Here is a 57,197-nt window from a genome sequence, read left to right on the forward strand (position 1 = left end):
CGACTTCCGCCGTGCCGTCCAGCGTTTGATCTCTTCGTCCATCACGATGCTCATGGGTGTCTCCGTCTAAACGTAACACCTGAGCAGGAAATCACTGGGTCATTACAGTTGCTTCTTAGCCATCGCGTTCTCTCCTCCTGTGGTTGGTGCCTGACAACATTAAGGGCCATGCGGTTCAGACGTCGAGACCCAGCCTCAGGGGCTGGCCGTGTGTGTCCTTCAAGCAGTAAGCTGGGGCAGAACCCGGATGGGCCGAAAGCTCATCCGTCCGAGGTTGACACCTCTGTTCTCCAACGAAACAGGAGACCCATCATGGCTAACGCCGTGCAGCCGTATTCGTCCTTTTTTCAGTGCCTTTACGATCACCCGGACATGCCAGGGGATCGCTACTACGGTGCTTATTCTGTCTTCCGGGCCATCGATGCGCGTGACGTCGATCAACGGCCCACGCCCCTTCCTCGCATCCATGACTTTGCGATTATCTGGGATGATGACCATGACACTCGGATCATCCCCGTCATCGAAGAAATGCTCATGGCAGGCCTGCTGCCCGGAGTTCAGTTCCTGGGCGAACACAAAGGTTCCTTAACGATCATTCTGGCGGCTAGGACCTATTGGAATATCGATGTCGAGGCATACGCCAAGCGCGTGGAAGCCTTGACTGCCGCGGCAGGCGACTACTGGAACGTCAAAGTGGGCATGTATGACCACGGCAAGGGCAACTTGCGCCACGGGCATCAGTGCGATTTCCAAGAACTCATCGGACTGAGCGACGAGGAGGAACATGCGTTCCTCTTCACCATTGACACCATGTGGAGGCTCGGCACGAAGGAATGGACCAGCGTGGACGTTCCGGAGGAACCGGGCGCGTTTTTCACCCCAAGCAATCGGTATTCGATTCGGCGATCACGCCCCCGGTAGCCGCGTGGCGGGAGCAAGGCCACCACACCGCAACTTGATTTCTGTCAATGGGTTACGGACTGGCACCACCTGAGCCCCTTGGATCGTCAGGAGGTCGTCTCTATGTGAGCTTTGGGCCACAAGGGGTTCCCATGGGGGAGCAGTGTGCCCAGCCAAAGGCGGCTTGCATGAAGAAAGACGACATCGACGCGGTCCAGTCGAAGATCGACGCGATCGCCCACCGTAACATCCATAATCCGGACGACACTGGGGACCTCAGCAGCCCCTCGTTCCGCCGAGCCACGGACGCCAAGACCCAGGAGCAACTGGAAGAGCTGGAAGAAGACATCCAAGAGAAGTTCGTGGACGTGGCGGGGTTTGCTGACATCCGTGCCATCAACCAGGCGCGTAAGGCAGGCGTGCCCATTACCTACATCCCGGCCCAAGATCCGGCCGATGACGATGAATCGGTGATCCAGGTGACCCTCGGTGACCACGGGACCCTGACAGTGGTTGTGCAACAAGAGCTTTACCGTTGACCAAAAAGAGGCGCCCATGCGGCGCCTCTTTTCTTTCTGAGGTCAGCGCAGATTGGGCTCATCAGCAGCGCGCACGAAGGTCGTGAGCTGCCTGCGACTGACCCGCAATTACGGGTTTCCGGGCGTTCCACCACCCGGAGGAACGGCCCCCCCACTGGTCCCCGGACCGATTGCGCTAAACGGAATAAACATCGGTGATGGGTCAGGGCTCTTGTTTCCTTCCAAGAGCGTGAACCCCAACTTATCGTAAAAATTGACCGCGCCGGCGTCCGCATCCAAATAAACGCCATACGAACCCACTTGCAGTGAGGCCGTCTTTGCGACCGTCAAAGCACTCTTCATCAGTGCCAAGCCGAATTGCCGCCCCTTATAGGCATTGTCCACACCCAACATGATCAGGCGTGTGCAAGGGACCGTGTGGGGCAGCGATTTTTTCTCAACAGCAGAAAGCGAGGTGTTCGCAATGGTGTGTTGCGCAATCGTATAGAAACCAACGAAATGATCGTTGTTTGCAGAGTCCGTGAGCACATAGGCAACACTCAGACCATTGCGCACCTGTTGCTTCAAGCTTCCGGCGACAAACTTGTTGATGACCGCATGTCCGCAGTCAAACTGTTTCATTCCCTGATAGGTCTTCGCAGGGTCGAAGAGAGAGAGTTCGACTGTCACGCTGCGCGAAAAGGCAGATCAGGCAAGCTCATCAACTCTTTCATGGCCTCTGTCGGTTCCGGTCGATGGGTGAGCAACTCCACCAATGCCAACTGTCCTTGTCGAGACAGCTCAATGGCATTGTGCTCATTGAGCACCCGGCGAGCTTTCTCGATCGCTGGACCCAGCACAAATGACGTCAGGTCAAGGCCATCCAGAGCGGCCGCCTGATTAAGCAGTTCCTTCATCGCTGCCGACGTCTTGAGCTCCATACGCGCAGACCGGCTTTGAGAAGCAAGGGCATTGGATTCCATGAGAGCAACCTCCGCTCTTAAAGTGAAACGATGGATGAAGGATACGGCTATGAGCCGTATGCGTCAAGCCTGATACGGCTGATAGCCGTATAGATTAACAGCGTGATTCCTAGGGACTGTGTCGACCTCGCCTGAACGACTAGATCGCCAGGAAGCACAATATATTTCTATAAATCATTGATTTTGTGGATATTTTACGCATTCATGCCCGATCAGAAGTTGATTTGGATATGGGGAACATCTTCACCAATCAGCGCAAAGAACTGGCGCCAATCTGCAATAGCCTGCAAGAAAAGGTCGCGGGCATCCCAAGGCTGAGTTCCGACCAAGACACGCACATCCCAGCAGATGGGTCCGTTCGGACCCTCGGCCATCCATGGAATGGGGCGAACCTCAGGGGCACGCAGCTCCGGTCTTGGTCGAGACTCTGATTTCCCATGTTTGCCAGCCGTGGCCAGGGTCCGGCAAATGCTCAGGGACTCAAACCGTTCGGCCAACTCGTCGCCAAACATGCTCTGACACTTGCGCCGGTCCTTCTTCGCTATCGAAAAATCTTTCCCGGGAAAAGCTGGGGAAACCACTGCCAAATGACGGTCCCCCGCATCCATCCTTTCCTCAAAGAACCAATCATGGACGTGCCAGGCCGTCCAGGCCAGATTGATCGCCCTGTAACCGCGGGCTGCCATGTTCCGGTCCGATGCCCGGGTTTCAACAAACTCGTCCAACTCAAAACATAGTTTCCGGAACATGTCCTGCCAGGACCGGATCCCGAAGGACTGTTCACCATGAGGAACCGGCAGCAGCGGAGCCTGTTGCGATGTCATGGATCACCCACCTTGTGGTGATTATCTTTGTCTAAGCCCGGGACGATCTTTGCCAAGCCTGGCTCCACATCGAGGCCATGGGTGGCGGCCAAGATGGCGATGTAAACGCCAAACACACCCCTCATCTCACCCAGTGCCTGGTTGAACTCCCATGAGGCGTAGTGGCCATGGTCGAATGCATGCCGAACCACGGGGCCATCCTCAGGCCCAACGCTATCCAGAAACTTCCGGCAAGCCGCGCGCATGGCCCGAAGGCTTTGCGCCAGCTGTCCATCCCCCGTTAGATGCCCCAGTTCGGACGTTAGGAACTCCCTAATGCGGAGAACCGACTGGACCCCTTGTTGGGGCACCTCCATTTCCGAAGGCACGTAAAGCACCCGCCGATCTTCCAAGAAGGTCAGCACGCGCCTGGCAATCGCCCGGTCCGCCTCGGGCGGAGTCCACTGGATGCCGAACAACGGGACACTGATGCCGGTGATACGAGAACCCGCCTCACGGAACCTCATGGCCTCCCCCCTGGATGAATGAGCTGGCTTCCCCATGATGGCTGATAGCGGGCGCCGGTGACGTCCGGCGCTCGATGTCGGCCCGCCCCAAAGGGCAAGCACGGGATCTAACTTCTGCGCCGCCGGCGAGGTGGTCGCCGTTCGCTCTCCCTGGATTTCAACCGTTCCTCGAAGAGCTTGGCGAACGCGATGAAGTCCAAGCCATAGAGCCGGCACAGCTCCCGCACTTGGATCAGATCCACCCCACGCTGGCCCACCTCGATGGCCGACAGGTAGGTCTGGGGTCGTTCCAAGGCTTCGGCCACCTCCGCTTGGGACAAGCCAGCTTTGAGCCGCAAGTCTTTGAGTAGCAAAACCAGCTCGCTGTGCTCGGGTGTGTGGATGGATGCGCGTTTCATTGGCCGACCTCGATGGGCGGCCCAGACGTTATTACCCGTTCAACGTTTACTGTAAAGTCAGCATATAACCCATTAAACAGGTAATCTCTCGACCACACTCAACCAAGGGGAATCCGCAGATGAAGACCGCATGGAAGTTTGTTCTGGCGCTGTTCGTGGTGCTGCCGTTGGCCGCTTGCATGACCGTCGGCCATCCGTATGACGCCAGCAAGGTCGGGCAGTTTGTGGTGGGCCAGACGACGGTGGATCAGGCGATTGCGGCGCTGGGCCAGCCGCAGGAACGCGAAACCGAAAGCGATGGGGCTGTCCGGTTGCACTACCAATACATTCCCGACGATGCGCGCAACTACATCCCGTTCAATCCGGCCGGGGTGCACGTGCAGAACCAGGACACCTACATCTACTTCGATCGGAGCGGTCATTACGTCCGCTCGGAAACCAACCAATCCAGCACCTGAGAGGGCCGGCCTACATGAAGCGTGCCCTTTCCTTCCTCCTCGTTCTCGCCCTCGCCGCGTGCTCGAAATCACCCGGCGGTGCGGCCCCTTCCACCTCGTCTTCGTCTGACCTGCCCACGGCGGATCTCAGCACCCCGGACAGCGCTTACGTCCCGGTCACTCAGGCCCGTCAGGTCTGGGTGATGTATGACGCGCTCTCCGGTGACAAACCCTCAGACATGATGCTCTGGGCCATTGATCCTTCGCTCATGGGGGCCAATCCCTTCGAGAAGAAAGACAAGGAAGCCCGGCTCCTTCCGCAACTCAACGCGGAGATGGCGACGGCCAAGGATCACCGCTACATCGTGTGGGTAGACCACAGCGGACGCCTGGCTCCCTACAACTTCGACCACCACGCGTTTGGCTTCGCTTCGGCCCTGATGAACCCGACCGCCATGGTGACGCACGGGCAAATCGCCGGGGTCAGCCTCATCGATGTTGCTCCCACGAACACAGCAGCGTTCGAGTGGCTGCGCATGCCGGACGAAACCGAGGCCAGAGCCATCCAGGCCCGGCTTTCAGCGGGATGGATCCCCCGGGTGAAGGTCTGGGCCTATGTCCAGGGGGGCGAGAAAGTCCACGGCATCACGCAGACCCTGTGGATCCAGATCACCAAAATCCAGGTGCTCGACCCGCACGGCCAAGTGGTGTTGGAACAGAAGGCGGGAGGTTGAGCATGGGTGTTGTCCTCCAGATCGTTCGCATTGCCCTGGCCATCGTGATCGGTTTCTGCGCTGGCTGGTTTCTGTTTTTCGCGGTCCGGTTTCCTTTCCTGCCCCCCGGCTTGATGGTCCCCGGCTTCATGGTCTTCGCGTGGTTTTTGTTGCCCAGGCTCTTCCCGATCTTCAAACCCCAGCCCAAGACCGAAAACATCGGACCGGTCACGCTGTCGGTCAACGGCCAACCGTTTCACGCCACGCACCACGCCAAGAACGTCGCCATCAACTCCGTGACTGGGCAGGTCTGGGTCCGCGACACGAGGGGTCAAGCATGGCTGCTCGACCGGGAGGACATCCGCCGTTGGCAGCATGAATGGACAGATCAACCGACCGGCTACGGCAAAGTCTGGCACCAAAACAACTACCTGATTGTCACAACAAACGACCTCGATCACCCTACCCACAAGATCAAGATGGGCAACCACTTCAAGCATGAACTGACGCAGGCATGGTATGCCCGACTGACGGCGCTGATGAACCACTGACGACTGTTCCTCACGCCGGGCTTAGGTGCCCCGGGAAGTCAGGCGAACGCCGCCGATGCACTGCGAACCTCGGGGCCGCCTCCATTGGGGGCGGCCTTTTTCTTTGAACCTTGAAACAAGGGCCAGCCGAGCCCTCAGGCATCGCCTCGGTAATGTGAAGAAACAGGATTATCGGTTTGCGGACGACTCGTGAACGAGCTGCGCGCTGCGCAGCCGGTTACTTACGTTGTCCCGTGTGGGTTTGAGGTCTTCTCACTTCCACATAATAGGTAACGTAGTAGCCGGCTATGACAGCGACAGAGCAAACGGAAACTGCGGTGCCTGACCCACGAAGCGGTGGCGCGGAAACGCCACCGCTTTTTCATGAGCCGCCGGCGTGCAGTGAGCCACTGACGGAGACCCAGCACCTGGTGCTGCACCTGATCCACTTGGATCCACGCCTGGCCCTCCACCGGCACCGCGTTCGCCTGCGTCTGATTGCCCAAGCCATCAATCGTTGGTTGAGCATCCGAGACATCGGGCGGGCGCTGATGAAACTGCGGGAGCATCGCCTGCATGGCCACCTGCGCACCCGCGGCCTGGACCCCATCGACTGGGAGCGCTGGCGGTCACCCTGCGAGACTCAGGTAACCCCGGTGATCCGGGGACTGTTGAAGCGGTCGGGGTGGCAAGACGTGCCCGAGAACACGCTCGAAGCACAGACAGCCCATGTGGTGCGGCTGATTGCGACCCGGTGACGACAGACGCCGCGATACGCGGCTCCGGAGATGTCGCCAGATGCGCGAGAGATGATGAAAATTCTCTGACGATCATTACCGTTCGCCGTTATAGGCGATTCGTATAACTGAGCGATCCCGGTGCTGTTGACAAAAGTTGGGACGAGGCTTGGATGAGGGACGAGGCAATCAGCCTCACGGCCATCGCCGTTCCCCCATCCCCTCTTGGAGCCATCATGTCCCCCTCCCGCGCCGGTCGCCCTTTGCGACCCAGCCCCGCGTTGCCCCAGCCCCGCGCAACCTCGCCAGAAGCCGCCGCCCTGGCTGACCAGATCATCCAATCCATCGGTGCCGCACCACCGCCTGCAGAACGCCAGCGGTTCTATGCCACCACGGAAGATGGGCAACGCCTCATTGTCCGTTCCAACCAGCCCATTGAGGTTGCCCTGACCCAGTTGGAGGGAAAGACAACTGCTCCCATCACCGAAGTCCGCCAAGGAAGGACGGGCGCGCCGATCTTGGTGGGTGGCATGGACCGCAAGGTCCGTGAGCGACCCTCAGAGCGCCATCTGCTCGGCATCTATCCCAATGGCCTCCCGCCGATTGAGGCGGCCGACCTGCACGATCATCGAATGACGGTGGGCCCGCACTCTCGCAATGGGCGCTACACCCCGGGCATGCCACCCCAAGCTCGCCACATGCAGCAGACGCACCAAGCAGCCCATCAGGTGACGCCCTGGCAGCCATCGCATCCGACCATCAACGCCCACGCCGAACCGCTTCGGCTCTCCGATCGCCTGCCAATTTTTCTGGGGCTCTTGCAACAGCGACGGTGCAGTCGATCCATCCTGGTGAATAGCCTGTGGACCTACCGCATCTTCATGGAGCTGGTGGGTGACAAACGGTTGCAAGAAATCAATGTGACCGATGGCGATACGTTCGTGCGCGCGTTGAGCCTGTGGCCAGCGCATGCCAGCAAGCGCCGCGAGTTCCGGAACATGCAGGCACCGGAGGTCATCGCTAAGGCTCAGCGACTGCACCGCCAACCGATCAACCTGCGGACCCAGCAGAGTCACATCGACCGACTGCGGGCCCTCTTTCACTGGCTGGAAAAGCGTGGGGAAATCACCCCCGGCCTGCTCCGTGGGGTGAGGCTCTATGCTCGGGGCCAAGACTTCGGCCAACCACGTGCTCCGTTCTCGGACGATGAGGTGCTATGGATGTTCGATGTCCACCAGAAGATCGCCCACAAGACCCCTTATCAATACTGGGCCCCCATCCTCGGTCTCTATCAGGGGATGCGCGTGAACGAAATCGGGCAGCTCTATGTCGATGACGTGGTGCAAATGGGTGGGATGTGGTGCATCGACGTCACCCGTGATCGTCCAGGCCAGCGCCTGAAAAACCGAATGTCCCGCCGCCTCCTGCCCATTCACTCCAAGATCCTCGAATGCGGGTTTGTGGCGTTCGTTGAGCAAGCTCGACGCTGGAAACGGACCACCCTGTTTCCTGATGTGATCTGGGGAGCCAATGGGCCAGGCGATTGCGTGTCCGACTGGTTCAACCGGACTTTTCTTCGCAAATCGTGCGGCATCGTGCACCCGTCGCTGACGTTCCATTCCTTCCGCCACTGCTTTGCCACGCTGGGGGACCGGAGCAACGTGCGCCATGACCGGCTGGCGCTACTTCTCGGGCACAGCGCCGGCCAAAGCGTGCTGCGGGAGCACTACATCAGGAACTGTGGCCCCAGGGACCTCGATGCCGATCTCAAAGCGATCCAGTTCCCCCTGATTGAGCATGCCCCCTATGAACCGTCCAGCTTTGATCACGCCTTCGAGAAGGCCGCCCGGATCGAGCAGCAGCTGGCCAAGCTTGACGCCGTGTATGGGCCTCGGAAAGGTTGAAACAATAAAGGGCCGTGCCTGCAAGGACAGCAAGGGACGGTAGCTCCGGCATAAGATGCGCTCATGGCACAAGAAATCTTCTACCCCGACCTGAACACTTTTTGCCGGACGTATTTCATTTCAAACCGGGCGGTCACTGCCGCCGAAGGCGCCCTTTTGGTGCCCAGGTGGGAAGAACAAGAGGCGGCAGTGTTCGAACAACTCATGCTGTTCGACAAAATCTCCTTCAAGGTTTTCGGCGAGAACATCCTGGTTCCCGTTCTGATCCGAATGTTTGGTCTCAAAGGATTTGAAGCGCTCATCGAGCAGAAATCCCTTGGTTTCACACTCTGGTCCTCTGACATTACCTACCTCGTGTCAGAGGCGCCTGGTGTGGACCCACTTCAATTCATGGTCCACAACTCTGCTCCGCATGTGGATCCAGAAGCCTCGATCATGCATGGCTTTCGGTGGATGAAAGAAAAGTTGTCACTGGACGACCGAAGGCGGCTGACAAGGAAACTCCTGCCCTTTTATCGGGTCGTGCCTAAGGATCTGTCCGAACAGGCTGTCCACAACGTCCACTCGGCTTACAGGTCAGGAGCCCTAAAACTTCTTGGTATGAACACCGAACAGGACATCCGCCATCTTCCTGTGGACGCCAGGGCGACGCTGGCCAAGTGTGCCGCCGAGGTGATGGAGTATTCATACCTCCTTGGCGCCCGCATGACTTCGTTTTCCAACCCCCACTATTACGCCCTGTTCAACCATTCCGCATCCAAGGTCCAGGCAGCGGAACCAATCCAAAACAACTTCAACTCAATCGCCTCAATCGAGGGGTTCCCCGATCTGAAAGCCTTGCGGTCAGAACTCGGGATCCCGCTCTCAAAGCTGCCCCAACTGAGACAGAAAAGAAGCGCTGTCCAGTTCAGAGACTGGCTGGCCACGACCACTTACTCGGCCACAGATGCCCCCATCACGAGGGAATACATCAGCGCCATCGCTGACGCCAAAGGGTTCTTCGAAACAAAAAAGGGCAAGGTCACCAAGTCGGTGGCGATGACGGCTGTTGGAGCAGGCCTGGGGGCTTTAATTGGAGGCGGAGAAGGAGGAGCCGCGGGGGCCATCACGGGCAAGCTATTGGAGCCCGCCGCTGACTTTGCCCTGGATCTTCTCGATGAGTTTCTGATCAGCGGGCTCACCAAAGGCTGGACCCCGCGGATGTTTTTCGATGACCTGCGAAAAGCTACCGAGCCGAAGAAATAGGCTCAATTGAGCCCCTGTTTCTACTGATTGGTGGCTTCCTCGTGAAACGGGCTGGACCAAAACCCGAACCCTTGCCAAATCATGTCCAGCGCCATGCGCGCAACTTGTTCAAGTCCATCAGCGTCATCTGATTGCTCGATATAAGCAGCGGGAACAATCAGGTCATCACGATCCGCCACCTGGGGAGCATATGCCCCACCCGGCATGGCGTAGCCAGCAACATTGATCAATGCCGCACCAATCAACATCGGCCCACCCCTACCCAGGTGTCCGATCATCTTCGCCCCCTGGATGATGCCTTTATTGACTGTTCTTCCGAGTGGGGCCGGGTTGATCATTTTGGCGTTCGGATCAGGGTTTGAGAGTGCCCGCGCAAACATGGTCACTTCGATGGACCCATTACGAAAGAGCTGGGTGTATCCCATAAGCGCAATATCCGCGCTGCCGGACGTCACCTGACCAGGGTAGATAATCAAACCGTCGAAGTTGATGTCGTGCGTGTATCCGCCCTGCCATGGCCGAGGCATGTTGATCGCGGCCTGCGCGGCCTGGTTCAGATCAACAGCGGCGCCCTCTTGGTAGTAGCTCACCATTGGCACCAGATGAAGAACGACAATCGGTCCATGAGTAAGCGGTTGCCATGTGCGCCCCGCTTTGATGGCCATCACACGGTCAGCCACCCACTCACGTGCACGGGCTGTGGCAGAGGCGTTCCGATCGAAAGCGGCCCTCAACTCAGAATAGGTGTAATCGCTCACAGTGGTCCCCCTACGAACACTGAAACGTCGCCTACCCGCTTTCTTGGGTTCACCAAACCAGTGAGGTCCAGCCAGGCTGGCGGGGACGCGAACAGCAAGCACATACCCACCCGGCACCTGGATCTCCTCGAACTGCACGAAGAGCCTTGGTTCAACGTAGCTGTCCAGCACAGCATGAAGGCGACGAGATGCCTGGTCATAGTCCTCCCCCACGATGGGATGCAAGACTGGCTTGTGTGTTTTGGGGTCTTCACCCAGGCCATAAATCAACACACCGCCCGAGGCGTTCGCCATGGCCGCCACATCCTTGGCGAACTCGTCCATGGGATCAGTTTTGGTCTGTGCCTGCTGCTGATCCCTTTTCGGTAGGTCTCGCTTGTATTCAAGCTCCTGACCTTCCGGCAGCTGTGCATCAACGATTTGGCGGATATATGCCAGGTCGAGCGTTCCCGTATAGGCCATGTTCCATCCCCATTGTTTCCCGACCATGTTGCGCTTGGCTGCGGACGAAGAAAAGTTCTCACGCCCACCTCAGGGAATGATCGGTCTCCGCCGGAGTTCCAGCTTTTGATCAACCTTCGGCAAAGAGAGAGTGGCTGTCGACTCTTCCACCGGAGGCAACGGCTTCGCTGCTTCAAGCCACACACGTTCCCCCTGATCGCTGACGGAAAGTAGTTCGGTCACCAGGGTTGGGCTGAGCTGCTGGATGCCATCAAGCGCCCGCCCCAGCGCATCCTTCTGGGCAACCTCCTCGGCGGCCAACTGCGCACCGTCCTTATCCACGTCATCCAAATGCTCCATGTGCCGCAGGCGTGTCGCCTTGGTTTCTTGGACCCTGGCATCCTCACGCCCAATGGCTTCGTGTAAGGACACCCATTCCGCCGGCTTACGGCCAGCAGCCTTGGCGGCCGCCATGCGCACCGGGTGTTCCTCCTCCCATTCCAGCAAGCGCTCCCGGGCGGCGGATCGTTCTCGGCGGGCCTGATCCATCTGAAACTCGGTGTCCAGGCGAGCGGCGACAAGCCGATCTCGCTCATCAACATGGATCGTCTTGCGGTGCATCAGCCTGGCCAGCGCCAAGAGCAAGCGTTCCACCATACGGATGATGCCAATCACCTGCGCATAGACATGCAGGGCATCGGGCTCTTCCGGTAACGGCACCGCCTGACGGAAACGCCGCAGCAACGATCCAGGTGCTCCCTCAGGCAGTGAGGCGATCACCTCGGCAGAAGGCGAACCATGCTCGGAGGTGCCAGCGCCGAGCACGCCGTTTTCCTGTGCGACGGTGGCCGACTCGTCGGGCTCGACCGCCGGGCTGGCAGGTTGTTCGAGCGCGCCCTCTCGGATCACGTCTTGCACGGCCTGTGTGTGCTGCGCTTCCAAAGCATCGGCCTGAGACACGCGGAGCACTTCGCTGTCCACAACGATCTGCCCGCGGAGCTCTTCACCTTTTCTCGTCCAGAAGCCCCTGCGTTCCATCGCGGTGACGGCGGCCCCCAACGTTCGCTGAGGCTCGATGTCCAGGCCCATGCGGACGTAGCTTCGGTGATCGTAGGTGGTCGTCAGTCCAGCCGCCTGAGCACAGTGATTGGCGAGGTCAGCCCATGTCGCATTCAAGCCCTCAACAAAACCTGCCGAAGTCCGCCGGTTGGTGAGGAACGCAAACTTGGTTCCCAGCCCCCATGCAGAGCTGCCATCGGCCTGACCGATCTCTTCCAGGGCGCGGGTGGGGAAATACAGGTGAGCGTGATAGCCCCTCTTTGCCTCAGGTTTCGGGAAGCCCAAGGCGGTCTTGGCTCCATCACGATGCAGCCCGATCGAGACGGGTGTGTGCAGCTGGTTGACGATTTGACGAGCCATGGCAATGGCCATTTGCCGGGCTTCTTCCAGCCCCACACCAAGGGGAATAGGAACCCGGTAATCCCGGGCAAGCTGGGCATCTTTTCGTTTCTCCGCTGCCTCTACCGCATTCCAAAGCGTCTGCGGGTCTGTTGCCCATGCCGGGGCGCCATCGGGAACGATGGTCAACGCATCGGCGATGTGATCCCCCATGCGGCGTTGCCGGAAGTCGTGCCATTTCTTGGCGCGTTCATCGTAGAGGCGCAGACCGAGGCGATAGGCAACGCCAGCGATGGCGCTGTGGCCGTCCGAACGGCCATGTGTTGAAAGATGTGGGCGCGCATGCAGTGTCATCGAAGTCCTTTTTCTAGGGGGTCTGGGCGATCATCCTGATCAGGGATGGGCTGAGCACCCGTTGCTGTGTTCTCAGCACATCGAGACATGCAAGCAAAGAACAGGAGCGCGTCAAGGACCAACGGCCAGCAAAATCTTGCATCTGTGACGGCTAACTTTATGGTTGCGAGATCCGTTCAACGCCGTGGCTCTTGATGGTTAGCCCTTGCTCTCGGGGTTGCCTTGCTCTGAGCGTCCTGTTGGCACAACAGTTAAGACGCGCCTTGGTTTTGCAGTTAGCGTCTTGCTCTTGACCGAGGCTTTGATGCCACGTTTTAGGTGCGCCAGGAGGCCACCTTGACGGCTGGCCGCTTTGGGCTAGGTTTCCGGCAAAACGGAGCCCGATATGCAGACCTCGCCATACCAAACCAGTCCCCATGAGCCAACCAAGAAGCAGCTTTGGCTGGCTGCATTCACGTCACTTCTGTGCCGCCTGGCGCCAGAGGACGCGATCAAAGAGGCGGATCGAGCGCTCGAACTCTGTGACGAGCGCTGGCGTGATCCGAAGTGGGTCGAAACATGGCAATACGCCCACAACTACCCCCTTGGGTTCGTGTTTTCAAAATCTCCCGGCGAAAACACTCCCGGTCCAACCTGAAAGGATTAGCCTCCTTTCATTCCCCTCCGGACCTCCCGCCCCGCCGAGAAACCGGCTGGCTTGTCTTCCATCGCATGCTCTTGGGCCAGTTCTGGCTTGACCAGCCTGAAAGTCTTCGCGCCATTTAGCTGCTCTGACAAAGCAATGGCCGCCTGCCTACTGGTCACGCTATAGCAGACGTTCAATGGCCCCATGACCCAAAAAGTGGGCTCCCAAAACACCTCATTCCCATCGTCGTCGTAGTCAATGAGCACTTCGACGTATGGGAAATGGTCACCGTCCGAGGCGGCAAGTTGAACCCAATATCTCCGGGGCTCGGGCTGCGCTTGCTTCGGCCAATTTCTGTTGAAGGTATCGGCCTGACTGAACGCATCGCTCCTGCTTTCTGCTTCGAACTCTTCGCCGGTATCTGCATCAAGGACAAAGTAGGTTTCTCGGAAGTCATACGGGGACACTTTGGCTATGGGCTTCCACCGCCCATTGATTGTTTCGGTCTGGTAAGCATTACCAAGCGCAATCTCTCGCACCAACGTCGTCACTGTCATACATCCTCCCAATACGTGTAGGTCATCAGTGAGGGGGACCTGAGGCCGCCCGATCGCACAGCTTCAAGCGGTGCCGTCAACGCTGTCCATCCACACCACGCATGCCGCCACAGCCGAGAACCGGGCCCCAACGTCCTCTTTGGACATGGCTGTCAGTCTGTCTTCCTGAGCTTGGATGACATCCTCACCCTTGTCGTCAACACCGAGCACGTCTTCGATGCACCCTTGCGACCAGGCCCAAATGCCGTGGGCCACCAGCGCATCATGAACCTCACCAGCAACCAGGGCGCCTTCTTCGTCGGAAGCCATCGCCGACCAAACCTGAGCTGCGGTGAACTCCGCCGACTTGGCCGGAAGGCCGTTGTCACCCAGACGAAAGCCGAGATCACCTTGCAGCCGTTGAAGCACCGCCTTGGCCTTGGCGATGTCCGCTCCATCCTTGTCGAGCAGCGCGCCCGCTCCCTTGCGGGCGTCCACAAAGGCAAAGTCCAGGTCAACGATGGCACCGCACCTGATCCCCATGGCCTTTAAGACGGCCATGCCTTTGATGATATTGGCGGCCCCACCCAGAGAGACAAGGCAGACGTGATCGAGCTCGGGCCTTTTTCCCCTCAGCCTCTCGTAGATCAAGGGAAGCAACCGTTGATCGGTCTTCCCCTCACACAGGACCACCTTGTCAGAGAAATAGATGTCAGCAACATTGCCGAGCGTGAAAAGGGTGCGTGCCTGATCGGGTCCGGCCTCAACCGCCTGCACCACCGCTTCCCGGAGAGGCCGCTTGACCGCTGTTCCGGCCTGATTGCGATGAACAATAACGGTGTCCGGTGCATTGTCCCGGCTGATCATCAACGGCGAATGCGTGGCAAAGATCACCTGGAAACCACCGGCCGACAGAGTTTTCAGGGCTTCTCGAACCGTTCGGACAGCCTGCGGATGCAAGAAGAGTTCCGGCTCATCAATGAGCAGCACGCGCCGGGCGATGCCTCGGGCTTGTCCGTGCCGCATGTCCGCAAGCAACCGGATCAAAGCCATCTGAATGGCGCGTTGGGCTCCCGTGCCCATCTGGTCAAACCGGCGTCGCTCGCCGCTGACCGCGTCCGTTACATACAGATCCCCCGTCTTGAAAAACTCCTTGATCTCGACCTCAGGCACATCCATGCCCAGCGAGAGGCCCGGGAACAGCTCGGACAACGCATTGGTCGCATCGGCATCGAACTGGGTGAGCAAGCGGGAACGTTGCGCCCCGTCTACGCCCAAGACATTCCGCACGGCATCAAGGGCGTTTCGGATCTCAGCGTGGGCTTCCAGCACGGGCGCCATGATTTCATCGAGCAGCCCACGGATCGTGCTGCCAGCCTTGCCTTTGCCCAAGTCTTCCTCCACGTCGTCCATCGCAACGACGTGCAGGGCTTCTGGCAGGAGTGCGCGCACCGCATCGGGGAGGCCGGTGGGATAGTTGCGCCACCCCGTGGGCACACCCAGCTCATCCAAAGGATCAGCGGGCTGCCATACCTCCTGCTTGGGCTTGGCGCCGGCAGCCACAATACGGATCCAGAGGCGACCATCAACACAGTAAGGCTCGATCGCCGCCCGATGGTTCTGGGCCGGGATCAGTCCGATCAGTTCCGGCGTGATGCCCTGGATGCAGGCAGCGATGATCACTGGCTGCTGGGGATCAGTGGCGTCCGTCTTGGCCAAGGTCTTGGCTGACAGGACGAGTTTGATGGCCTCCAAGATCGTAGATTTTCCGGTGTTGTTTTGACCTACCAAGGGCGTGTAGTCCCCCAGTGTCAAAAGCACGCGCCTGCATGCTCGAAAATTTTCGATGTAGATGTGACTGAGCCCGTGCATTCCATCCCCCGGATTAACTGTCCCAAAGAACCTTGCGCATTGATGCAAGCCTTAATGCCCAGCGCAGACCTGGCACCACGATTTCGCGCATCTCCCGCGGGCCATATTCACCGGAATAAATTTCGACATGCTCCTCGTCCAAGTCATGCCCAACAAAAGCGCAGCGCCACTCCAAGGGGACCTTGGCTGACTTCATCGCCTGGATCGCGGTCTTGCGCAGGGAATGGAACCCATACTTACCCTTCTCAGGTCTGAGAATGCCTACGGCTTCGATGTGACGCCCGTATGCCTTAGAGAGCCAATCACCCTGACCATTGACCGACCCAATCTTAATCTTCGGGAACAACCGCTTTTCGCCCTGTTTTCTGAGCTTCTCCACGCGCTTCATCAAGCCCAAGGTGATGAGATCCGGATGGACGGGGATCGTGCGCAAGCTGGGCTCATTCTTGACGCTCTGGCCTTCCCCCTCATCGGTGATCGTGATGCAGGGCACCCCATCCACCGTGGTGAAATCCACCAGCGCGAGCTGGCCAATTTCAGAAACGCGGGCCCCCGTATAGAGCCCGATCACTGCACCCCAGCGCGCCCCTTCACTCAGATTGGCCAATGCCTCCGGGGTATAAAGCGCCTGGACTTGTTCCAGGGTGAAAGCTTTGAAGCCAAACGCCCGGCGTTTCTTTTTTTCCTGCTTGCGGTAGACGACATGCCCGGCCGCAGGGTTCTCGTCTTTGGGGAACTTCGGATAAGCACCCGCGGAGACAGCCCAGTTGAAAAAGCCTCGGACATAAGAGGCTTTGTTGATCAGGGTTGGGGTCTGCAGCCCGCTCGTGCGGAGCGTTTCGATCCAGGCGGAAACATCCTCGCGCCGCACCTCGTGCAGCATCTTCGAGATGCCCACATACCGGGCAAAACCCATCACAGCCGCTGTTTTGATCACCAGCGTCTTTGGCAACGTGTCAGCCTGGATGCTTTTCAGCCAGGCATCAGCGGCCTTGCCGATCGCACGCGGGCGAGCGGGAGCAGGAGGCATGGAAGAAGCCGCTGAGTTAGACAGCGACTGGGCCAAAGAGGCGCCCAATGTTTCCATCGCACCGGCCAGGGATTGCATGTCCGGAGGCGATGCCTGGGTGGCATGGGGGACGGACGGTGCCTGGGTGAGCCAAGCCGGGGGTTTCTTGGCTTCGCGGATCGCCTCAATCAGCCGTTCGTGGTCCGCCTCATCGGTGGCCTCGAACCGCATGGAACCATCCGGGCGGATCTCACAGCCGTAATCAACCAGCTCCTCCCCAGAGCCCGTTTGCAGAACGACTGAACGCTTCCGAGCCGGTTGCTCCGGCAGATCCTTGGCGCGTCGTTCCTTGACCATCGAGATCCCCTCATCCCGTGCGCTGGCGAAAATCTGAGCATAACGCGCACCGAGGATGTAAGCCCACCACCGGGCCAGCTTGGGATCTCGGGTGCGGAGGGATCGCTTGATGATCCGCACCCCTAGGAGGCCTTGAAGGTCTCGGGGGACCACCAGACGGAAGTGGAAAACGCCCGAGGCGTGACGCAAAAGATGGTGTGCAAGCCGCATGGTTGTTGACCAACCGACTTGACCAAGCGCCATTTCTCTCAGTTCACAAAAAAGCCCTTAAAAAAGGGCTTTTCGTGAAATCTGGCGGAGAGAGTGGGATTCGAACCCACGGTAGGCTTACACCTACGGCAGTTTTCAAGACTGCTGCCTTAAACCACTCGGCCATCTCTCCGATTTGTCTGCGCATCTGGCGCGCTATGCGCGCCGCACGGCAGTTTGACTCCGGGCATCCTGCCCTTCGCCCCTTCGGGGCCATCGACTCGCGTCGATGTTCGCTACGGCGTCCTGCCTTCGCGTCAAGACGGCTGCCTTAAACCACTCGGCCATCTCTCCAATTTGTCTGCGCATCAGGCGCTCAATACACGCCCCTGCGGCAGGGGTCACATGCTATCAGGAATGAGGGGCGCTGCCCTGCCCTTTTTTCGATAGCGCGATCATGGCCCACAGCATGATGCCTACCGGAATGGCTGCGCCAAGCAGGGGTAGCAGCAAGATCGGTTGGCGTACCACCATGGGCACGAGCTGCGTGGCGGCTGCGAAAGCGATCACCCAGAGGCGTGCGGCGCGGCTGCGGCGGGCGAACCAGAAGGCACCCAGCACCAGAACGGTGGCGATGATGGAGAGCACCAGGTCCACCGTGGGTATCTCGAACATGCTGACCAGCCCCAGGCGGGTCAGCAGTTCCGTGGCTAGGATGGCCAGCAACGTGTAGCTGGCGGTGAGCTCCACCTTGTCCCAGCGTGCGCTGCTCATGCGGCGTGCCTCAGGCAATGGCGCCCAGGCCACGCATGTAGGGACGCAGCACTTCGGGCACGGTGATGGAGCCATCGGCGTTCTGGTAGTTCTCCATCACGGCCACCAGGGTGCGGCCCACGGCTAGACCCGAGCCGTTCAAGGTGTGCACCAGCTCCGGTTTGCCGGTGGCGGGGTTGCGCCAGCGGGCCTGCATGCGGCGCGCCTGGAAATCGCCGCAGTTGGAGCAGGAGGAAATTTCGCGATAGGTGTTCTGGCTGGGCAGCCACACTTCCAGGTCGTAGGTCTTGATGGCCGCGAAGCCCATGTCGCCGCTGCACAGCAGCACCTTGCGATACGGCAGGCCCAGCAGCTGCAACACCTTTTCGGCATGGCTCACCATTTCTTCCAGCTGCGCGTGCGATTGCTCGGCGCTAGCGATCTGCACCATCTCCACCTTTTCGAACTGGTGCTGACGGATCATGCCGCGCGTGTCGCGCCCATAGCTGCCGGCCTCGGCGCGGAAGCACATGGAGTGCGCGGTGAGGCGCATGGGCAACTCATCCGCTTCGACAATGCTGTCCGAGACCAGGTTGGTCAGCGCCACTTCCGCGGTGGGGATGAGGTAGCGCTTGCTGTCGCCCACCTGGGTGGAGAACAGGTCTTCCTCGAACTTGGGCAGCTGGCCGGTGCCCTGCATGGTGTCGCCGTTGACGATCAGCGGCACGTTGCATTCCAGGTAGCCGTGCTCACCGGTGTGCAGATTGAGCATGAACTGGGCGAGCGAGCGATGCAGGTGCGCCAGTTGGCCGCGCAGCACGGTGAAGCGCGCACCGGAGAGCTTGGCGCCGGCATCGGCGTCCAGCCAGCCGTGGCGGGCACCCAGATCCACGTGATCCTTCACCTCGAAGTCGAACGCGCGCGGAGTGCCCCAGCGCAGCTGTTCGGCGTTTTGGGTTTCGTCCTTGCCCAGCGGCACGGACTCATGCGGAATGTTGGGAATGCCCAGCGAAATCGCGGCAAGCTGCGCCTGCACGTCGGCCAGGGCGGCCTCATTGGCCTTGAGCTTGTCGCCGATGCCGGACACTTCGGCCATCAGCGGGGCGACGTCTTCGCCCTTGGCCTTGGCCTGGCCGATGGCCTTGGATCGCGTGTTGCGCAGGTTCTGCAGCTCCTGCGTCTCCGTGGACAGCTGCTTGCGCTGGGCTTCGAGCGCCTCGATGGAGGCCACGTCGAGTTCGTAGCCACGGGTTTCCTTGAGGCGCGCGGCGGTTTCGGCCAGGCGCGAGCGCAGCAGTGCGGGGTCCAGCATGATCGATCCAGGTGATTGACTTGGAACGCCGGATTATCGCCGTGGCGGCACCTGGGCGGCAATGCTCGGTGTTCGGATGCAGGCCAGTAGCGCCCCGCCCCGTTCCGGCGCAGCGGAACGAGGCGCCAGCCACGCGCCGTTGGACCCTCAGCGGGTGCGCCGGCCGTTTCGCCCCAACCACCATGCCATGACCGCACCGGCCAGCAACCAGCCGACCACCTGCTCCACCAGGGCGGCGAGCGTGAACCCGGTGGGGAAGCGATACCAGTTCCAGTACGGCACCATGGTGCTGAGCCAGGCGAATACAGCGGCGGCCAGGGCAATGCTGAGCCGCGTGGCGAAGCTGAAGGCCGCCAGGCCCATCACGAAGGCCAGGGCCAGAGCGGAGAGCGTGTCGGAGGCCCATTGCCGCGGCAGCTGGCGACTCATGTCGGTGAGGTCCTCGCCTTGCGGCAAGTAGACCACCCAGGCATAGGCCGACGCCTTGGACTTGGCGGCGTAGGCGTCGCGGGTGGGCTTGTCGCCCATCTTGGCGGGGTCGATCGAGGGCAGGATGAACACGCCCGGCTGCTCGCCCAGGCCAGGGTGCAGCGCGGCGAGCATAGTGTCCTCCGCCACGGGCTGGCGGATGTCGACGTTGCCCAATCCCAGCGCCATGTGGGCCACCGCACCCCACAGGAACATCACGATACCGCCCAACAGTGCTGCCACGAGTACGCGCATGACGGCGATCTCCAGCGTGTCCGGTGCGATCAATCTATGCCCGGACCCCTTGGGCGGCAAGCGTCAACGGCGGCGGGCGCGCGCCTCCTGGCGCATCTCGCGCAGGCTCAACAGCTTCTCGCGAAGCTTCAGCTCCAGGCCGCGCTCCACGGGTTCGTAGAACACCGTGCCCTCCAGCGCATCGGGCAGGCATTGCTGGTCGAGCGCGATACCGCCTTCGGCATCGTGGTCGTATTGATACCCCTGGCCGTAACCCAGGCCCTTCATGAGCTTGGTGGGCGCGTTGCGCAGGTGCATGGGCACCTCCAGGGTGCCGGTGCTGCGCACCACCTCGCGAGCCTTGTTGTAAGCGGTGTAGGCCGCATTGCTCTTGGGCGCGATGGCCAGCCAGATCGCCAGTTGGGCCAGGCCCAGCTCGCCCTCGGGGCTGCCCAGGCGCTCGAAGGTGTCCCACGCATCCAGAGCCATGCGCCACGCGCGCGGCTCGGCCAGGCCGACGTCTTCCACGGCCATGCGGGTAAGCCGGCGGGCGAGGTAAAGCGGGTCCACGCCCCCATCGAGCATGCGGCACAGCCAGTACACGGCGGCGTCCGGGTCGGAGGAGCGCACGGATTTATGCAGCGCGGAAATCTGGTCGTAGAACTGTTCGCCGCCCTTGTCGAAGCGACGCGTGCGATCGGCCAGCACCTGGGTGAGCGTGGCATCGTCGATGCGGTGGTCTTGCGCCAGTTCGGCGGCGATTTCCAGCAAGGTCAGCGCCCGGCGCACATCGCCATCCGCCGCCTGGGCGATCAGGCGCAGCGCGTCGTCGGCTACTTCAAGTTCCAGCGTGCCAAGGCCACGCTCGCTGTCCTCCAGCGCACGACGCAGCGCTACCACGACGTCATCGACCGTTACCGACTCGAGCACGTGCACGCGACAGCGCGACAGCAAGGCGGAGTTGAGTTCGAACGAGGGGTTTTCCGTGGTGGCGCCCACGAAGATGATCACGCCGCGCTCGATATGCGGCAGAAAGGCATCCTGCTGGGCTTTATTGAAGCGGTGCACTTCGTCCACGAACAAGACGGTGCGACGGCCACGGGCGAAATTCGCCTCGGCCTCGGCCAGCGCCTTGCGCACCTCCGGCAAGCCCGAGAGCACGGCGGAGATGGCTCGAAAATCGGCGTCCGCGTAGCGCGCTACCAGCAAGGCCAGGGTGGTCTTGCCGCAACCCGGTGGACCCCATAGCACCATGGAGTGCACGCGGCCGGCTTCCAGCGCCCGGCGCAGTGCCTTGCCCGGCGCCAGCACGCGCTGCTGGCCGACGATTTCATCCAGACTGCGCGGCCGCATGCGCTCGGCCAGGGGTTTGAGGTCGTCGGGTTCGCCGAACAGGCCCGGCGCGTCGTACATATCGCTGCGTGACATACCTCGCATGATAGGGCATCGGGCCCACGCGCTGGCGGCCACCGCCGTTTTAGCCGCCGAGATCTGGCAAGCGCACGCCGCCTGGCCCGGGCGCATCCTCGTCGTCGGGATCGTGGCGATGCCACAGGGCATGCGCATCGACCTGCACCCGGGTGACCGCCTCCAGCGCATCGATGGCGGCCTGGCGCTCGGCCAGCACCGCCTCCTGCTCCACCCGCCGCGCCGCCAACAATTCGGCCATGCCGCTCTCGCCCAGGGCGTAGGCACGGGCGGCTTTGCTGGCGTGCTCGCGGGCGGCGTCGCGGGCGTCGCGCTGGCGTTGCCAGATGTCGCGCTGCGCCCGCGCCAGGGCCACCTCGGCGCGGGCCTGGCGCCCGATGTCCCGCTGCACCACGGCCAGCGAGGCTTCCGCTGCCAGCGCATCGGCGGCGGCGGATGCGGCTTCGGCACCGCGGTAACGGCTACCCAGCGGAATGCCGAGCACCACGCCATAGGCACGCTCCCGGCCATTGCGATCGTTGAGCATGCGGATGCCGATGGACGGGTCAGGCACGCGGTCGGCGCGGGCGCGGCGTGCTTCCGCGTCCTTTTGTCTAGCCAGGGCCGCCGTAGCGCTTATTTCGTGGCTGCGGGCAACGATCTGGGCTACCCAGGCATCGTCGCCACCTTGCAGCGCGGGAGGCACGTAGTCGCCAACGGGCTCGCGCTTCGGCAAAGGCAAGCTGGCGAACATGCTTTCCCAGGCCAGCTCGGCCTGGGTCTGCGCCGACTGCGCGCGTGCCAGCGCGGCTTGCGCCTGCGCCAGCGCGGTATCGGCAGCCAGGCGTTCGCGCGCGGCTGCATCGCCCAACGCAACGCGCCGCGCCACGGCATCGCGATCGCTCTGGGCAATCGTCACCCGTTGCTCGATCTGCTGACGCTCCACGCGGGCGCGCTGCCAATCGGACCAGTACGCCAATAGCTGTCGAGCCGCTGCGTGGTGCGCGTCTTCCAGGCCCAGCCGAGCGGCTTGCTGGCCTTGGGCGCCGATCTCGCGATCCAGGCGCGCCTTGTTGGGCAGGCGCACCGAACGGGTCAGGTCGAGCTCCCATTCGTTGTAGTTGCGATCGCCGGATACGCGCCGCTGCTGCGGAATGAGTGTGAGCTGGCTTTCGTAGCTGCCGGCGGCACGCATGCGCGCCTGGGCATCGGCCCGCGCGGCGCCGGCTTCCGCACCGCGCACTTCCGGCGTTTGCTCGACGGCGCGCAATACCAGTTCGGCCGGCGGCAACATGGGGTCGCTCGCTTCCACCGCCCACGCGGGCGCGCACAGCATGCCCAGCAGATAACACCAGCGCTTCATGGCAGCCTCCCCATGCGCTCCACTGGCTCCACCCACCACACCACGTCGCTGCGCGGCAGTTGGATGTCCAAATGGGTAACGACGCGATCGACGCTTTCCTCGGGAAGCACCAGCCAAAGCAGCACGCGATCGATCCGGCCGCGCACGCACTCGGCCGTGCTGGCGCCCTCGAAACCTTGTCCATGCCCAGCCACCGGTGCGCTGGTAAAGCCCGGCAAGGCCGGCTGCATATCCAGCAGGATCGATACCAAGGCTTCTTCCAGATGGCGCGGCGCCACCAGCGTGAGTCGTTTCAAAGCATTGTGCATGGCTACTTACCTCGACGCGCCAAAGCGCCGGAACAACACGGGCATGAGCAACAGGGTGAGTGCGGTGGAGGTGACCAGGCCGCCGATCACCACCACGGCGAGCGGACGCTGCACTTCCGAGCCCGGTCCACTGGCGAGCAACAGGGGCACCAGGCCCAGCGCGGTGATGCAGGCGGTCATCAGTACCGGCCGCAAGCGGCGCAAGGCGCCCTCGCGCACTACGTCATGCAAGGGCATGCCGCTGTCGCGCAATTGATTGAAGTGGGACACCAGCACCAGGCCATTGAGCACGGCAATGCCGAGCAAGGCGATAAAGCCGACCGACGCCGGCACCGACAGGTACTGCCCGGAAAGCCACAGCGCGATCACGCCGCCAACGAGGGCAAACGGCACGTTGCAAAGAATCAGCACCGCCTCGCGCACACGCCCGAAGGTAAAGAACAAGACCAGGAAGATCATGCCCAGCGATACCGGCACCACCAGGCCAAGACGCGCCGCGGCGCGTTGCTGGTTTTCGAACTGTCCGCCCCACTGGATGCTATAGCCGGCGGGAAGATGCACCTCACGCTCGACGGCCCCACGTGCCTCGTCCACGAAGCCCACCAAATCGCGGCCACTGACATTGGCCTGCACCAGGGCAAAGCGCGAGGCGTTTTCGCGCCGCACCTGCACCGGGCCGCTGGTGGATTCCAACGTGGCCAGTTGCTCCAGCGGCACTTCGCCACCGTCGCCGCGCGCCACGCTGATGCGACCGAAGCGCTCGGGTGCACTGGCCACCTGCTCCGCCCCGCGCACCACGATGGGCGTGCGACGTTGCTGCTCGATCACGGTGCCCGCCTGGCGCCCCTCCAACTGCGCGCGCAGTTCGTCCTGTACGGCGCTCACATCCAGCCCGTAGCGGCCAGCCGCCTGGCGGTCGATGCGCACACCCACGTAGCGCATGCCCTCCTGGGTCTGCGCGATCACGTCCTGGCTGCCTTGGGTGCGCTCCAGAATCGTCGCCACCTGGTTGGCGAGATGGTTGAGGCGCGATACGTCCGGCCCGAACACCTTTACCGCCACATCGCCGCGGCTACCGGTGAGCATTTCCGATACGCGCATCTGGATGGGCTGGGTGAAACCGTATTCCACGCCGGGAAACGCTTCCATCACCTCGCGCAGCTGCGATTCCAGCCACGCACTGTCCGGGCCACGCCAGGTTTTACGTGGCTTGAGCTGCAGGAACATGTCGGTTTCGTTGAGGCCCATGGGGTCCAGGCCCAGCTCATCCGAACCCAGGCGAGCCACCACGTGCTCCACCTCGGGCAGCTTGGCGCGCACCGCATGCTCGATTTTGAGGTCGAGATCGCGCGAGGCTTCCAGCGAGATGGATGCCGGCTTCACCAGCTGCATCAACAGGTCGCCTTCGTCCATGGTCGGCATGAAGGTCTTGCCGGTGCTTACATAGGCCACCGCGCCCACGCCGAGCCCCGCGACCGCGATCAGCGCCATGGCGCGCCCGTGGCCGAGCGCCCAATCCAGCAAGGGACGGTAGGCACGCTCAAACTGGCGCATCAGCCAGGGTTCGCGATGAGCGCCTTCACGCAGGATCAGCGAACAAAGCACCGGAATCACCGTGAGCGACAACACCAGCGAGCTGGCCAGCGCGAACACGATGGTCAAGGCCACCGGGCCGAACAATTTGCCTTCCAGCCCTTCCAGGCTGAGCAGGGGCATGAACACCAGCACGATGATCACGATGCCCGCCGTCACCGGCGTCGCCACTTCGCGCACGGCGCGATAGATGCGGTACAAGCGCGGTAGCCGCTCGCCCTGCCCGCCTTCCGGCTCCAGCCGGCTCACCGCGTTTTCCACCACCACCACGGCGGCATCCACCAACATGCCGATGGCGATGGCAAGGCCACCCAGGCTCATCAGGTTGGCACTCATGCCCACCAGGTGCATCAACAAGAAAGTGAACAACACCGCCAACGGCAAGGTCACCGACACCACCAGGGCCGCGCGCACATTGCCCAGGAACAGCAGCAGCATCACCACCACCAGCACGCTCGCCTCCAGCAACGCGTCCTGCACGGTGCTTACCGCGCGCTGGATGAGGCTGCTGCGATCGTAGAAGGTCTCGATGCGCACGCCGTTGGGCAGGCTGCGCTGCAGGTCGGCCAGGCGCGCACGCACGGCAGCGACGGTCTGCGAGGCATCCGCGCCACGCAAGCCCACCACCAGCCCTTCCACTGCCTCGCCCTCGCCATCGCGGGTGACCGCGCCGTAGCGGGTGAGCGCGCCGTACCGGACTTCGGCCACATCGGCCACGCGCACGGCCACGCCATCGCGCACGGTCACCACGACCTGACGCAGGTCATCTAGGCTGGCGATCGCGCCCGCGGCACGCACGATCAAGGCGCTGTCGCCATCGCGCAGGCGGCCCGAGCCATCGTTGCGGTTGTTGCGCTCGATGGCGTCGACCACGTCGCGAAAGTGCAAACCCGCTGCGGAGAGTCGAGCGCGATCGGGCGTCACCAAGTAGCTGCGCACCTCACCGCCCAGCGCATTGAGATCGGCTACGCCGGGAATCGTTCGCAGCGCGGGGCGGATGGTCCAGTCGAGCAAGCTGCGGCGCTCGGCCAGGCTCAATCCGCCGCCTTCGATGGTGAACATGAACATGTCCGACAGCGGCGTCGAAATCGGCGCCAGACCACCGCTGACATCGCTGGGCAAGGCGTCCGCCGCATTGGCGAAGCGCTCGGCCACTTGCTGGCGCGCCCAGTAGATGTCGGTGCCTTCGGCGAAATCCAGCGTGACATCGGCGATGGCGTACTTGGCGGTGGAGCGCAGCATGGCCGCTTGCGGAATACCCAGCAGCTCCATTTCCAGCGGCACGACCACGCGGCTTTCCACCTCTTCGGGCGTCATGCCTGGCGCCTTGAGGATCAGCTTCACCTGGGTCGGTGCGATATTGGGGTACGCATCGATGGGCAGACGCAGGAAGGCCCACACGCCGGCCGCCGCCAGCCCCAAGGCGGCGAGCAGCACCAACAAGCGTTGGGCGAGTGCAAAAGCAATCAGGCGTTGCAGCATGTCAGCGCCCTTCTGCCGCCGCGGCGGTTGGCATGTGCTCGAATCCGCCGGTGGCGACCTGCTCGCCCGGTTTCAATGCACCACGCACCCATCGGCGTGCGTCACCATCGCGAGCCAGGGTGCGCACGCTGACCGCCTTGAATGCCGCGCCGCGCTGCACATACACCTGCTCGCCGCCTTCCTCACCCTGCACGGCGCTGGCGGGCACCAATACCACGTCCGCCGATGCGGGCAGCCACAAGGTGGCGCTGGTCTGCATGCCCGGCAGCATGGCGCCGGCCTCGCCCTCGGCGCGCACCAGCACGGTCTGGCTCGCCGCATCCAGCACGCCTGCGGCTTCACTGACACGCGCCTTGGCACCTTCGCGCGTTTCCACCGATAGGCCTCGTCGCACCTGGGCCGCAGCGGAAGCCGGCACGCGCAATTCCAGCAGCGCCCTGTCTCCGCTTACCAGCACGAACGCTTTGCCCAGTGCATCGACACGGGCGCCCGGCTGCAAGGTGCGCTCCACGATGCGGCCATCGACGGGTGCGCGTAGCTCGTAGACGCCCATGCCACCGGGCGCGGCCGGCGCCCACCGGCGCACCGACTGCAATTCACGCCATTTGGCGGCCGCCGCATCGCGTGCGGCGTTGCTTGCCTGCGCGCGAGCCTGCGGCACGATACCTTCGCTGAGCAGTTGCTGGTCGCGCTTGGCTTGCGCGGCAGCCACCTGGTAGGCGCCTTGCGCCGCGGCGAGCTCCGCGCCCAGCGTCATCGCCTCGCGACTTTGCACGGTCGCCAAGGCTTGCCCACGCTTCACCGCATCGCCTTCGCGCGCTGTGACCGACAGCACCACACCAGGCAGCGGCGTCGTCACTACGGCCGTGCCCTGCAAGGGCAGGCGCACCGTGGCGGGCAGGTGCTCCAGCGGCACGTGCTCCACGCGTGTGACGGGCGCCGTGGGAATGGGGGCTGCCGGTTCCGCCGCCTCGGCCGCCATCGCGAATAGTGCAAGGATTCCGCTGCCAATGAGCCAGCCCCGCATGGGTGATCTCCGATATCGCATCGGCGGCGAGTATCGGCAGGGGGAGCTTTGGCTCCGCTTAAGATGGCCGCGCGATCGCTACCGTGCGGCGCATCGCCGCGGTATCCCCCTGAGTGCGCTGACCCTGACCGTCATACCTGCGAACCTCCAAGAGGGGGCAAGAGCAGGAAGCGCTTTTCAACAGCCGAAAGGCTGGTCATCCAGTGTCTCTACCTTCAAGTATTTACGGACTCTGGATCCCAGCTTTCGCTGGGATGACGATCAAGATCGGAGCATCACTAGAGATCGTGCAAGGCGATCGATTGAATGTCTGGCAGCGGACCCAGCGCGGCCCACAGCGTGCCTTCGTGCAACTCGAACTCCAGCCGCAAGCCCAGCACATGGGCCAGCGTACCGGCCAGCGCCAGGCCCAGGCCGCCATGACGGTTCGCCTCGCGCGCGGGCGATTTGCGCCAGAAGCGCTCCCCCAGATGTGGCAGATCGGCGGCAGCCAGATCGGGCGCGGCATTGCCGATGCGCAGCCACCACGTGCCTTGCGCCTGCGCCAAGTGCATCTGCACGAGACTCATGGGCGGCGCGTACTCCAGCGCGTTGAGCATGAGGTTGTCGATGATGCGTTCGAGCAAGGCGGGGTCCGATTGCACCCAGGCCTCGGTCGGCAGCGGAGCACGCACGCGTGCGTCCATGCCGGCGCGTCGCAGCAGCGGCACCAGATCCATCGGTTCCAGCTCGGGTTTGGCCAGGCCCGACTCATAGCTGGACAGCGCCAGCAAGCTGTCGATGCAGCGCTGCATGCGGTCGATGGCTTCGTTCACACCATCCAGCGCGCCCGGCGCCACGGCATCGCGCCGGGCCAGTTCCACTGCCGCGCGCATTTCCGCCAGTGGCGTGCGCAGCTCATGAGCGACATCGCGTGAGAATCGGCGTTCGCGCTCCATACCGGCATGCAGCCGATCGAACGCACCATTGAGGGCCTCGGCGAACGGCGTCAGCTCCTGCGGCAGTTGTTGCTGGGGCAAATGGGGCGGCTTTTCGGGCGCTCGCGCCGCCTCGCCGAACGACAGCAGGGGCTTGAGGCCCCGCCGCACCGTGACGATAGCCAACAACGCCGCCGACAATGCCGTACCCAACACGCCACCCAGCAGCGCCACATGGATGTTTCGCTCGAAGCGATCCACGTGCTCTCGCTCTTCGGCCACGGCAATGGTGGCCGGTTCGGTGGTGCCGGGAAACAACAGCTTCAATGCGACGGCCCGGCCGCGGTGGTTGTCGGGCAAGGCCAGGTCGTAGAACAGCGGGCGGTTGGCCGGCACATCGCTCGGCGCCTCCAAGCGGCCAGCCGCATTGCTGCCGGACACAAGCAAGGTGCGGCCTTGCGCATCCCACACTTGCAGGTATTCGGTGTGGCCGCCGCCAGCGTATGCCGGATGCAGGGTTTGCAGGCGCGCCATGGCGACTTCCGCGGGCGGCGTTTCCAGCAGCTTGACGATGCCGTGCGCGCGTTGCAGCAGATCGCTGTCCAGCCGTTCGTAGATGCGGCGATCGATGTTGTAGTCCAGCCCCACGAACATGGCCGCCATCAGCACGCTCAAGCCCACGCACAAGGTCAGCAATAAGCGGCCGTGGATGGATTGAAACAGCCAGCTACGCAGCGATGACATAGCCGTATCCACGCCGTGTCTCGATCAGTTCGGGCAACCCGGCGCGCGCGAGTTTGCCGCGCAGGGTGCTTACCAGCACCTCGATGACCTTGTCCGACGACTCGCTCTGCGCGTCATACAGATGTTCGAACAGCGTGCCGCGCGCCAGCACGATGCCACGCTGGCTGAGCAGGGTTTCCAGCAGGCCGTATTCCTTGGGCGTAAGCGCCAGCACCTTGCCGCCCACACGGGCCAGCCGGGCGCGCGGGTCCACCTCCAGCTCGCCGGCCACCAACAACGGCACCTGGCTGCTGCCGCGACGGGATACGGCCAGGATGCGCGCCAGCAATTCGTCATAGGCGAACGGCTTGACCAGGTAATCGTCCGCGCCCAGGTTGAGTGCCTCGACCCGGTCGGTGACCTGGTCGCGCGCCGATAACACCAGCACGCCGGGCGCCCCTTGCCCTTGCTTGACCCGCTGCAGCACTTCCCAGCCGTCCACCTTGGGCAGCATCAAGTCCAGCACCAGTACGTCGTAGACGTAGGACGCAGCGAAGGCCAGCGCTTGGGCTCCGTCGCTCGCGAGGTCCACCGCATGGCCGTCGCGCGCCAGCGCTGCCTGCAGATCGCGGCCCAGGGCGGGAGAGTCCTCGACGATCAGAAGGCGCATGAAAACCGGGGCAACAAAAGGGGCGATAGACAGCCGCCCCTGCCGGGGCGACCCATCCGCCGCATCATAGAACATGAGGGGATGTCATCTGCTGCCGGTATCATGGCTACCCAGAGGCCGTATAGGGGCGGTATTCCGGGGTGGAAGCCATGTTGACCATGCAAGCGTGTCAGCGACGGGGCCATGCACTAGCCAGGCGCGGCATTGCCTGGCTGCTGGTCCTGTTGTCGACGCTGCTGGTGTGTGGTCTGGCCCACGCCGCCGATCCTTGGGCACCGTTTGACACCCCCTGGTTCGACCGACTGGGCGTGGGCGATGGCCTGCCTCATTCGATCACCACCGCCATCGCGCAGGACCAACGCAACCTGCTGTGGATCGGCACCATGAGTGGACTGGTGCGCTACGACGGCTACCGCATGCAGGTGTTCACGGTGAACGAGGCTGGCGGCGGCCTGCCGGATGCCTATGTACGCAACTTGCTCGCCCTGCCCGACGGCAGCCTGCTGGTAGGCACCAATGGCGGCGGGCTGGCCCGCTTCTACCCCGCCACCAATCGCTTCAAGCATTACCCTGTCGGCAAGGGCGGCACCAGCGACCGCAAGATCTACGCACTCAGCCCGGACCATGCCGGCGGGGTGCTCATCGCCAATGAGTCTGGCCTGGATCGCCTGGATCTGCAGACCGACCGCATCACGTCCATTCCCACCGGCAACGGGCCCTCGGTGAGGAACTTCAGCGCGCTCAAGGACAGCAAGGGCAACCTCTGGCTGGGCAGCAACAACGGCCTGTTCGTGCGCTACGCCAATACCAAGGCGTTCGTACGCCCATCGCGCCCGAACGGCGACATCGAGAGCGTCCTCAACGACGGCATCTGGGCGTTGTACGAGGACCGCGAAGGGCGTCTGTGGGTGGGCAGCACCCGCTCTGGCGCGGTGTATCGCGATGCCGAAGGGCATTGGCAGACGGTCGCGGGCTTCAGCGGCTATCTCCCCGGACAAGAGCGCCGCGCCACGGTGCGCGATGTGCTGGAGGTGGCGCCCGACACGATATGGCTGGGCACCGATGGCGATGGCGTGCTCGCCTATACGCCGGGCGGCAGCGGAGTGCGCACGCTTGCCCACGACCCCGCGATCCTTTCCACGCTACCGGGCGATTCCGTGCGTGCGCTGCTGCAGGACCGCACCGGCAACGTCTGGGTCGCTACCGACCTGGGCATAGCGCGGCATACGCCCAATGCCCGCACGGCCTTCGCACTGCTCCCCTCCGCCCACGAGGACCGCTCGCTCGCCAACACCAATGTGCGTGGCATCTATGTAGACACGCGCGGACGTATTTGGCTGGGCATGAGCGCGGGGCGCATCGACATGATCGACCTGGAGCACGCAACCATTCACCACCTGCAACTTGGCGGCAGCCAGACGCGGCGCGACGTGCAAACCTTCACCGAAGCGCCCGATGGCAGCATCTGGGTAGGCACGCAAGGGCTGGCGCGTATCTCGCCCGACATGTTGCAGGTACAAAACTCCGTGCTGCCCGCGCTGGAAGACAAGCCGGTGCTGCACTTGCTCACGGAGGGCCAGGAGCTGGTGGTAGGCACCTATGACGGCGTCTATCGCTACGATTTGCGCACGCACGCGCTGGTCCACTTCGAGCATCAGGCCAACGACCCGGGCAGCTTGAGCAGCAACACGGTGCGCCGCATTGCCCAGTTCGGCAACGCCATCTGGTACGTCACCAGCCATGGCATCAGCGTGGCCTCGGATATTCTGCAGACTCACGGCTTTATCAACCTTACCAACGACCCTGCCGACCCGACGAGCCTGCCCAACAATCTCGTCAGTGCGGTAGCGGACGATGCCCAAGGCGGCCTCTGGGTGGGCACGTATGGCGGCCTGGCCATGCTCGAGCCGCGCGGGCCCGGTGACCCGTACCGCTTCCGCACCATTAGCGTGGCCCAGGGCTTGAGCAGCGAGAACGTCAACGCGGTGCAGACCGACGACCAGGGCAACCCCTGGGTCAGCCTGCCCAACGGCATCTCGATGATCGACGGCGACACCCACACGGTGCACAACCTCAGTGCACGCGATGGTCTGCGCATTGCCAGCTATGTATACGCCGCGTCGGCCCGCGCGCCCGGTGGCGAACTGTTGTTTGGCGGACTGGGCGGCCTCACGGTGATCCGTCCCGGCTGGCGCCCGCCCGAAACATCGGATCCGGTGCTGGCCGTCACCTATGCCACGGCCAATGGGCTGCCGATGCCATTCGGCAAGCTGCCCCGGCCTGGCGAATCGTTGCACCTGGGGCCGCACAACCGCAGTCTGCGCGTGGATTTTTCGCTGCTCGACTACCAGTCGCCCACCGATACGATCTACAGCTACCGCATGGACGACTTCGATGAGGACTGGATCGAAGTACCTCGCGGCAGCCTGCCCTCGGCCATCTACACCAACCTGCCTCATGGCGACTATCGCCTGCATTTGCGCGCGCGTACCCAGGGCATGCGGCCCCACGTTTACGAAACCCTGGTGGGCGTCAGCGCTGAGCCGCGATGGTACGAAACCGTCACCGCCATGATCGGCGCCGTGGCGCTTTTCATGGCACTGTTGATCGGTGTGGTGCAATTGCGCACGCTCTACCTGCACCGCAAAGCACGCGAGCTGCAACAGCAGATCGACATGCATACGCGTGATCTGGTGAGCGCCAACAAACGCCTGGACGAGCTAGCCAGCACCGACGGACTTACCGGACTGCTCAATCGCCGCCGGTTCCTGGAACTGGCCGAAGGCGTGCGGCAGGTTTCGCAAGAGGGTGACGCCAGCATTGCGCTGTTGGACCTGGATGGCTTCAAGCAGATCAACGACGACTATGGACACCTGGCCGGCGATGAGGTGCTGCGCGTGTGCAGCCGGGTCATGTTGGCGCAATGCCGTGAGGGCGATCTGTTGGGACGTTATGGCGGCGAGGAAATGGTCGTGTGCCTTCCCGGCGGCAACCTGGAGCAAGGCATGGCGGTGGCCGAACGCATCCGTCATGCGCTGGCCACGACGCCTATCGTCTACGAAGGTCGCCGCATCACCATGACCACCAGCGTGGGCGTGGCTTCATGGCGGGCGGGCGAAACCCTGTCGCAGTGGCTCTCGCGCGCCGATCGCGCCCTGTACGACGCCAAGCATGCCGGTCGCAACCGCTCGATGGCGGCGGAGTGAAACGCCCTCGACGCGCGGCCTGACTCAGCCGCCCGATACCTGGCGCAAGAGGCGATGCCGATAGATGGCGTAGCCCATCCCTGCCAACCCCGTGATCGCCGCCGGACCGTACAGCACGCGCTCTTGCCAATGCAGAAACCCCAGCGTGCCCAGCGTGGCGCCAACGATGAAATTGCTGGCGACCAACAAACAGACGTGCACGCGCAGCATATCCACCGTCAGCCCGCGCAGGCGCTGGCCGAGGTAGATGCCAAGGTCGGTGAATATCCCCGAGAGATGCGTGGTGCGGAACGTGGCGCCGCTATACGTACTGACCATGGCGTTTTGCAGGCCGCAGGCCATCGATGCGAGATAGAGGCCCACATCGCGGCCATCGTGAATCAGGGGCGTGGCGGCAAACAGCAGCACCGACTCCAGCATCAACACCACGCCATAGCGACGACCCAGCTGAAGCGTGCTCTGCTGCACGATGTAGCCGCTAAGCACCGCACCAGCGAGGAACGAGGCGATGGCCAGCCCCCAATGCGATATCTCACCGACATCGAGCCGGGCCAGCGCCAGGCCAAGCTCGGTGCTGGTTCCGGTGAGATGGGTAATCGGCTGATGCCGGAAACACAGATAGCCAACCGCGTTGACGCAGCCAGCGATCAGCGCCAGCAAACCGCCGCCGAACCAGGCCCAACGCGGGAGTTGGCGCAGCACGGCGAAACTTAGTTCTTGATCGGCTGGGTGGTGATCACCGGCAAATCGCCGATGACGTCCGCGCCCTTGGGCGGCACGAAGTTGAAGGTGTCCGGCGCAATCGGCACGTTGCGCTGCCAGCCCGAGAAACGGATATCGGTGACGGCGCCAAGCTGGTCGCGGAACACCATGCGGGCCAGGCCATTGGCGTCAAAGCCAAGGTCGGCGTAGTCGAACTGCGGGTCCTTGGCCTTGGAGGTCAGGCGCAGCCAGGCCAAGCCATCGTGCTCACCCTGCTCCACGGCGTTGAAATCCTTGTCCATCTGCTTGACGTCGGTCAGCACGGTCAGCGGGCTATGCGACTCTTCGGCGCTTTGCACGCGCACGGTGACCTGTTCGAGGTCGGGGTCGTACAGCCACACGCGGCTGCCATCGGCCACGATGGTCTGCTTGGATGGCGCCAGCGTTTCCCAGCGGAACTGGCGCGGTGCTTCCAGCGCGAGGGTACCGTTGCTGGTCTTGCCCGGGCGGCCGTTGGCATCGGTCAGGGTCTGGCTGAACTTGCCAGAGAGCGAGTGCAGGCCATTGGCGAACGCATCGAGCCGGGTACGGGCGGGGCCAGCCGCATGGGCGGCAGCGCCCAGGCAAAACGCGACGGCGGCGGTGGCAAGGAGAACGAAGCGCTTCATGGTGGCCCTGTCGTAACGGCGATCTGGAGAAGTGTGAGGCGCCCTAGCTTAATGGCTACTGGCGCCTGCGCGAGGGCGGATCGATCTCAATGCTTGGGTGGCGGCGGCGCCAGCACTTCGCGATTGCCGTTGTGCTGCGGCGCGCTCACCACGCCGTCCTGCTCCATTTGCTCGATGAGGCGGGCGGCGCGGTTGTAGCCGATACGCAGGTGGCGTTGCACGCCGGAGATCGAGGCGCGTCGCGACTCGGTGACGATGCGCACCGCCTTGTCGTAGAGCTGGGCATCGGCATCGCCGCCTTCCTCGCCCTCCTGCGGCAAGCCCGAGTCGTTGATGAACTTGCCATCGGCCGTGGCCTGCACCTCTTCCAGCACACCTTCGATGTACTGCGGTGCGCCCTGGGCCTTGAGCCAGTTCACCACGTTGTGCACTTCGTGGTCGTCCACGAAGGCGCCGTGCACGCGGTCCGGCGTAGCCGTACCCGGCGGCAGGTAGAGCATGTCGCCGTGGCCCAGCAGGGTTTCGGCGCCGCTTTGGTCGAGGATGGTGCGCGAGTCGATCTTGCTGGACACCTGGAAGGCGATGCGCGTGGGGATATTGGCCTTGATGAGGCCGGTGATCACGTCCACCGACGGGCGCTGCGTGGCGAGGATGAGGTGCACGCCTGCGGCGCGCGCCTTCTGCGCCAGGCGGGCGATCAACTCTTCGACCTTCTTGCCCACGATCATCATCATGTCGGCGAACTCGTCGATGATGATCACGATGTGATACAGCGGCTCCAGCGGTTCGGCCGCCAGGTTGGGCATGTCGGGGTTGGGGCGGAACAGCGGGTCCAGCAGCGGCTGGCCGGCGTTCTCGGCCTCCTTCACCTTCTTGTTGAAGCCGGCGAGGTTGCGCACACCCACCGCGGCCATGAGCTTGTAGCGACGCTCCATTTCGGCCACGCACCAGCGCAGGGCGTTGGCGGCCTCCTTCATGTCCGTCACCACCGGCGCCAGCAGATGCGGGATGCCTTCGTAGACCGAAAGCTCCAGCATCTTGGGGTCGATCATGATCATGCGCACGTCTTTGGGGCTGCTCTTGTAGAGCAGGCTCAGCACCATCGCGTTCACCGCAACGGATTTGCCCGAACCGGTGGTACCGGCCACCAGCAAGTGCGGCATCTTGGCCAGGTCGGCCACGGACGGACGGCCGGCAATGTCCTTGCCCAACGCCAGCGCCAGCGGCGACTTGAGCTGGTCGTACTTCTCCGAGCGCAGGATCTCCGAGAGGTACACGATCTGCTTCTTGGCGTTGGGGATTTCCAGGCCGATCACGTTCTTGCCCGGGATCACGTCCACCACGCGCACGCTCACCACGGACAGGCCGCGAGCGATGTCCTTATCCAGGCTCGATACCTGCGAGCCGCGCACGCCAGCGGCAGGCTCCAGCTCGAAACGAGTGATGACGGGGCCGGGATAGACGCCGACCACCTTGGCCTCGATGCGGAAGTCCTTGAGCTTGAGCTCCACCTGGCGGGAGAGCACTTCCAGCGTCTCTTCCGAATAGCCCGGACCCTGCGGCGGCGCTTCATCCAGCAAGGACAGCGGCGGCAGTTCGCCCGGCATGGAGGCGCCACTGAACAGCGGAATCTGCGTTTCCAGCTTGGCGCGCTCGCTTTTCACCACCGGCGCCGGCGGTGTTTCGATGCGCACCGGCTCGCGCTTGGCCTGTTTGACGGCTTCGGTTTTCTTCACCACGTCGCGTTCGGCGCGCGCCTGGCGCGCGGCCATCACTTCCGGCGCCTCGCGCAGCTTGCCGCCGAACCAGCCAGCCAGGCGCAACACGCCCTGCCCGGTCACGTCCATCACGCGGAACCAGGACAACCCGGTCGCCAGCGTCACGGCCACCAAGAACAAGGCCAGCAGCAACAGCGGCGCACCCTTGTCGCCCAGCGCATGCAACAGGCCGCGGCCCACCCACATGCCGATGATGCCGCCCACGCCCTGGGGCAGCACCGGCTCATTGAAGTTGAGATACAGCAGGGCCGGCGCAGTGATGAAAAAGAACACCGAACCGATCAAGCGCAGGGACGGCTCCCACGGTTGCACGCTGCGCTCGCCACGATGGCGCAGCACCTGGATGCCCAGGCCCAGCAACAGCAACGGGAAGCAGTACGAGACCACGCCGAAGATGTAGCGCAGCACGTTGGCGATGTTGGCGCCCACCGCACCGCCGAAATTGCGCGCGTGATCGACCGTGCCAACGTGGCCCCAGCTCGGGTCCTGATCGTTGTAACTGAACAGGCAAACCAGCAGATACAGCGCCAACGGCACCAACAGCAATGCGCCGGCCTCGCGCAGGCGGCGCTTCAGCTCCTCGCTGAGGCCTTCGCTCTGCTTTTCCTTCTTGACGTTCGCGCTACGCGCCACCGTGATCCTTTTCCATTCGTCGAGCTGGTGAGCAGGCGGCCTGGAGCGCCCGCTCTTTCATACATCCGCCGTGACGGCAGGCAGACCATAGTTCATACCCTTGAGCGCTGGATGAACCGACTCACCGCCATCGACACTCGATGCCCCCGGCGCAAGCAGATGACGTAGCGCCGTGTCGTCGCCGAACGCCTCTGCCGCACGGGAGCAAGCATACCGGCAGAGTGCCTGATCGACGAGGTCTATCGCGGCTCTCCGGCGCGATCCGCGACGGAGCACGCATCGGCATGCCAAAGCGTCCGCCTGGCTACGTGCGATGCCCCATCCCTACGCATGCCGACGCGCCCCAACGCCCGGCGCCGTAGCGATCGCGACAGAACCGCGCACGCCCGGCCAGGGGCAGCAGCCGCCCCTGGCCGGCGTCAAGCCAATACCAGAAAACTCAATGAGATAGCCAGGCCAGGGGGTGAAAAGCCACCACCGCGCCCCCATCTGCCGCACCGTCTGCGTAACAATGGCAGATGCCGGGTTGTCCTTTGCGGGCAAACACCCCATTCCATCCATCCGAACCCACGAACACCACCGCCCTCACGGCGGATAGAAGGAACGCATGAATACAGCCACCAAGCACAGCCGTCTGCTGATCCTGGGCAGCGGCCCCGCCGGTTACACCGCCGCCGTCTATGCAGCGCGCGCCAACCTCAAGCCGACCCTGATCACGGGCCTGCAGCAGGGTGGCCAGCTGATGACCACCACCGAGGTGGACAACTGGCCGGGCGACGACAAGGGCGTGCAGGGTCCGGAGCTGATGCAGCGCATGGCGCAGCATGCGGAGCGTTTCGAAACCCAGATGGTGTTCGACCATATCCACAGCGTGGACCTCAAGCAGCGTCCGTTCCGCTTGAAGGGCGACTCGGGCGAATACACCTGCGATGCGCTGATCATCTCCACCGGCGCCACCGCCAAATACCTGGGCATTGCCAGCGAGGAGCACTTCAAGGGTCGCGGCGTGTCCGCCTGCGCCACCTGCGATGGGTTCTTCTTCCGCGAGCAGGAAGTGGCCGTGATCGGCGGCGGCAACACCGCCGTCGAAGAGGCTCTGTACCTGTCCAACATTTGCAGCAAGGTCTACCTGATCCATCGCCGCGACAAACTGCGCGCGGAGAAAATCATGCAGGACAAGCTGTTCGAAAAGGCCGCCGCCGGCAAGATCGAGCTGATCTGGAACAGCACCGTGGACGAGGTGCTGGGCGACCAGTCCGGCGTGACCGGCGTGCGCGTGAAGGACGTGAATTCCGGCGCCGCGCGCGAGCTCTCGGTCACCGGCTTCTTCGTCGCCATCGGCCACACGCCCAACACCGGCATCTTCGACGGCCAGCTCGACATGCACGACGGCTACATCAAGATCCGCAGCGGCCTCAACGGCATGGCCACCATGACCTCGGTGCCGGGCGTGTTCGCCGCCGGCGACGTGGCCGACCACGTGTATCGCCAGGCAGTCACCTCCGCCGGCTTCGGCTGCATGGCCGCGCTGGATGCCGAGCGCTGGCTGGACCAGCAGGGCCCGGCCTCCTGAATGAGCGTCGCCACGCTGCATTACATCCATGACCCGCTGTGCGGATGGTGCTATGCCGCGCAGCCGCTGGTGAGCGCGGTCGTCGATACCCTCGGCGACCGCGTGGCGCTCGCGCTGCATGGCGGCGGCCTGTTCGACGAGCCCCGTCAACTCGATGGCGACCTGGCCGAGCACATCGCCCATTCGGACGAGCGCATCGCCTCGTTGAGTGGGCAACCTTTCGGCAAGCCGTATCTGGAAGGCCTGTTGGCCGAACCGGATACGGTGCTGTACTCGCTGCCGCCGATTGCCGCCATCCTCGCGACCCAATCGCTGGATGCCGGCAAGGCCTATGCCATGCTCGTCGCCATCCAGAACGCGCATTACCAACGCGGCCTGCGCGTAGTGGAGCCCTCGGTGCTTGGCGAACTGGCCGAGCAGATTGGTCTGGATGACACCGCGTTCGCCGCGGCACTCACTCGCACTGACGGTACCGAGTCGATCGAGCACATCGAAGGCAGTCGCCGCCTGCTGGGTGCGGTGGGTGGACACGGCTTCCCCACGCTGACCCTGGAAGTGGGCGGCCGCATGCAGCGCCTGCCCCATCATCACGACTACGGTCGGCCGGAGGCGTTTGTCGGCCGCATCGCCGCGTTGCTGCCGGCGGTGCATTGAGGCGCCGCCGCGTCCACGATGATCGAAGCGCGCTTCCACTCCCGTATTGAAGACATTCCTGCCGCGGCGTGGGACGCATTGCGACCCGACGATAACCCCTTCGTTTCGCATGCCTTCCTCGCCGCGCTCGAACGCACCGGTTGCATCCAGCCCGACTGGGGTTGGCAGGCGCATCACTTGGGCCTCTACGAGCACGACCGCCTGATCGCCGCCGCGCCGTTGTACGTCAAGGGCAATTCACACGGCGAGTTCGTGTTCGACTGGAGCTGGGCCAGCGCCTGGGAGCGCGCCGGCGGCGATTACTACCCCAAGCTACTGAACGCCGCGCCCTACTCTCCAGTGCCCGGTCCGCGCCTGCTGGCAGGCAGCGACGCGCAGGCCGCCACTCGCCGGCAGTGGCTGGTGCAGGCGATGGCGCGCTTTGCCGAGCAACACCACATTTCCTCGGTGCACGCCAACTTCCTGTTGCCGGAGGACCTGCCCGCCTTCGACGCCCACTGGCTGGCGCGCTCGGATGTGCAGTTCCATTGGCACAACCGCGGCTACGCGCACTTCGCGGATTTTCTCGCCGCCCTCAACCACAAAAAGCGAAAAAACATCCGGCAGGAACGCGCCCATGTGGCTGCAACCGGCCTGCACATCGAGATGCGCCCAGGCCATACCTTGCATACGCACGAGTGGCAGCGCATTCATGCGCTATACGAGGCCACGTTCGATGCCAAAGGCAACCATGCCGCGTTGACCCGTGCGATGTTTCAGGAGTTCGGGCAGAGCCTGGGCGATGTCACCCATGTCGCACTGGCTCGACGTCACGGCGACATCGTCGCCATGGCGCTGTTCATGCAAAGCCGCCATTGCCTGTACGGCCGCTACTGGGGTGCGACCGACGACGTCCCCGGCCTGCACTTCGAGCTGTGCTACTACCAGGGCATCGAGCATGCCATCGCATGCGGGTTGCAACGCTTCGAGCCTGGCGCGCAGGGCGAGCACAAACTCGCGCGCGGCTTCCTCCCCGTACGCACCCATTCGCGTCACCTGCTGGTGAACGAAGGCTTCCGTGCCGCGGTCGCGGCCGCGCTTCGACGCGAAGCGGAAGCCATGGATGACTACGCGCGGGATCTGCTCGATCACAGCCCTTACGCTCACACGTCTTGAGCAGACCGAACTATCCCGGCATCTGACAGGTGTCAGGGACGATCGATGACGACACGGGCTCGGCCCACCCCACGCTCCTTGGCACGATGCCTACCGCCGCGGCCCTCGCCGCCGGCCGCGATAAGGCGGCTGCAACCGTCCGCTTGGGAAACTCTGATTTTGATCGTCATCCCAGCGAACCCCAAAAAGGGGGCGAGAGCTGGGATCCAGTGCCTGTAAATCTATGAATGTAAAGGCACTGGATTCCTGCTTCCGCAGGAATGACGGACAAGAAGTCGATTAATCAGACCTTCCCTTGTCGCGCACTCCTTCCCTCCGAGGATTCCCGTCATGCAAGGATTCGCAACACTCCGCCGATTGGCGCTCCCCTGGCTCACCCTGGCCGCCGCGCTGGCGACCCCGGCCTGGGCCGCTGCGCCCACCACGGTCCAAGTCGGCACGCTGAAGGCCGAGCGCCACGGCGACCATGGTCGACCGATCATCCTCATTCCCGGCCTGGAGGGCGGCCCCTGGGTATGGGAGCGCACCATCGCCGACCTTGAAAAGAATCATGTGGTCTACGCGGTCACCCTGGCCGGCTTCGACGGCATGCCCGCGCCCAAGGACAATGCACACTTGCTGGACCAGGCCAGCAGCGCGCTGCTGGCCTTGATCGACCAACAGAAGCTCGACCACCCCGTACTGGTCGGCCACAGCCTGGGCGGCACCTTGGCCCTTCGCTTTGCTGGCGAACATGGGCAGCGCATCGCCGGCGTGGTGGCCGTGGATGGCTTGCCCATCCTCCCCGGCATGGATCGCATGACGCCAGAGCAGCGCAAAGCCGCCGCCGAGGGCATCCGCGCCCAGATGGGCAATGCCACACCGGACGAGTTCCATGCCAGCACCCTGGCCTATATGAAGACGGTCGGCGTGATCGATCCCGCCCTGGCGGAACGCTATGCCGCGCTCAACGCACGCAGCGACGCCAAGGCGACCGCGGCCTACATGGCCGAGGACATGGCAGCGGACTATCGACCCGGGCTCAAGCAGGCGCAGATGCCGATCCTTGAGATCTCACCGTACTACGCGCCGGATTTCAGCAAGCCGCCGATGCAATTCAGCGAGCAGCAAAAGGCCGACTATTACCGGCAGCTGCTCAGCGACGCTCCTGACGCCAAGGTGGTGTCGATCGCGCCCGCCCGCCACTTTGTCATGCTCGATCAACCCGAACGCTTCCGCCAGGTGCTCAACGATTACCTGCACACGCTGTAACAAACCTGTCGCTCGCACCATGCGCCACACGGCGTCGTCGCCTCTCCGGTGACGACGCCGTCCGCGCATCAGTACTTGCCCACCAAGCTGCAATCAGGCTTACTTTTCGTGCCCGCCGCGCCGTCGCGGCCTCGCCGGCGCCCCTGGAACCCGAGCGCACCCATGTCACGATGATCCGATTGCCTTTGCTCGATTCGGCCAAGCCGGACCATTTCCCCGATCCGCGCAAGGCATTGCAGGAGCCCAACGGCTTGCTGGCCTTTGGCGGCGACCTGTCGCCACGCCGGCTACTGGCCGCTTACGCGCAGGGCATCTTTCCCTGGTTCAACGAAGACGAGCCACTGCTGTGGTGGTCACCCGACCCTCGCTGCGTATTCCATACCGGCGCGCTCGGCATCAATCGCACACTGCGTCGGCGGCTTGCGCAGGTGTCCTGGCGCATCACCGTTGACCATGCTTTCGAACAGGTGGTGGAGGCCTGCGCAGCGCCCCGCCCCGGCCAGGCCGGCACCTGGATTGTGCCCACCATGATCGAGGCCTACACGCGCCTGCACCAGCTCGGACATGCCCACAGCGTGGAGGTGTGGAACGGCGACACGCTGGTGGGAGGCATCTATGGCATCGCCGTGGGACGCCTGTTCTGCGGCGAATCGATGTTCAGTAGAGAAAGCGGTGGCTCGCGCGCGGCTCTCGCCGCCCTGGCGCAGTTGTTGCGTGGCTGGAGTTTTCCGCTGATTGACGCGCAGGTGACCAATCCGCATCTACTGCAACTGGGCGCAGTGGAATACCCCCGCGCCCAGTTCCTTCGCATGATCTCCGAGCTTACCCACCTCCCCGGTCAGCCCGGCAGCTGGGCCAGGTACACGCACCTGGCCCAACTGGAAGGCTCACGCGGCGATTGAGTGGCGTTGCGAGCCAAAGCGCTCCATTACCTCCTCTGCACCACACTCGCCAACTGCCGACGGATGGCCGAAGAATGGCAATGCGGCTACAAGCATCACCGGCCACATCGCACTCACGATGATCTCTCGCCCATCGGGTAGGACATGGCATCATCCATCGGCGCCATTTCTGAGTTGCCCGAGAGTACGAGGCCCTTTAGCAGCACCGAGCAGATCAAAAGATTCGTTTTTGCCTCAAAGCAGAACCCGTCACCGACGTGCGCACGGAGGAGATGACCAGGATGTCGCCCGCGCCAGTACCACGTACCCCGAGCCTATGGAGAGAGCTCGCTGCGATCATTCTGCGCAAACATCGCCCCAGCACCACCGTGGCCGCTGGCTACCCTGCAGGGCAACGCTTTCCGGTTGTTAATGGCCCTGTATCGGGCATCCTCATAGAGCTGGTTATCGTTGGTCTCGTCTGTGACGCTCCCCTCTCGCTCGTAGTCGTGGCTTTGAGCCAACCCGACAATCAAGTGCTGATCCATGCCGCTATTGCCGCCTTTGGCCTGATGACGTTGGGCTGGGCCATCGCGGGCCGTAGCGTCCTGCGGGCACTGCCGCATGTTGTCAGTCGCGACGCGCTGTGCATTGGTGGCATGCGACACACGGGCGTTATACCTAAGGCCGCCATCGAGAGCGCTTTAGCTATTTCAGCATCACGCCATACGTGGATGGCCGACCTGGGATTGCGCCGCGACCAGGTGATCCTGGCTAGCGGCTTCGACCCGCCGAATTTGGCTATAGAGATAAGAGCGGACGCAACTGGGATGGTGAAGATGGCCGGCGGCCATGAACTCACAACCAGTCGCCGTTGGGTTCTCCTCTACGCCGATAGCCCGGCCATGCTTATCGAAGCAACCCGCTCTTCAGGTCGTTAAGATCACCGAGTGCGACACACGTCCGGCCCCATAGACACCTTGTGATGTCTATGGGGCCGAAGGAAGCATGCCGCGTGCCGGAATGCTCACCTCAGCAAACCCCGCTGAGAGCGTGCTCACGATTCTCGCCTGCCGTGTGCTGTATTTCATGCTGGCGCGCCGGGCTTCCGTCACGCCCAGCAACTGACCGATCAGGGTGAGCTATCCGCACCTGCTGCAACTGGGCGCAGTGGCATACCCACGCGCCCAGTTTCTGCGCATGATCTCCGAGCTTACCCACCTCCCCGGTCAGCCCGGCAGCTGGGCCAGGTACACGCACCTGGCCCAACGGAAAGGCTCACGCGGCGATTCAGTGGCGTTGCGCCGCACGTCGCGAGCCGAGGATGTTGCCTCGCTCCGGCAGCTCGCCCGATGCCAATGACTGCGCCCATTCCTGCGTCGCCAACACGGCTGCGAAACGCGAGTGCTCCACTACGCAGAACACCCGATGGATCTCCTCCGCGCTGGCGTAGCCAACCTTGTTGGCGTAGGACACCGAGCCCGATGCGTCGTGCAGGAACTCCACCTGTAGACCTCGATCGAATGCGTGCTTGATCGTGGTGTCGTTGCAGTTGTGGGTCATGTAGCCCACCACGGTGAGCGTGTCGATCTGCTGCGCCACGAGCCATTCGGCCAACCCGGTATCGCTGAAGGCGCTGGGCAAGGACCTTTCGAGTGCCGCACGCGCCTGAACGCCAACGGCACTCAGGCGGTCACGAAACCCCAGACCTGCAGCAGCTCGTGCACGCCGTTGATCACGAACTGCACGCCAATGCACACCAGCAGGAAACCCATGATGCGCGACAGCGCGTCGATGCCGGTCTCGCCCAGGAAGCGCATGATCTTGGTGGCCCCGCGTAGGCACAACCAGAACACCACCGCGAACAACAACACGGTCAAGAACGCGCCCAGGTGCACCAGCGGCGTGAGCTTGCCGCCTGGAATCGACGAAGAAGCACTGATGATGAAAGCGATCGTGCCCGGCCCCGTGGTGCAGGGCATGGTGAGCGGGATGAAGGCAATGTCCTGCAATTTGGCGCCGTCGTCGTGCGAGGCCATTTCCGCCTGTGCCTCGCCTTCGGTGACACGCGCCGGCGGAAACAACATGCCAAAACCGATATAGGCCACGATCAGCCCACCCGCCAAGCGCAAGCCAGGAATGGAAATACCGAAGCCGCTAATGACCGCGTTACCCGCATAAAAGCAGATCAGCAGCACGATCGTCACATAGATCGTCGCCCGGTTGATCTGGCGATTGCGCTCCGCCTCGGGATAGCGACCCGTCAGCGCCAGCAATACCGTGGCGCTGGTGATGGGGTTGGCGATGGGCAACAAGCCAAGCAAACCAAGGACAACATAGTCGAACATGACGAGCATGACGGTGTTTCCTGCATGGGGCCGCCTGCACAGCCTAACTGCTCCGCAAAGCTGCTGGCTATGGCTCGAACCGGTGCGGCACGAAACAGCTGGTGTTGCGGGTGATGCGATCGACATCCTCGCGCATGCCCATGCCGACCGCGTCGTGCCCCACCACCCACGAGCCCACCAGCGCGTGACGGCCATCGAACACGGGCAACGGTGCGAACGCCTGGTAGATGCACGATTCATCGGTGCGCGGCCCGGCATCGCCGCGGTCGAGCACGATCACGCCCGCGCCCTCCCTGCCCCAGCATGGCTTGCGCACCGCCATGCCGTCGATGGCCAGGCGCTGCCGGCTCGCCGGCAGCAGGTTCGGATGCCCCGGAAACAGCTCCCACAACAGCGGCAGAATGGCCTTGTTGGAAAGCAGCATCTTCCACGCAGGCTCGGTCCAGCGCGTGCGTCCGCTGGCGAGGTACGGCGCGAACGGCTCCGCCAATAGCCACTCCCAAGGGTAGAGCTTGAACAAGCGATCGATCGGCTGGTTGTCCATGTCGATGAACTCGCGCCCGGACCAACCGATCTGCTCGATATCCAATGCGGTCACGCGATGACCCGCCTGCAGGCAGGTGTCCAGCAGATAGTCGGTATTGGCACCGTCCTCCGTGCTTTCGTAGCAGGCCGCAAAGTGAACATGCGACTGCTTGGGCCATACGCCCCAACGCGCCACCAAAGCCTCATGGATCGCGTTGAATTGGTCGGCGTGCGGCGCGACGTCCTGCAACCAATACCACTGCACCACCGAGGCCTCGAACAGCGACGTCGGCGTATCGGCGTTGTATTCGAGCAAGCGCGGGGGCGAACGGCTATCGTAGACCAGGTCCATGCGGCCATACAGCGCGGGCTCTCGATCCCACCAACTGCGCTCCACTAGCGCGGCGGCACGGTTGTCCAGGCCCAGTTGCGCGTAACGACCATCGCGCACGATGCGGTCCACCGCTTCCAGGCAAAGGGCGTGCAGTTCGTTGGTGGCCGCCTCGATCTCGTCGATCTCACTCGGTTCGAACACGTAGCAGACGTCTTCGCGCCAGTAGGGTTCGCCATCGATAGTATGGAAGTGGAACCCCAGTGCCTCGACCCGCTCGCGCCAATCGGCGCGAGGCTCGCAGACTTCACGTCGCATCAACTGCCCCGGGCGAATACGCGACCGGACGAACCGAAACCACCGCGCTCGCCCAACTCCACACCGCGCGGACCGCCCGCAAAACCGCTTGCAGGCATGCTACGCGACAGTGAGCCCATGGTTCGACCAGGGCCCGGGTCGCGGGCACCGCCGCCACCGTCGCTGCGATACCAGGGGCCGTAGTAATGCAGGCCGCCGTGATACCCGCCGCTGGTGTTGTTGCTGCCCACGGGGTTGTCCAACTCGCATTGGCCGGTGGAATAGTCGCGCGCGCAATCCTCCAGCGAGTCATACCGGTTGCGCTGTACGGGATGCGTCCGTCCGAACAAGCTCATGCCGAAAATGGCCGCGCCACCCAGGGCCATCAGTGGCACGGCGAGCGAACGCTTTTGCTCGCGCGGGGGCGTCGCGCGAAACTGCGCATCGGGACGGCGAGGCCCGCCCTTCCGAGTGGGGTAACTCATCGCTGCGCTACCAGGTCATCGCCGCGGCGTTGATCAAGCCCACACACAACGCCACGGCCGCCGCAAACACCGCTACCGCCCGGTTGTCCGCTTCGATCTGCGCAGCCAGGTCACGAATGAGCACACGCATGGCCAGGTGCGCCAGCCACTGCACGAGCATGGCCACGGCGCCCCAGATGGCAAGATCGACCAGGCTCACGCTATGGGCGATGGCGCTTGCCAGCGGCGCCACGAAACCCAGCATCGCGCCGGCCAGGCTGATAGCCGCCGCCTGGTTGCCTGCATGAATGAGGGTGATCTCACGCTGCGGTGTAAGCCATATGTGCACCGTGCAGAACACGGCCAAGAACAGCGCTCCCAGCGCTAAGTACGCTGCAAATGCGGGCAGCGTCGAGAGATCCGACAACACGGCATATCCCCTGTAGTAGCCCATCCCGGGCGCAGCCGCAGTGTATCGCAGCCCTCACCCTCCCTCGCAACCGCACTACTCCGGCAAAGGTTGCTCCAGGCCAATGGCCTTGAGTTCGTCGTAATGCTCCAGAAATAGCGCGACCAATTGCGGATCGAGTTGCCCGCCAGCGGCGTCTCTTAGGTATTCGAGCACGTCCGGCTCGGGCCACGCCTGCTTGTACACGCGCGGAAAGCTCAACGCATCCCACACGTCGATCACGCTGAAGATACGCGCCGACAGCGGAATCCCCTCGCCCTGCAGCCCGCGCGGATAGCCGCTGCCGTCCCAGCGTTCGTGATGGGCATAAGGAATGTCGACCGCCGCACGCAGGAACGCCGTGCGCATCAGCAGATCACGCCCCAACACCGGGTGGGTGCGCATCAGCGTGGTCTCTTCCGCCGTCAACGGGCCGGGCTTGATCAGGATGGCGTCGGGTAACGCTAACTTGCCGATGTCGTGCAGCAAGGCACCGAAACGAATGTGACGCAGGGCATCGCCTTCTACGCCGGCATGGCGCGCCAGCGCTACCGTCATGCGCATCACGCGTTCGGAGTGGTCGCGGGTTTCCTTGTGGCGCGCATCCATGGCCGACACCAGTGCGCGCAAGGACTGCTCGTTGCCCACCAGCAGCATGTGATTCAGATCATCCAGCCGCCGCATGTCACGACCGATCAACCAGTACAACAACAGCCCGGTGCACAACACGAAGAAGATGCCCTTGAGGCTATGCAGCAGGGCCAGCGTTTGCGGCGCGTACGCGAGCGAGAACACCAGGCGATCGGAAAACAGAATCCACACGCACGCGAGCGTCACATAGATGGCAACGATGCGGATTTGCGGCCTGATGGACACCGGCACCCCTGACGTGAACGCTCCGGTCATACCCATGCACCGGCACGACGCAGGAGCATACCCGTTCGCGCCTGATCGCGCTTAACGGTGCTCAAGGATGCTCGGGCTCGATCAGCACCTCGACGGACTGCCCGGGCTGCAACCCTTGGTCGTCCGCCCACGATTCCTCCAGCAGCAACCAGAACGCGCCAGCGCGCTCCACCACCACGCCCTTGAATGGTTGTCCATTGAGGCTACCGTGAACTCGATGACCGCGTCCGCCCTTCCACAAAGGGCGGGCGGGTGTGGACCAACGGTTGACGGGATCAAAGGGCAGCGGCACGGCCCATGGGCTTGGACCGTTCTGCACGAAAGCGCGAAACGCCACTGCACGATGCCTACTCAATGCCTTCTCCCCTGGGATACTGCAAGGAATCCTGCGTCTGCACTGCGGTCCAGCACGATAGGCGCTGCGCACGGCCGCGCGGCGGCCCAGCATCGTGCCTTTAGGCAACGGCGACCCGAAAGAGAATCGATGCGGGGCGCCCCGTGTGAGGATGCATGGGTTCGCGCACTTCGTCGAGGCGCAGCCCCGCTTGCGCGAAGCTTGCTACCCAGCCGCCAAGCGTGCGGAAGTACCACGGCGCCGCCTGACCGAAGCCCTCGCCACACCCCGCCCACGAACCTTCGCGCCAACCATCGCGATAGGGCTCATCGCCCAGGGCGGAAAGCGGATGAAGCGTCTGCACCCACAAGCATCCACCCGGCGCCAGCAACCCAGGTACCGCGGCCAGCAGCGCATCCACCGATGCACCGCCCAGTAAGGAAAAATTGCACACGACGACCTCCGCGCGAGCTTGCAGGCCACCCTGAGCAATAGCCTCATAGGACATGACACGAAACTCGCCGCCACCTTGCGCTTGGGCCGCCATCACCAAGGCCGGTATCGCGTCCACGCCGAGCACCTCGACGCCAGCCTCCGCCAGGCGGCGCGCCAGCCAGCCCTCGCCGCAACCCAGATCGATCACGCGACGCGGTGCGCGCACCAGCACCGCCTGCACGATGGCCTGATCGGTCACCAGCTTGCGGCTCTCGATGCGGCCATCGCGCACCGCGCGCTCCCAGGCTTGTGCGTTGGCCTGCCAGGCATCGAGGATCATCCGTTCACTCGACTGCGCTGGCATGGCGTGCTCCTCAACCGCCGCGACTGGCGTATTTGGTGGCGACGTAGTTGTCGAGGATGCCGATGAACTCGCTGGCGATGTTGTCGCCACGCAGCGTCATGGCCTTCTCGCCATCGATGAATACCGGGGCCGATGGCGCCTCGCCGTTGCCCGGCAGCGAAATGCCGATATTGGCGTGCTTGGATTCGCCCGGGCCATTCACCACGCAGCCCATCACGGCCAGAGTGAGGTTTTCCACGCCGTCGTACTTCACGCGCCACACCGGCATCTGCTCACGCACATGGTGCTGCACGGTACGCGCCAGTTCCTGGAAGAACTCGCTGGTGGTACGCCCGCAACCGGGGCACGCGGTAACCAGCGGCGTGAACGCGCGCAGGCCCATGGTCTGCAACAGCTCCTGCGCCACGATGACTTCGCCGGTACGCGACGCGCCGGGCTCCGGGGTGAGCGAAATACGAATGGTGTCGCCAATGCCTTCCTGCAGCAGCACGGCCAACGCCGCCGAAGAGGCGGTGATGCCCTTGGAACCCATGCCCGCTTCGGTAAGGCCCAGGTGCAGCGCGTAGTCGCAGCGCGTGGCGATGTCGCGGTACACCGCGATCAACTCCTGCACACCCGACACCTTGCAGGACAGGATGATGCGATCGCGCGGCAGCCCAATTTCCTCGGCGCGCTGCGCGGAATCGAGCGCGGAGCGAATCAGCGCTTCGCGCGCCACATGCGCGGCATCCCAGGGTTCGGCGCGCTTGTGGTTCTCGTCCATCAGCATGGCGACCATGCTCTGGTCCAGCGAACCCCAGTTGGCGCCGATACGCACCGGTTTGTCGTAGCGCAGCGCCATCTCGATGATGGAGGCGAACTGGCTGTCCTTCTTCTTGCCAAAGCCCACGTTGCCGGGGTTGATTCGGTACTTGGCCAGCGCCTCGGCGCACGCGGGCTCGGCCTCCAGCAACTGGTGCCCGTTGTAGTGGAAGTCGCCGATGATCGGCACATCCACGCCCATCATCGCCAGCTTGTCGCGGATGCGCGGCACGGCAGCCGCGGCAGCCGGCGTGTTCACCGTAATGCGCACCAGCTCGGAGCCGGCGCGGGCCAGTTCGGCGATTTGCTTGGCGGTGCTGCCCGGGTCTTCGGTGTCGGTGTTGGTCATCGACTGCACCACGATGGGTGCACCGCCACCGACGGTGATCTTGCCGATCTTCACGCCGACGCTGGGGCGGCGGGACTCGGGCTGGGCGGGACGCGGGGAGGAGGACAGGTCGCTCATGGGCTGCATCGAAAAGGCGAAACGCCGCCAACGCGGGGCGGCAACCGCGAAAGCATACCCGAACGCCCCCGAAAGCCCACCCGCTTATGCGGCAAAACCGCGCAGCGGGCCCTGTTTTCGTCCTTGCGGGAGGATCATGACGCCATCGGAACCCGCAAGAATCAGGAGGCCCCGCCATGTTGCAGACCTACCAGGAACCCGGCAGCGCCCGGCGCATGCCCCCTTCCCCCTCCTGCGCTGGCTGCGGCCACGCCCCCGTCTGCCAGGCCAGCGGCTACGACCGCGTGGAGCTTTCGGGTTTGCGCCACATCGCCGAGCGCGTTGGACCGCTGCGCACGGGGGAGTATCTGTACCGCCCCCTTTCGCCCTTCCGCGCGCTCTACTCGGTGCAGTCGGGCATGGCCAAGACGGTGTCGGTCGACATTGCCGGCCGCGAACAAGTGTTGGCCTTTCACCTGCCGGGCGAAATGATCGGGCTGGACGCTATGGACCGCGAGCTGCACGACAACGCCGTGGTTGCCCTGGGCAAAACGCAATTCTGCCGGTTCCCGTTCCAGGCGCTCCGCCAGGTGGCCCATGACCAGCCCGGCGTGCCCTGGCACCTGGTGCAGGCAGCAAGCCAGCGCATCTCGCATCTGCAGCTCACGGGCGGCAACTACCTGGCGGAAGAACGCTTCGCCGCGTTCCTGGTCGACCTGCGCGACCGCCGCGCCATGCTGGGTTTGTCCGCCGACTACCTGCCGTTGCCGATGTCCCGTGCGGACATCGGCAACCACCTTCGACTCACCACCGAAACGGTAAGCCGCCTGTTGGGCCGCTTCCGCCAGCGCGGCTTGATCATGCTGGATCGCCAGGGCCTGCATATCCTCGACCTGCCTGCCCTGCGCGAGCTGGGCCAGTCGCTGCTGTCGCGCTGACCCCGAGGTCGTTGTTACAACAAGTGGCGCCCGTCGAAAGGCTTGCGTTCGAGCGAGTCCAGGTCGACACCCTCCAGGCAGCGCACGTTCACCGCCACCATCGGCTCGCCTGTCTTGGGCGAAATGCCAATGGCAAAGGGTTCGCAGCCGCATCGCGGGCAAAAGCGGTGATTGATGACGCGACGGTTGAACGTGTAGCTGGCGATGTTTTCCTCGGGCGTCGTCAGCTGCAACGCCTCACGCTGTGCGAACCACAGCAGCAACCCCTTGCGGCTGCAAATGGAACAATTGCACTCCGCCGCTGGCCCTGGCTCCAACGCCACGGAAAAGGCGATATCGCCACAGTGGCAGCTTCCTTGATAGGTCTTCATGCATCCTCTTGCGTGGGCTGGTGTCCCACCGTTGTATGTACCTTGCGCAACGCTGCCTGCAACAGGCGGCGTTGCATACGCTCGCCCAGGCCGGCAGGTTGCGCCAGTGCCATTCGTGCCAGTGCATCATGCTCGCCTGGCACCGCGCTCCCTGGACCGAGCAAGGCACGGAGCACGCGACCACGCCCCTTCCAGGTTGCGCTATTGGCCTTGAGCCAATTGAGCGCCGGCAACAGCTGCTGCTCCACTTCGGTGAAGTCGCTGCCGAACGGGAATGCCGGCAGCAAGCCTTTCGCCTGCCACGGCGACAGGGCCTGACGCAGAGACTCCGGTGTGTTCTGCCGCCATCGCTCCGGCACCTGAAAGTCTGGCGCCAGCTTGCCGTGTGACTTGGCCTCTGCACACAAGGCATCGATAAAGCGCGCATCGGCGATGGACAGCATTGCCTCGATGCACTCGCTGTCCGTCTTGCCGCGCAGGTCGGCCACGCCGTATTCGGTTACGAACATGTCGCGCAGGTGGCGCGGAATCGTGCTGTGTCCGTAATTCCAGCGGATATTGGTTTCCACCCCGCTACGCCCCTGGCGCGTGGCGCGCAGCAACAGTACCGACCGCCCCTCGGGCAGTTCGTGCGCCATCGCCACGAAGTTGTACTGGCCGCCGACACCACTCACCACCTCGCCGTTCTCCAGCCCGTCGGACACCGCCGAGCCAAGCAAGGTAGCCATCATGCAGGTGTTGAAGAAACGCGCGCCGCGACGTTGCAGCACAGCGAGCGCTTGATGATCGCCGTAGAGCTGGTTCACGTTGGACACGCGGCACATGTCCAGCGCATCCGGATCGTTGGCTTCCAACTCGCCAAGCCATGCATACAGCTCGCGCGACCCCAGGAAGAACGCACCGCGCAGGTAATGCCCGCCCCGCGTATCCGGCGACAACCAGCCGCCTGCGGCCGCGCGCTCCATCGCGAGGTCATCCCAGGCACGCCGCTTGAGGATGCCCGCGCGCTGCAGGTGCATGAAACCATCCATCACCATTTCGCTGGCGCCATACAGACCCACCTTGAACGGCGCCAGCCCACCCATGCGCGCCGCGAGCGCATGCGTAGCGCCACGCGGGTCCAACGCCACCAGCGCGCGTCGCCACTGGGTGTTGTCCTGCTGGCGCCAACGCAAGCCGTAGACCAGGGCGTCCGACAGCGCGCCAATACCTATCTGCAGGCAACCGCCATCGCGCACCAAGGCGCTGGCATGCATGCCCAGTGCGTATTCGGCGATGTCCACCGGCTGCCTGGGCAAGGCGAACAAAGGCGGCACGTGCTCGGTACGCAGCTCAAGATCGAAGTAATTCTGCTCAACCTCGGCATGCCCGCTCACATAGGGCAGGTCCGGGTGCACTACCGCCACACACAGTGGCCTGGGCTTGCCCGACTGCACCACCTGGTCGATGAAGTCCAGGGTGAGGTCGGGGTTGCTCGACAAGCTGTAGCGCACGCCATCGGGCGTTTCCCTCCGCGCCACCAGTTGTACGAGCAGGTTGATGTCCTGCACGGCCAGATCGCGCGCCACATGCGTGTAGTTCTGGCTGATGTAATTGCGCTGGGCCGTAGAAGAACGCAAGAGCGCGCCCGACTGCATGTAGAACTCGTGCACCACCACATTCGATGGCAAGGCATTGTGCGCCTGGTCCACCGCATAGGCTGGGTCCACGGCATCCGCGCCAAAGTGACGCTCCACGAACGGCCCGACGAATCGCGCCTCCAGCCCCGGCGATGGGTGCGGTCGCGTCAGCGACAACGCGGTGTACAGCGACAGCGAACGCGAGGTATCGGCGGTCGTCAGGCGATACAGCGCATTGAGCAGATCGTGCGGTTTGCCCAGCCCTAGCGGCGCAGCCACCCGCAGGTCCGCACCGATCCGTTCGGCGATGTGGTGCGCGCAGGCGTCGACGTCTTGGTAGCACTGCTCAGGTGTCATAAGGCGATCGTGGCAGGTTCATGGCAACGGCATACTGACGTGACGCGTATTGGTGGCACGCAACAAGTGAACATCGCTTGAAGGTATCTGTTCGAGATCGCTGCATCGCCTACACTCCCCCCATGACCGCCAAGCCGCTCGCGCAAGCCCGACTCCTCGCCGAACAGGCGCTAAGCCGCGCCGCCGGCGCCCCCTTGCTCGGCGGCAACGCCGCCGAGCTGCTGATCGATGCGGCTGCTCATTTCGAGGCCTGGCTATTGGCCATTCGTGGCGCGCGCCATCGCGTGCTGCTGGAAAACTACATCATCCGCGACGATGACGTGGGCCGCACCTTCCGCGATGCCCTGGTGGAGTGCGCGCAGCGTGGCGTGATGGTGGCGGTGGTCTACGACTGGCTCGGTTGCCGCGGCCAGTCGCGCGCCAGCTTCTGGGCGCCACTACGCCAGGCCGGCGGTCAAGTGCGCGCGTTCAATCCGCCGCAGTTCGGCCAGCCGTTTGGCTGGATCAGCCGCGATCACCGCAAGCTGCTGGTGGTAGACGGCGAGCGCGGCTTTTTGTCGGGCGTGTGCATCAGCGAAAAATGGCTGGGCGACCCCGCGCGCAAGATGGCGCCCTGGCGCGACACCGGCGTGGCGCTGCGTGGCCCGGCCGTGCATGAGCTGGAGCAGGCCTTTGCAGAAAGCTGGGCAAGCATCGGCACGCCGCTGCCCGCGTTCTTGCCGGAGGCGGCAGCACAACCGGCAGGTGACATCGCCCTGCGCGTTATCGCCACGCAACCCGCCACGGCGGGCATGTACCGGCTCGACCAGCTTATCGCCGCCATGGCCAAGCGCACGCTATGGCTCACCGATGCCTACTTCGTGGGCGTGGCGCCCTATGTGCAGGCCTTGGCCGCCGCGGCTCGCGATGGCGTGGACGTACGCCTACTGGTGCCAGGCACCAGCGATATCCCCATGGTGGCCGGCATGTCGCGCTCGGGCTACCGACCGTTGTTGAAGGCGGGCATCCGCGTATTCGAGTGGAACGGCTCCATGCTCCACGCCAAGACCGCCGTGGCCGACGGTCAATGGGCACGCGTGGGCTCGTCCAACCTCAACATCGCCAGTTGGCTAAGCAATCGCGAGATCGATGTGGCGGTGGAAGATGCCGGCTTCGCCCAGCAATTGGCGAACCAATACGAGCAGGACTTGGGCTATGCCACCGAGATTGTGCTCGCCACCAAACGCTGGCGGCGACACGCTGAGCACGTGCGCCCCACCGCCGACCGCCATGCACCGCATCACCCCGTGGGTGGAAGTTCGGGCCGTGCGGCGGCCGGTGCCTTGCGCATCGCCAACACCGTGGGCGCGGCGCTGACCGATCGCCGCGTACTGGGCGACACGGCCACCGGGCCGTTGTTGATCGGCAGCACGGCGCTGCTGCTGCTCGCCGTGGTGGCGATCCTGTGGCCGGCCGCCATCGGCTGGCCGCTGGCCTTGATCGCCGTGTGGCTCGCTTTCAACTTTGCCGCCCGTGCCTGGCGACTCCGTCGGCGATTTCGGCGGCAAATGGCGGAATCGGGCTCATCTGAACAAGGGTAATCATTGAAAATCATGGGGATAGCCAACCTGCCTCAGCAGATGGCTATGCATGATCGGCCAAGCAGATGTAATCCAAGCATTCACCCGAGCCCGGTCGTGCTAGTCTCGCGCGTCCATGCACGCTTTCGACGACCCCCGCAGCCGTGACGGCGGCCCGCCGCCACGTGACGTTCTTACGCCCAGCTCGCTCAACCGGCTGGTGCGCGACCTACTGGAAGACGCGCTGCCGCTGATCTGGATCGAGGGCGAGCTGTCCAACGTGGCCCGCCCGGCATCGGGGCACCTGTACTTCACGCTCAAGGACGCCAGCGCCCAGGTGCGCTGCGCCATGTTCCGCCCCAAGAGCGGCTGGCTGAAGTTCCGCCCGACGGACGGCATGCACGTTTTGGTGCGCGCCAAGGTGGGCCTGTACGAGCCGCGCGGCGAGTTCCAACTGATCGCCGAGCACATGGAGCCGGCCGGCGAAGGCGCCCTGCAACGCGAGTTCGAACAACTCAAGGCACGCCTGGATGCCGAAGGCCTGTTCGACCCCGCGCACAAGCGCCCCCTGCCCCACTATGCGCGCCGCATCGGCGTCATCACCTCGGCCACCGGCGCGGCCATTCGCGACGTACTGAGCGTGATGGCGCGACGCTGGCCGCTGGCGGATGTCGAGGTGCTACCCGTACCCGTGCAGGGTCGCGAAGCACCGCCGGCCATCGTGCAGATGCTGCGCAAAGCATCGGCCAGCGGACGCTACGACGTGCTGCTGCTCACCCGCGGCGGCGGCTCGCTGGAAGACCTATGGGCCTTCAACGACGAGCAGGTCGCACGCGCCATCCACGCCAGCGCGGTGCCGGTGGTATCGGCGGTGGGTCACGAGATCGATTTCAGCATCGCCGACTTCGTGGCGGATCTGCGCGCGCCCACGCCCTCGGCAGCCGCTGAATTGCTGGTACCGGACGCAAACGCACTGCTGCGCCATCTGCAGCAACTGCAACAGCGCCTGGTGACACTGGAGCAACGCCGCCTGCAGGCGCGCATGCAGCGCCTGGATCACCTGCTGGCCCGCTTGCAGGCCCAGCGGCCGCAGGCGCGCCTGTCCCGTGACCGCGAACGCCTGGCGCATTTGCAGCAGCGCCTGCTCGGCGTGCAACGCGAAGCCATGCAGCGTCGACGCATGCGGATGGAACGGCTGCAGGCCCGCCTGCTCGCCCAGCACCCGCGGCTGCGCCTGATGCTGCTGCGTCGTCGTGTGCAGGAGCTCTCGCAGCGCCTTCGCGCCAGCATGGAGCGACGCCTGGAGCGCGACCGCCTCACCCTGCAGCAAACCGGCCGCGCGCTGCATGCGATCAGCCCGCTGGACACACTGGATCGTGGCTACGCCATCCTGTTCGACGAACAAGGCAAGGTACTGCGTTCGGCGCAACACGTCACCGAAGGCACGCCGCTGCGTGCACGCCTGGCGGACGGCGAGCTACCACTCGTGGTCAAGCCTCACGACGCACGCACCAAGTAAGACGACCCGGGCCGCGGCTCACGCGGCCTGAACAATGGCTATTCCATGCTCGCGGCTTAGCCTCAAGGGAGCGTCGCATGAAGGCAGCCGCGTTGTTCGTCAAAGCACTGGAAGCCGAAGGGGTACGCAGTATCTTTGGCGTACCCGGCGAGGAAAACCTGGATCTGGTCGAGGCCCTGCGCGAATCGTCCATTCGCTTCATCGTGACCCGACACGAACAGGCGGCTGGTTTCATGGCCGCCACCTGGGGACGCCTCACCGGTGAAGCGGGCGTGGCCCTCGCCACGCTCGGCCCTGGGGCCACCAACCTGGTCACCGCTGCCGCGTATGCACAGCTGGGCGCCATGCCCATGCTCATGATCACCGGCCAAAAGCCCATCCGCGAACACAAGCAGGGCCTGTTCCAGTTGGTGGATGTGGTGGACATGATGCAGCCACTCACCAAGTACACGCGCCAGCTAGTCTCTGCCTCCACCATCCCCGCGCGCATTCGCGAAGCGTTCCGTCGCGCTGAGGAAGAGCGCCCCGGCGCGGTGCACCTGGAGCTGCCGGAAGACATCGCGCGCGACACCGTGGAAGACGCCATCCTGCTGCCTACCGAATACGCACGCCGCCCCTCGCCGGACGACGCCGCGCTGGTGCAGGCAGCCGAGGCGATCAGCGCCGCCAGGCACCCCATCCTGATGATCGGCGCGGCTGCCAATCGGCAGCGCACCACGGTGGCGTTGCGTGCCTTCATCGACAAGCTGGGCATACCGTTCTTCACCACGCAGATGGGCAAGGGCGTGATCGACGAGGACCACCCGCTATGGCTGGGCAACGCCGCCCTTTCCGACGGTGACTTCGTGCATCGCGCCATCGATGCGGCGGACGTAATCGTCAACGTCGGCCACGACGTGGTGGAGAAACCGCCATTCCTGATGCGCAAGGGGCGTCGCACGGTCATCCACATCAATTTCTTGAGCGCGGAAGTGGACGCGGTCTACTTTCCGCAGATCGAGGTGGTCGGCGACATCGCCCACACCGTCGAGCGCCTGACCGACGCGTTGCAAGCCCAGGCGCATTGGGATTTCAGCTTCTTCGACCGCGTGCGCGACGCCTTCCACCAGCAGTTGCGCGATCATGCGGACGACGCGCGCTTTCC

54 protein-coding genes and 1 tRNA gene (1 of these 55 running past the window's edge) are annotated in these 57,197 nt (G+C 63.7%); 20 read left to right on the forward strand and 35 right to left on the reverse strand.

The window, feature by feature from the left end; translation table 11 throughout:
• Positions 1-312: 312 nt before the first annotated feature.
• Positions 313-921 carry a hypothetical protein gene (locus AC3G2C_RS18115; protein ID WP_488386029.1) on the forward strand — a complete coding sequence of 203 codons (609 nt, stop codon included), beginning with the start codon at positions 313-315 and terminating at the stop codon, positions 919-921.
• Between the two features lie 167 nt (positions 922-1,088).
• Positions 1,089-1,439 (forward strand): hypothetical protein, encoded by a 351-nt coding sequence (locus AC3G2C_RS18120; RefSeq protein WP_488386030.1) that lies wholly within the window; start codon positions 1,089-1,091, stop codon positions 1,437-1,439.
• Between the two features lie 108 nt (positions 1,440-1,547).
• Here AC3G2C_RS18120 and AC3G2C_RS18125 read toward each other — a convergent pair whose 3' ends face one another.
• From AC3G2C_RS18125 to AC3G2C_RS18145, 5 genes are all read right to left on the reverse strand, one after another.
• A complete protein-coding gene (locus AC3G2C_RS18125) occupies positions 1,548-2,060 on the reverse strand; it encodes a GNAT family N-acetyltransferase (RefSeq protein ID WP_488386031.1) in 513 nt (170 codons plus the stop codon).
• Positions 2,061-2,104: 44 nt separating this feature from the next.
• Entirely contained in the window at positions 2,105-2,401 is a 297-nt protein-coding gene (locus tag AC3G2C_RS18130) for a type II toxin-antitoxin system TacA family antitoxin (protein ID WP_488386032.1), read from the reverse strand.
• 212 nt (positions 2,402-2,613) lie between these two features.
• Positions 2,614-3,225, reverse strand: coding sequence for a hypothetical protein (locus AC3G2C_RS18135; protein ID WP_488386033.1), 612 nt, complete (start codon positions 3,223-3,225; stop codon positions 2,614-2,616).
• The gene (locus AC3G2C_RS18140; RefSeq protein ID WP_488386034.1) at positions 3,222-3,731 is read right to left on the reverse strand and encodes a DUF6650 family protein; all 510 of its coding nucleotides are present in this window, start codon (positions 3,729-3,731) and stop codon (positions 3,222-3,224) included. The genes AC3G2C_RS18135 and AC3G2C_RS18140 overlap by 4 nt, the downstream gene beginning before the upstream one ends.
• Positions 3,732-3,838: 107 nt before the next feature.
• Entirely contained in the window at positions 3,839-4,129 is a 291-nt protein-coding gene (locus AC3G2C_RS18145) for a helix-turn-helix domain-containing protein (protein WP_488386035.1), read from the reverse strand.
• A 119-nt stretch (positions 4,130-4,248) separates the two neighbouring features.
• Between AC3G2C_RS18145 and AC3G2C_RS18150 the strand changes: the two genes are divergently transcribed.
• From AC3G2C_RS18150 to AC3G2C_RS18175, 6 genes are all read left to right on the forward strand, one after another.
• Positions 4,249-4,587, forward strand: a complete 339-nt coding sequence (locus tag AC3G2C_RS18150) for a hypothetical protein (protein WP_488386036.1) — start codon at positions 4,249-4,251, stop codon at positions 4,585-4,587.
• Between the two features lie 14 nt (positions 4,588-4,601).
• Positions 4,602-5,300, forward strand: coding sequence for a hypothetical protein (locus tag AC3G2C_RS18155; RefSeq protein WP_488386037.1), 699 nt, complete (start codon positions 4,602-4,604; stop codon positions 5,298-5,300).
• Positions 5,301-5,302: 2 nt separating this feature from the next.
• A complete protein-coding gene (locus tag AC3G2C_RS18160) occupies positions 5,303-5,830 on the forward strand; it encodes a hypothetical protein (RefSeq protein ID WP_488386038.1) in 528 nt (175 codons plus the stop codon).
• A gap of 410 nt (positions 5,831-6,240) precedes the next feature.
• Complete coding sequence (locus tag AC3G2C_RS18165) at positions 6,241-6,567, forward strand: hypothetical protein (RefSeq protein WP_488386039.1); 327 nt, start codon at positions 6,241-6,243, stop codon at positions 6,565-6,567.
• Between the two features lie 215 nt (positions 6,568-6,782).
• Positions 6,783-8,450, forward strand: a complete 1,668-nt coding sequence (locus AC3G2C_RS18170) for a site-specific integrase (protein WP_488386040.1) — start codon at positions 6,783-6,785, stop codon at positions 8,448-8,450.
• Positions 8,451-8,513: 63 nt separating this feature from the next.
• Positions 8,514-9,695, forward strand: coding sequence for a hypothetical protein (locus AC3G2C_RS18175; RefSeq protein ID WP_488386041.1), 1,182 nt, complete (start codon positions 8,514-8,516; stop codon positions 9,693-9,695).
• Between the two features lie 20 nt (positions 9,696-9,715).
• Here the strand turns inward: AC3G2C_RS18175 and AC3G2C_RS18180 are convergent, their stop codons facing one another.
• Entirely contained in the window at positions 9,716-10,915 is a 1,200-nt protein-coding gene (locus tag AC3G2C_RS18180; RefSeq protein WP_488386042.1) for an AlbA family DNA-binding domain-containing protein, read from the reverse strand.
• 69 nt (positions 10,916-10,984) lie between these two features.
• Positions 10,985-12,646: a MobA/MobL family protein gene (locus AC3G2C_RS18185; protein ID WP_488386043.1), complete on the reverse strand. Its 1,662-nt coding sequence runs from the start codon at positions 12,644-12,646 to the stop codon at positions 10,985-10,987.
• 385 nt (positions 12,647-13,031) lie between these two features.
• Here AC3G2C_RS18185 and AC3G2C_RS18190 point away from each other — a divergent pair, with 385 nt between their 5' ends.
• The gene (locus tag AC3G2C_RS18190; protein WP_488386044.1) at positions 13,032-13,283 is read left to right on the forward strand and encodes a hypothetical protein; all 252 of its coding nucleotides are present in this window, start codon (positions 13,032-13,034) and stop codon (positions 13,281-13,283) included.
• Between the two features lie 5 nt (positions 13,284-13,288).
• Here the strand turns inward: AC3G2C_RS18190 and AC3G2C_RS18195 are convergent, their stop codons facing one another.
• From AC3G2C_RS18195 to AC3G2C_RS18260, 14 genes are all read right to left on the reverse strand, one after another.
• Positions 13,289-13,828, reverse strand: coding sequence for a hypothetical protein (locus tag AC3G2C_RS18195; RefSeq protein WP_488386045.1), 540 nt, complete (start codon positions 13,826-13,828; stop codon positions 13,289-13,291).
• 63 nt (positions 13,829-13,891) lie between these two features.
• On the reverse strand, positions 13,892-15,679 hold the full coding sequence (locus AC3G2C_RS18200; RefSeq protein ID WP_488386046.1) for an ATP-dependent nuclease: 1,788 nt from the start codon (positions 15,677-15,679) through the stop codon (positions 13,892-13,894).
• 13 nt (positions 15,680-15,692) lie between these two features.
• Positions 15,693-17,288, reverse strand: a complete 1,596-nt coding sequence (locus tag AC3G2C_RS18205) for a DUF6538 domain-containing protein (RefSeq protein ID WP_488386047.1) — start codon at positions 17,286-17,288, stop codon at positions 15,693-15,695.
• A 49-nt stretch (positions 17,289-17,337) separates the two neighbouring features.
• Positions 17,338-17,427, reverse strand: a tRNA-Ser gene (locus tag AC3G2C_RS18210).
• A gap of 218 nt (positions 17,428-17,645) precedes the next feature.
• Entirely contained in the window at positions 17,646-18,008 is a 363-nt protein-coding gene (locus AC3G2C_RS18215; protein WP_488386048.1) for an LrgA, read from the reverse strand.
• Between the two features lie 10 nt (positions 18,009-18,018).
• Positions 18,019-19,299, reverse strand: coding sequence for a serine--tRNA ligase (serS, locus tag AC3G2C_RS18220; RefSeq protein ID WP_488386049.1), 1,281 nt, complete (start codon positions 19,297-19,299; stop codon positions 18,019-18,021).
• 147 nt (positions 19,300-19,446) lie between these two features.
• Complete coding sequence (locus tag AC3G2C_RS18225) at positions 19,447-20,022, reverse strand: hypothetical protein (RefSeq protein WP_488386050.1); 576 nt, start codon at positions 20,020-20,022, stop codon at positions 19,447-19,449.
• Between the two features lie 63 nt (positions 20,023-20,085).
• Positions 20,086-21,438 carry a replication-associated recombination protein A gene (locus AC3G2C_RS18230; protein WP_488386051.1) on the reverse strand — a complete coding sequence of 451 codons (1,353 nt, stop codon included), beginning with the start codon at positions 21,436-21,438 and terminating at the stop codon, positions 20,086-20,088.
• A gap of 40 nt (positions 21,439-21,478) precedes the next feature.
• Complete coding sequence (locus tag AC3G2C_RS18235) at positions 21,479-22,771, reverse strand: TolC family protein (protein WP_488386052.1); 1,293 nt, start codon at positions 22,769-22,771, stop codon at positions 21,479-21,481.
• The gene (locus tag AC3G2C_RS18240) at positions 22,768-23,079 is read right to left on the reverse strand and encodes a DUF3240 family protein (protein WP_488386053.1); all 312 of its coding nucleotides are present in this window, start codon (positions 23,077-23,079) and stop codon (positions 22,768-22,770) included. The genes AC3G2C_RS18235 and AC3G2C_RS18240 overlap by 4 nt, the downstream gene beginning before the upstream one ends.
• A 6-nt stretch (positions 23,080-23,085) precedes the next feature.
• Entirely contained in the window at positions 23,086-26,154 is a 3,069-nt protein-coding gene (locus tag AC3G2C_RS18245) for an efflux RND transporter permease subunit (RefSeq protein ID WP_488386054.1), read from the reverse strand.
• Position 26,155: 1 nt separating this feature from the next.
• Positions 26,156-27,181, reverse strand: a complete 1,026-nt coding sequence (locus AC3G2C_RS18250; RefSeq protein ID WP_488386055.1) for an efflux RND transporter periplasmic adaptor subunit — start codon at positions 27,179-27,181, stop codon at positions 26,156-26,158.
• 278 nt (positions 27,182-27,459) lie between these two features.
• Positions 27,460-28,842: a histidine kinase dimerization/phospho-acceptor domain-containing protein gene (locus AC3G2C_RS18255; RefSeq protein WP_488386056.1), complete on the reverse strand. Its 1,383-nt coding sequence runs from the start codon at positions 28,840-28,842 to the stop codon at positions 27,460-27,462.
• The gene (locus AC3G2C_RS18260; RefSeq protein WP_488386057.1) at positions 28,826-29,491 is read right to left on the reverse strand and encodes a response regulator transcription factor; all 666 of its coding nucleotides are present in this window, start codon (positions 29,489-29,491) and stop codon (positions 28,826-28,828) included. Before AC3G2C_RS18260 ends, AC3G2C_RS18255 begins: the two co-directional genes overlap by 17 nt.
• A 149-nt stretch (positions 29,492-29,640) precedes the next feature.
• On the opposite strand from AC3G2C_RS18260, the gene AC3G2C_RS18265 reads away from it, so the two are divergent.
• Positions 29,641-32,697: a ligand-binding sensor domain-containing diguanylate cyclase gene (locus AC3G2C_RS18265; RefSeq protein ID WP_488386058.1), complete on the forward strand. Its 3,057-nt coding sequence runs from the start codon at positions 29,641-29,643 to the stop codon at positions 32,695-32,697.
• Between the two features lie 24 nt (positions 32,698-32,721).
• On the opposite strand, the gene AC3G2C_RS18270 is transcribed toward AC3G2C_RS18265, so the two are convergent.
• The 3 genes from AC3G2C_RS18270 to AC3G2C_RS18280 form a co-directional block, all read right to left on the reverse strand.
• Positions 32,722-33,399, reverse strand: a complete 678-nt coding sequence (locus tag AC3G2C_RS18270) for a YoaK family protein (protein ID WP_488386059.1) — start codon at positions 33,397-33,399, stop codon at positions 32,722-32,724.
• 8 nt (positions 33,400-33,407) lie between these two features.
• Positions 33,408-34,067 carry an outer membrane lipoprotein periplasmic chaperone LolA gene (lolA, locus tag AC3G2C_RS18275; protein WP_488386060.1) on the reverse strand — a complete coding sequence of 220 codons (660 nt, stop codon included), beginning with the start codon at positions 34,065-34,067 and terminating at the stop codon, positions 33,408-33,410.
• A gap of 86 nt (positions 34,068-34,153) precedes the next feature.
• Complete coding sequence (locus AC3G2C_RS18280) at positions 34,154-36,478, reverse strand: DNA translocase FtsK (protein ID WP_488386061.1); 2,325 nt, start codon at positions 36,476-36,478, stop codon at positions 34,154-34,156.
• A 607-nt stretch (positions 36,479-37,085) separates the two neighbouring features.
• On the opposite strand from AC3G2C_RS18280, the gene trxB reads away from it, so the two are divergent.
• The 6 genes from trxB to AC3G2C_RS18310 all read left to right on the forward strand — a co-directional run bounded on the left by trxB (position 37,086) and on the right by AC3G2C_RS18310 (position 42,933).
• The gene (trxB, locus tag AC3G2C_RS18285; protein ID WP_488386062.1) at positions 37,086-38,051 is read left to right on the forward strand and encodes a thioredoxin-disulfide reductase; all 966 of its coding nucleotides are present in this window, start codon (positions 37,086-37,088) and stop codon (positions 38,049-38,051) included.
• Entirely contained in the window at positions 38,052-38,705 is a 654-nt protein-coding gene (locus AC3G2C_RS18290; protein ID WP_488386063.1) for a DsbA family protein, read from the forward strand.
• Between the two features lie 18 nt (positions 38,706-38,723).
• Positions 38,724-39,860: a GNAT family N-acetyltransferase gene (locus tag AC3G2C_RS18295; RefSeq protein WP_488386064.1), complete on the forward strand. Its 1,137-nt coding sequence runs from the start codon at positions 38,724-38,726 to the stop codon at positions 39,858-39,860.
• Between the two features lie 330 nt (positions 39,861-40,190).
• Positions 40,191-41,111: an alpha/beta fold hydrolase gene (locus AC3G2C_RS18300; protein WP_488386065.1), complete on the forward strand. Its 921-nt coding sequence runs from the start codon at positions 40,191-40,193 to the stop codon at positions 41,109-41,111.
• Between the two features lie 170 nt (positions 41,112-41,281).
• The gene (gene aat / locus AC3G2C_RS18305; RefSeq protein ID WP_488386066.1) at positions 41,282-42,013 is read left to right on the forward strand and encodes a leucyl/phenylalanyl-tRNA--protein transferase; all 732 of its coding nucleotides are present in this window, start codon (positions 41,282-41,284) and stop codon (positions 42,011-42,013) included.
• Between the two features lie 281 nt (positions 42,014-42,294).
• Complete coding sequence (locus tag AC3G2C_RS18310) at positions 42,295-42,933, forward strand: hypothetical protein (protein WP_488386067.1); 639 nt, start codon at positions 42,295-42,297, stop codon at positions 42,931-42,933.
• Positions 42,934-43,282: 349 nt separating this feature from the next.
• Here AC3G2C_RS18310 and AC3G2C_RS18315 read toward each other — a convergent pair whose 3' ends face one another.
• From AC3G2C_RS18315 to ispG, 9 genes are all read right to left on the reverse strand, one after another.
• Positions 43,283-43,750: an isochorismatase family protein gene (locus AC3G2C_RS18315; RefSeq protein ID WP_488386068.1), complete on the reverse strand. Its 468-nt coding sequence runs from the start codon at positions 43,748-43,750 to the stop codon at positions 43,283-43,285.
• Positions 43,678-44,349: a MarC family NAAT transporter gene (locus AC3G2C_RS18320; protein WP_488386069.1), complete on the reverse strand. Its 672-nt coding sequence runs from the start codon at positions 44,347-44,349 to the stop codon at positions 43,678-43,680. Before AC3G2C_RS18320 ends, AC3G2C_RS18315 begins: the two co-directional genes overlap by 73 nt.
• 58 nt (positions 44,350-44,407) lie before the next feature.
• Complete coding sequence (locus AC3G2C_RS18325) at positions 44,408-45,514, reverse strand: glutathionylspermidine synthase family protein (protein WP_488386070.1); 1,107 nt, start codon at positions 45,512-45,514, stop codon at positions 44,408-44,410.
• Positions 45,514-45,978: a hypothetical protein gene (locus AC3G2C_RS18330; RefSeq protein WP_488386071.1), complete on the reverse strand. Its 465-nt coding sequence runs from the start codon at positions 45,976-45,978 to the stop codon at positions 45,514-45,516. The genes AC3G2C_RS18325 and AC3G2C_RS18330 overlap by 1 nt, the downstream gene beginning before the upstream one ends.
• Positions 45,979-45,985: 7 nt before the next feature.
• Positions 45,986-46,387 (reverse strand): DUF350 domain-containing protein, encoded by a 402-nt coding sequence (locus AC3G2C_RS18335; RefSeq protein WP_488386072.1) that lies wholly within the window; start codon positions 46,385-46,387, stop codon positions 45,986-45,988.
• 75 nt (positions 46,388-46,462) lie between these two features.
• Positions 46,463-47,281: an HD-GYP domain-containing protein gene (locus tag AC3G2C_RS18340; RefSeq protein WP_488386073.1), complete on the reverse strand. Its 819-nt coding sequence runs from the start codon at positions 47,279-47,281 to the stop codon at positions 46,463-46,465.
• Positions 47,282-47,372: 91 nt separating this feature from the next.
• Positions 47,373-47,666 carry a DUF1905 domain-containing protein gene (locus AC3G2C_RS18345; protein ID WP_488386074.1) on the reverse strand — a complete coding sequence of 98 codons (294 nt, stop codon included), beginning with the start codon at positions 47,664-47,666 and terminating at the stop codon, positions 47,373-47,375.
• A gap of 100 nt (positions 47,667-47,766) precedes the next feature.
• On the reverse strand, positions 47,767-48,444 hold the full coding sequence (locus AC3G2C_RS18350) for a class I SAM-dependent methyltransferase (RefSeq protein ID WP_488386075.1): 678 nt from the start codon (positions 48,442-48,444) through the stop codon (positions 47,767-47,769).
• Between the two features lie 10 nt (positions 48,445-48,454).
• A complete protein-coding gene (gene ispG, locus AC3G2C_RS18355; protein ID WP_488386076.1) occupies positions 48,455-49,711 on the reverse strand; it encodes a flavodoxin-dependent (E)-4-hydroxy-3-methylbut-2-enyl-diphosphate synthase in 1,257 nt (418 codons plus the stop codon).
• Between the two features lie 176 nt (positions 49,712-49,887).
• Between ispG and AC3G2C_RS18360 the strand changes: the two genes are divergently transcribed.
• Positions 49,888-50,628 carry a helix-turn-helix domain-containing protein gene (locus AC3G2C_RS18360; RefSeq protein WP_488386077.1) on the forward strand — a complete coding sequence of 247 codons (741 nt, stop codon included), beginning with the start codon at positions 49,888-49,890 and terminating at the stop codon, positions 50,626-50,628.
• A gap of 14 nt (positions 50,629-50,642) precedes the next feature.
• Here AC3G2C_RS18360 and AC3G2C_RS18365 read toward each other — a convergent pair whose 3' ends face one another.
• Both AC3G2C_RS18365 and AC3G2C_RS18370 read right to left on the reverse strand, forming a co-directional pair.
• Positions 50,643-50,999, reverse strand: a complete 357-nt coding sequence (locus AC3G2C_RS18365; RefSeq protein WP_488386078.1) for a GFA family protein — start codon at positions 50,997-50,999, stop codon at positions 50,643-50,645.
• Positions 50,996-52,975: an acetyl-CoA hydrolase/transferase C-terminal domain-containing protein gene (locus tag AC3G2C_RS18370; RefSeq protein WP_488386079.1), complete on the reverse strand. Its 1,980-nt coding sequence runs from the start codon at positions 52,973-52,975 to the stop codon at positions 50,996-50,998. Before AC3G2C_RS18370 ends, AC3G2C_RS18365 begins: the two co-directional genes overlap by 4 nt.
• Before the next feature lie 122 nt (positions 52,976-53,097).
• Between AC3G2C_RS18370 and AC3G2C_RS18375 the strand changes: the two genes are divergently transcribed.
• The 3 genes from AC3G2C_RS18375 to AC3G2C_RS18385 form a co-directional block, all read left to right on the forward strand.
• Entirely contained in the window at positions 53,098-54,555 is a 1,458-nt protein-coding gene (locus tag AC3G2C_RS18375; protein ID WP_488386080.1) for a phospholipase D-like domain-containing protein, read from the forward strand.
• Positions 54,556-54,670: 115 nt separating this feature from the next.
• Positions 54,671-56,053, forward strand: a complete 1,383-nt coding sequence (gene xseA / locus AC3G2C_RS18380; protein WP_488386081.1) for an exodeoxyribonuclease VII large subunit — start codon at positions 54,671-54,673, stop codon at positions 56,051-56,053.
• Between the two features lie 77 nt (positions 56,054-56,130).
• Positions 56,131-57,197: the 5' portion of an acetolactate synthase large subunit gene (locus AC3G2C_RS18385; protein WP_488386082.1), read on the forward strand. The gene runs 577 nt beyond the window's last position; 1,067 of the gene's 1,644 nt are visible here — the first part of the coding sequence; its start codon is at positions 56,131-56,133; its stop codon lies off the right edge, out of view.

Source organism: Frateuria sp. sgz306004, assembly GCF_057750885.1.

Bases quoted from the DNA above. Each gene is read 5' to 3' on its own strand.
- AC3G2C_RS18115 (WP_488386029.1), top strand. From the start codon at position 313: ATGGCTAACGCCGTGCAGCCGTATTCGTCCTTTTTTCAGTGCCTTTAC.
- AC3G2C_RS18120 (WP_488386030.1), top strand. From the start codon at position 1,089: ATGAAGAAAGACGACATCGACGCGGTCCAGTCGAAGATCGACGCGATC.
- AC3G2C_RS18125 (WP_488386031.1), bottom strand. From the start codon at position 2,060: ATGAAACAGTTTGACTGCGGACATGCGGTCATCAACAAGTTTGTCGCC.
- AC3G2C_RS18130 (WP_488386032.1), bottom strand. From the start codon at position 2,401: ATGGAATCCAATGCCCTTGCTTCTCAAAGCCGGTCTGCGCGTATGGAG.
- AC3G2C_RS18135 (WP_488386033.1), bottom strand. From the start codon at position 3,225: ATGACATCGCAACAGGCTCCGCTGCTGCCGGTTCCTCATGGTGAACAG.
- AC3G2C_RS18140 (WP_488386034.1), bottom strand. From the start codon at position 3,731: ATGAGGTTCCGTGAGGCGGGTTCTCGTATCACCGGCATCAGTGTCCCG.
- AC3G2C_RS18145 (WP_488386035.1), bottom strand. From the start codon at position 4,129: ATGAAACGCGCATCCATCCACACACCCGAGCACAGCGAGCTGGTTTTG.
- AC3G2C_RS18150 (WP_488386036.1), top strand. From the start codon at position 4,249: ATGAAGACCGCATGGAAGTTTGTTCTGGCGCTGTTCGTGGTGCTGCCG.
- AC3G2C_RS18155 (WP_488386037.1), top strand. From the start codon at position 4,602: ATGAAGCGTGCCCTTTCCTTCCTCCTCGTTCTCGCCCTCGCCGCGTGC.
- AC3G2C_RS18160 (WP_488386038.1), top strand. From the start codon at position 5,303: ATGGGTGTTGTCCTCCAGATCGTTCGCATTGCCCTGGCCATCGTGATC.
- AC3G2C_RS18170 (WP_488386040.1), top strand. From the start codon at position 6,783: ATGTCCCCCTCCCGCGCCGGTCGCCCTTTGCGACCCAGCCCCGCGTTG.
- AC3G2C_RS18175 (WP_488386041.1), top strand. From the start codon at position 8,514: ATGGCACAAGAAATCTTCTACCCCGACCTGAACACTTTTTGCCGGACG.
- AC3G2C_RS18180 (WP_488386042.1), bottom strand. From the start codon at position 10,915: ATGGCCTATACGGGAACGCTCGACCTGGCATATATCCGCCAAATCGTT.
- AC3G2C_RS18185 (WP_488386043.1), bottom strand. From the start codon at position 12,646: ATGACACTGCATGCGCGCCCACATCTTTCAACACATGGCCGTTCGGAC.
- AC3G2C_RS18190 (WP_488386044.1), top strand. From the start codon at position 13,032: ATGCAGACCTCGCCATACCAAACCAGTCCCCATGAGCCAACCAAGAAG.
- AC3G2C_RS18195 (WP_488386045.1), bottom strand. From the start codon at position 13,828: ATGACAGTGACGACGTTGGTGCGAGAGATTGCGCTTGGTAATGCTTAC.
- AC3G2C_RS18200 (WP_488386046.1), bottom strand. From the start codon at position 15,679: ATGCACGGGCTCAGTCACATCTACATCGAAAATTTTCGAGCATGCAGG.
- AC3G2C_RS18205 (WP_488386047.1), bottom strand. From the start codon at position 17,288: ATGGCGCTTGGTCAAGTCGGTTGGTCAACAACCATGCGGCTTGCACAC.
- AC3G2C_RS18215 (WP_488386048.1), bottom strand. From the start codon at position 18,008: ATGAGCAGCGCACGCTGGGACAAGGTGGAGCTCACCGCCAGCTACACG.
- serS (WP_488386049.1), bottom strand. From the start codon at position 19,299: ATGCTGGACCCCGCACTGCTGCGCTCGCGCCTGGCCGAAACCGCCGCG.
- AC3G2C_RS18225 (WP_488386050.1), bottom strand. From the start codon at position 20,022: ATGCGCGTACTCGTGGCAGCACTGTTGGGCGGTATCGTGATGTTCCTG.
- AC3G2C_RS18230 (WP_488386051.1), bottom strand. From the start codon at position 21,438: ATGCGAGGTATGTCACGCAGCGATATGTACGACGCGCCGGGCCTGTTC.
- AC3G2C_RS18235 (WP_488386052.1), bottom strand. From the start codon at position 22,771: ATGAAGCGCTGGTGTTATCTGCTGGGCATGCTGTGCGCGCCCGCGTGG.
- AC3G2C_RS18240 (WP_488386053.1), bottom strand. From the start codon at position 23,079: ATGCACAATGCTTTGAAACGACTCACGCTGGTGGCGCCGCGCCATCTG.
- AC3G2C_RS18245 (WP_488386054.1), bottom strand. From the start codon at position 26,154: ATGCTGCAACGCCTGATTGCTTTTGCACTCGCCCAACGCTTGTTGGTG.
- AC3G2C_RS18250 (WP_488386055.1), bottom strand. From the start codon at position 27,181: ATGCGGGGCTGGCTCATTGGCAGCGGAATCCTTGCACTATTCGCGATG.
- AC3G2C_RS18255 (WP_488386056.1), bottom strand. From the start codon at position 28,842: ATGTCATCGCTGCGTAGCTGGCTGTTTCAATCCATCCACGGCCGCTTA.
- AC3G2C_RS18260 (WP_488386057.1), bottom strand. From the start codon at position 29,491: ATGCGCCTTCTGATCGTCGAGGACTCTCCCGCCCTGGGCCGCGATCTG.
- AC3G2C_RS18265 (WP_488386058.1), top strand. From the start codon at position 29,641: ATGTTGACCATGCAAGCGTGTCAGCGACGGGGCCATGCACTAGCCAGG.
- lolA (WP_488386060.1), bottom strand. From the start codon at position 34,067: ATGAAGCGCTTCGTTCTCCTTGCCACCGCCGCCGTCGCGTTTTGCCTG.
- trxB (WP_488386062.1), top strand. From the start codon at position 37,086: ATGAATACAGCCACCAAGCACAGCCGTCTGCTGATCCTGGGCAGCGGC.
- AC3G2C_RS18290 (WP_488386063.1), top strand. From the start codon at position 38,052: ATGAGCGTCGCCACGCTGCATTACATCCATGACCCGCTGTGCGGATGG.
- AC3G2C_RS18295 (WP_488386064.1), top strand. From the start codon at position 38,724: ATGATCGAAGCGCGCTTCCACTCCCGTATTGAAGACATTCCTGCCGCG.
- AC3G2C_RS18300 (WP_488386065.1), top strand. From the start codon at position 40,191: ATGCAAGGATTCGCAACACTCCGCCGATTGGCGCTCCCCTGGCTCACC.
- aat (WP_488386066.1), top strand. From the start codon at position 41,282: ATGATCCGATTGCCTTTGCTCGATTCGGCCAAGCCGGACCATTTCCCC.
- AC3G2C_RS18310 (WP_488386067.1), top strand. From the start codon at position 42,295: ATGTCGCCCGCGCCAGTACCACGTACCCCGAGCCTATGGAGAGAGCTC.
- AC3G2C_RS18320 (WP_488386069.1), bottom strand. From the start codon at position 44,349: ATGCTCGTCATGTTCGACTATGTTGTCCTTGGTTTGCTTGGCTTGTTG.
- AC3G2C_RS18325 (WP_488386070.1), bottom strand. From the start codon at position 45,514: ATGCGACGTGAAGTCTGCGAGCCTCGCGCCGATTGGCGCGAGCGGGTC.
- AC3G2C_RS18330 (WP_488386071.1), bottom strand. From the start codon at position 45,978: ATGAGTTACCCCACTCGGAAGGGCGGGCCTCGCCGTCCCGATGCGCAG.
- AC3G2C_RS18350 (WP_488386075.1), bottom strand. From the start codon at position 48,444: ATGCCAGCGCAGTCGAGTGAACGGATGATCCTCGATGCCTGGCAGGCC.
- ispG (WP_488386076.1), bottom strand. From the start codon at position 49,711: ATGAGCGACCTGTCCTCCTCCCCGCGTCCCGCCCAGCCCGAGTCCCGC.
- AC3G2C_RS18360 (WP_488386077.1), top strand. From the start codon at position 49,888: ATGTTGCAGACCTACCAGGAACCCGGCAGCGCCCGGCGCATGCCCCCT.
- AC3G2C_RS18365 (WP_488386078.1), bottom strand. From the start codon at position 50,999: ATGAAGACCTATCAAGGAAGCTGCCACTGTGGCGATATCGCCTTTTCC.
- AC3G2C_RS18370 (WP_488386079.1), bottom strand. From the start codon at position 52,975: ATGACACCTGAGCAGTGCTACCAAGACGTCGACGCCTGCGCGCACCAC.
- AC3G2C_RS18375 (WP_488386080.1), top strand. From the start codon at position 53,098: ATGACCGCCAAGCCGCTCGCGCAAGCCCGACTCCTCGCCGAACAGGCG.
- xseA (WP_488386081.1), top strand. From the start codon at position 54,671: ATGCACGCTTTCGACGACCCCCGCAGCCGTGACGGCGGCCCGCCGCCA.